The 57,671-nt window shown below is 35.2% G+C and carries 60 protein-coding genes and 2 pseudogenes (2 of these 62 cut by a window edge); 40 read left to right on the top strand and 22 right to left on the bottom strand.

Annotation, left to right across the window (positions count from 1 at the left end; all coding sequences use genetic code 11):
- The 3 genes from EG346_RS24595 to EG346_RS24585 all read left to right on the top strand — a co-directional run.
- Nucleotides 1-2,573, top strand: the 3' portion of a protein-coding gene (locus tag EG346_RS24595) for a SusC/RagA family TonB-linked outer membrane protein (RefSeq protein ID WP_034976027.1). Its footprint begins 415 nt before the window's first position; 2,573 of the gene's 2,988 nt are visible here — the last part of the coding sequence; the start codon falls outside the window, past its left edge; the stop codon is at nt 2,571-2,573.
- A gap of 199 nt (nt 2,574-2,772) precedes the next feature.
- Nucleotides 2,773-4,158: a RagB/SusD family nutrient uptake outer membrane protein gene (locus EG346_RS24590; RefSeq protein WP_034976025.1), complete on the top strand. Its 1,386-nt coding sequence runs from the start codon at nt 2,773-2,775 to the stop codon at nt 4,156-4,158.
- A complete protein-coding gene (locus EG346_RS24585; protein ID WP_081780172.1) occupies nt 4,158-6,713 on the top strand; it encodes an alpha/beta hydrolase family protein in 2,556 nt (851 codons plus the stop codon). The genes EG346_RS24590 and EG346_RS24585 overlap by 1 nt, the downstream gene beginning before the upstream one ends.
- Before the next feature lie 18 nt (nt 6,714-6,731).
- Here EG346_RS24585 and EG346_RS24580 read toward each other — a convergent pair whose 3' ends face one another.
- The 4 genes from EG346_RS24580 to EG346_RS24570 are packed head-to-tail and all read right to left on the bottom strand — an operon-like array spanning nt 6,732 to nt 9,013.
- Nucleotides 6,732-7,004 (bottom strand): hypothetical protein, encoded by a 273-nt coding sequence (locus EG346_RS24580; RefSeq protein ID WP_123882498.1) that lies wholly within the window; start codon nt 7,002-7,004, stop codon nt 6,732-6,734.
- 31 nt (nt 7,005-7,035) lie between these two features.
- On the bottom strand, nt 7,036-8,550 hold the full coding sequence (locus EG346_RS24575; RefSeq protein ID WP_123882496.1) for a MauE/DoxX family redox-associated membrane protein: 1,515 nt from the start codon (nt 8,548-8,550) through the stop codon (nt 7,036-7,038).
- An 11-nt stretch (nt 8,551-8,561) separates the two neighbouring features.
- Complete coding sequence (locus EG346_RS24980; protein ID WP_154656850.1) at nt 8,562-8,726, bottom strand: hypothetical protein; 165 nt, start codon at nt 8,724-8,726, stop codon at nt 8,562-8,564.
- A gap of 35 nt (nt 8,727-8,761) precedes the next feature.
- Entirely contained in the window at nt 8,762-9,013 is a 252-nt protein-coding gene (locus EG346_RS24570; RefSeq protein WP_123882493.1) for a hypothetical protein, read from the bottom strand.
- Nucleotides 9,014-9,320: 307 nt separating this feature from the next.
- Between EG346_RS24570 and EG346_RS24565 the strand changes: the two genes are divergently transcribed.
- The 9 genes from EG346_RS24565 to EG346_RS24525 all read left to right on the top strand — a co-directional run bounded on the left by EG346_RS24565 (nt 9,321) and on the right by EG346_RS24525 (nt 17,057).
- Entirely contained in the window at nt 9,321-10,979 is a 1,659-nt protein-coding gene (locus tag EG346_RS24565) for a helix-turn-helix domain-containing protein (protein WP_123882491.1), read from the top strand.
- Nucleotides 10,980-11,030: 51 nt separating this feature from the next.
- Entirely contained in the window at nt 11,031-11,876 is an 846-nt protein-coding gene (locus EG346_RS24560; RefSeq protein ID WP_068941686.1) for an RteC domain-containing protein, read from the top strand.
- Between the two features lie 601 nt (nt 11,877-12,477).
- Complete coding sequence (locus EG346_RS24555; protein ID WP_034976006.1) at nt 12,478-12,741, top strand: helix-turn-helix domain-containing protein; 264 nt, start codon at nt 12,478-12,480, stop codon at nt 12,739-12,741.
- Nucleotides 12,742-12,757: 16 nt separating this feature from the next.
- Nucleotides 12,758-13,300: a hypothetical protein gene (locus EG346_RS24550; protein WP_068941689.1), complete on the top strand. Its 543-nt coding sequence runs from the start codon at nt 12,758-12,760 to the stop codon at nt 13,298-13,300.
- A 6-nt stretch (nt 13,301-13,306) separates the two neighbouring features.
- On the top strand, nt 13,307-13,558 hold the full coding sequence (locus EG346_RS24545; RefSeq protein WP_040995572.1) for a DUF3853 family protein: 252 nt from the start codon (nt 13,307-13,309) through the stop codon (nt 13,556-13,558).
- Nucleotides 13,559-13,560: 2 nt separating this feature from the next.
- The gene (locus tag EG346_RS24540) at nt 13,561-14,313 is read left to right on the top strand and encodes a hypothetical protein (RefSeq protein ID WP_068941691.1); all 753 of its coding nucleotides are present in this window, start codon (nt 13,561-13,563) and stop codon (nt 14,311-14,313) included.
- A 48-nt stretch (nt 14,314-14,361) separates the two neighbouring features.
- A complete protein-coding gene (locus EG346_RS24535; RefSeq protein ID WP_040995576.1) occupies nt 14,362-14,592 on the top strand; it encodes a hypothetical protein in 231 nt (76 codons plus the stop codon).
- A 48-nt stretch (nt 14,593-14,640) separates the two neighbouring features.
- Nucleotides 14,641-15,771 (top strand): hypothetical protein, encoded by a 1,131-nt coding sequence (locus tag EG346_RS24530; protein WP_068941693.1) that lies wholly within the window; start codon nt 14,641-14,643, stop codon nt 15,769-15,771.
- 395 nt (nt 15,772-16,166) lie between these two features.
- On the top strand, nt 16,167-17,057 hold the full coding sequence (locus EG346_RS24525; RefSeq protein WP_317126639.1) for a DUF8464 domain-containing protein: 891 nt from the start codon (nt 16,167-16,169) through the stop codon (nt 17,055-17,057).
- A 1-nt stretch (nt 17,058) separates the two neighbouring features.
- On the opposite strand, the gene EG346_RS24520 is transcribed toward EG346_RS24525, so the two are convergent.
- Nucleotides 17,059-19,161: a DEAD/DEAH box helicase gene (locus EG346_RS24520; protein ID WP_034975986.1), complete on the bottom strand. Its 2,103-nt coding sequence runs from the start codon at nt 19,159-19,161 to the stop codon at nt 17,059-17,061.
- Nucleotides 19,162-19,163: 2 nt separating this feature from the next.
- Nucleotides 19,164-20,084, bottom strand: a complete 921-nt coding sequence (locus EG346_RS24515) for a HamA C-terminal domain-containing protein (protein WP_034975984.1) — start codon at nt 20,082-20,084, stop codon at nt 19,164-19,166.
- Nucleotides 20,085-20,867: 783 nt separating this feature from the next.
- Between EG346_RS24515 and EG346_RS24510 the strand changes: the two genes are divergently transcribed.
- From EG346_RS24510 to EG346_RS24470, 9 genes are all read left to right on the top strand, one after another.
- Nucleotides 20,868-21,263 carry a single-stranded DNA-binding protein gene (locus EG346_RS24510; protein ID WP_034975981.1) on the top strand — a complete coding sequence of 132 codons (396 nt, stop codon included), beginning with the start codon at nt 20,868-20,870 and terminating at the stop codon, nt 21,261-21,263.
- A 14-nt stretch (nt 21,264-21,277) separates the two neighbouring features.
- A complete protein-coding gene (locus EG346_RS24505; RefSeq protein WP_034975977.1) occupies nt 21,278-21,490 on the top strand; it encodes a hypothetical protein in 213 nt (70 codons plus the stop codon).
- A gap of 13 nt (nt 21,491-21,503) precedes the next feature.
- Nucleotides 21,504-21,992: a DUF1281 family ferredoxin-like fold protein gene (locus tag EG346_RS24500; RefSeq protein ID WP_034975972.1), complete on the top strand. Its 489-nt coding sequence runs from the start codon at nt 21,504-21,506 to the stop codon at nt 21,990-21,992.
- Nucleotides 21,993-22,430: a hypothetical protein gene (locus EG346_RS24495; protein ID WP_034975970.1), complete on the top strand. Its 438-nt coding sequence runs from the start codon at nt 21,993-21,995 to the stop codon at nt 22,428-22,430.
- A 45-nt stretch (nt 22,431-22,475) separates the two neighbouring features.
- Entirely contained in the window at nt 22,476-23,018 is a 543-nt protein-coding gene (locus EG346_RS24490) for a PRTRC system protein E (protein WP_034975968.1), read from the top strand.
- A gap of 17 nt (nt 23,019-23,035) precedes the next feature.
- On the top strand, nt 23,036-23,254 hold the full coding sequence (locus tag EG346_RS24485; RefSeq protein WP_034975966.1) for a PRTRC system protein C: 219 nt from the start codon (nt 23,036-23,038) through the stop codon (nt 23,252-23,254).
- Between the two features lie 113 nt (nt 23,255-23,367).
- On the top strand, nt 23,368-24,543 hold the full coding sequence (locus tag EG346_RS24480) for a hypothetical protein (protein ID WP_034975962.1): 1,176 nt from the start codon (nt 23,368-23,370) through the stop codon (nt 24,541-24,543).
- A gap of 41 nt (nt 24,544-24,584) precedes the next feature.
- Complete coding sequence (locus EG346_RS24475; RefSeq protein WP_042279175.1) at nt 24,585-25,331, top strand: PRTRC system protein B; 747 nt, start codon at nt 24,585-24,587, stop codon at nt 25,329-25,331.
- Nucleotides 25,332-25,333: 2 nt separating this feature from the next.
- Nucleotides 25,334-26,140, top strand: coding sequence for a PRTRC system ThiF family protein (locus EG346_RS24470; protein ID WP_034976223.1), 807 nt, complete (start codon nt 25,334-25,336; stop codon nt 26,138-26,140).
- 382 nt (nt 26,141-26,522) lie between these two features.
- On the opposite strand, the gene EG346_RS25260 is transcribed toward EG346_RS24470, so the two are convergent.
- The 16 genes and pseudogenes from EG346_RS25260 to EG346_RS24385 form a co-directional block, all read right to left on the bottom strand.
- A complete protein-coding gene (locus EG346_RS25260) occupies nt 26,523-26,732 on the bottom strand; it encodes a GDCCVxC domain-containing (seleno)protein (protein ID WP_072410579.1) in 210 nt (69 codons plus the stop codon).
- A complete protein-coding gene (gene merTP / locus EG346_RS24460) occupies nt 26,732-27,334 on the bottom strand; it encodes a mercuric transport protein MerTP (RefSeq protein ID WP_034975961.1) in 603 nt (200 codons plus the stop codon). Before merTP ends, EG346_RS25260 begins: the two co-directional genes overlap by 1 nt.
- Nucleotides 27,331-27,705, bottom strand: coding sequence for an ArsR/SmtB family transcription factor (locus EG346_RS24455; protein ID WP_027381139.1), 375 nt, complete (start codon nt 27,703-27,705; stop codon nt 27,331-27,333). Before EG346_RS24455 ends, merTP begins: the two co-directional genes overlap by 4 nt.
- A gap of 59 nt (nt 27,706-27,764) precedes the next feature.
- Nucleotides 27,765-28,178 (bottom strand): bleomycin resistance protein, encoded by a 414-nt coding sequence (locus EG346_RS24450; protein ID WP_198417452.1) that lies wholly within the window; start codon nt 28,176-28,178, stop codon nt 27,765-27,767.
- Nucleotides 28,179-28,284: 106 nt separating this feature from the next.
- The gene (locus tag EG346_RS24445; protein ID WP_034742681.1) at nt 28,285-30,555 is read right to left on the bottom strand and encodes a multicopper oxidase family protein; all 2,271 of its coding nucleotides are present in this window, start codon (nt 30,553-30,555) and stop codon (nt 28,285-28,287) included.
- 23 nt (nt 30,556-30,578) lie between these two features.
- Nucleotides 30,579-31,006, bottom strand: a pseudogene (locus EG346_RS24440) (heme-binding domain-containing protein).
- Between the two features lie 23 nt (nt 31,007-31,029).
- Nucleotides 31,030-31,689 carry a DUF3347 domain-containing protein gene (locus tag EG346_RS24435; RefSeq protein ID WP_034741371.1) on the bottom strand — a complete coding sequence of 220 codons (660 nt, stop codon included), beginning with the start codon at nt 31,687-31,689 and terminating at the stop codon, nt 31,030-31,032.
- 39 nt (nt 31,690-31,728) lie between these two features.
- Nucleotides 31,729-32,250, bottom strand: coding sequence for a DUF305 domain-containing protein (locus EG346_RS24430; protein ID WP_034741369.1), 522 nt, complete (start codon nt 32,248-32,250; stop codon nt 31,729-31,731).
- Nucleotides 32,251-32,262: 12 nt separating this feature from the next.
- Complete coding sequence (locus tag EG346_RS24425) at nt 32,263-33,147, bottom strand: DUF3347 domain-containing protein (RefSeq protein ID WP_034741366.1); 885 nt, start codon at nt 33,145-33,147, stop codon at nt 32,263-32,265.
- 226 nt (nt 33,148-33,373) lie between these two features.
- A complete protein-coding gene (locus EG346_RS24420) occupies nt 33,374-33,556 on the bottom strand; it encodes a hypothetical protein (RefSeq protein WP_028122604.1) in 183 nt (60 codons plus the stop codon).
- A gap of 525 nt (nt 33,557-34,081) precedes the next feature.
- Nucleotides 34,082-36,622: a heavy metal translocating P-type ATPase gene (locus tag EG346_RS24410; protein ID WP_028122605.1), complete on the bottom strand. Its 2,541-nt coding sequence runs from the start codon at nt 36,620-36,622 to the stop codon at nt 34,082-34,084.
- A gap of 83 nt (nt 36,623-36,705) precedes the next feature.
- On the bottom strand, nt 36,706-37,269 hold the full coding sequence (locus EG346_RS24405) for a helix-turn-helix domain-containing protein (protein ID WP_028122606.1): 564 nt from the start codon (nt 37,267-37,269) through the stop codon (nt 36,706-36,708).
- 215 nt (nt 37,270-37,484) lie between these two features.
- Nucleotides 37,485-38,527 (bottom strand): annotated as a pseudogene (gene arsB / locus EG346_RS24400) (ACR3 family arsenite efflux transporter).
- A 3-nt stretch (nt 38,528-38,530) separates the two neighbouring features.
- Nucleotides 38,531-39,145 carry an arsenate-mycothiol transferase ArsC gene (locus tag EG346_RS24395; protein WP_028122607.1) on the bottom strand — a complete coding sequence of 205 codons (615 nt, stop codon included), beginning with the start codon at nt 39,143-39,145 and terminating at the stop codon, nt 38,531-38,533.
- A 19-nt stretch (nt 39,146-39,164) separates the two neighbouring features.
- Nucleotides 39,165-39,629, bottom strand: coding sequence for a DUF6428 family protein (locus EG346_RS24390; RefSeq protein ID WP_028122608.1), 465 nt, complete (start codon nt 39,627-39,629; stop codon nt 39,165-39,167).
- A 59-nt stretch (nt 39,630-39,688) separates the two neighbouring features.
- Nucleotides 39,689-40,018, bottom strand: a complete 330-nt coding sequence (locus EG346_RS24385; protein ID WP_028122609.1) for an ArsR/SmtB family transcription factor — start codon at nt 40,016-40,018, stop codon at nt 39,689-39,691.
- 1,081 nt (nt 40,019-41,099) lie between these two features.
- On the opposite strand from EG346_RS24385, the gene EG346_RS24380 reads away from it, so the two are divergent.
- From EG346_RS24380 to EG346_RS24290, 19 genes are all read left to right on the top strand, one after another.
- Complete coding sequence (locus EG346_RS24380; protein ID WP_034975954.1) at nt 41,100-41,894, top strand: phage tail-like protein; 795 nt, start codon at nt 41,100-41,102, stop codon at nt 41,892-41,894.
- Nucleotides 41,895-41,977: 83 nt separating this feature from the next.
- Nucleotides 41,978-43,069 carry a phage tail-like protein gene (locus EG346_RS24375; RefSeq protein WP_034975952.1) on the top strand — a complete coding sequence of 364 codons (1,092 nt, stop codon included), beginning with the start codon at nt 41,978-41,980 and terminating at the stop codon, nt 43,067-43,069.
- Between the two features lie 9 nt (nt 43,070-43,078).
- The gene (locus tag EG346_RS24370) at nt 43,079-43,402 is read left to right on the top strand and encodes a bacteriophage spanin2 family protein (protein WP_034975949.1); all 324 of its coding nucleotides are present in this window, start codon (nt 43,079-43,081) and stop codon (nt 43,400-43,402) included.
- Between the two features lie 37 nt (nt 43,403-43,439).
- On the top strand, nt 43,440-43,802 hold the full coding sequence (locus EG346_RS24365; protein WP_034975947.1) for a hypothetical protein: 363 nt from the start codon (nt 43,440-43,442) through the stop codon (nt 43,800-43,802).
- Nucleotides 43,799-45,295 carry a relaxase/mobilization nuclease domain-containing protein gene (locus EG346_RS24360; RefSeq protein WP_034975946.1) on the top strand — a complete coding sequence of 499 codons (1,497 nt, stop codon included), beginning with the start codon at nt 43,799-43,801 and terminating at the stop codon, nt 45,293-45,295. Before EG346_RS24365 ends, EG346_RS24360 begins: the two co-directional genes overlap by 4 nt.
- A 48-nt stretch (nt 45,296-45,343) precedes the next feature.
- Complete coding sequence (locus EG346_RS24355) at nt 45,344-46,012, top strand: ParA family protein (RefSeq protein WP_040995592.1); 669 nt, start codon at nt 45,344-45,346, stop codon at nt 46,010-46,012.
- A 61-nt stretch (nt 46,013-46,073) separates the two neighbouring features.
- Nucleotides 46,074-46,667 carry a hypothetical protein gene (locus EG346_RS24350; protein WP_040995594.1) on the top strand — a complete coding sequence of 198 codons (594 nt, stop codon included), beginning with the start codon at nt 46,074-46,076 and terminating at the stop codon, nt 46,665-46,667.
- A 135-nt stretch (nt 46,668-46,802) separates the two neighbouring features.
- Nucleotides 46,803-47,123 carry a DUF4134 domain-containing protein gene (locus tag EG346_RS24345; protein WP_371462110.1) on the top strand — a complete coding sequence of 107 codons (321 nt, stop codon included), beginning with the start codon at nt 46,803-46,805 and terminating at the stop codon, nt 47,121-47,123.
- A 1-nt stretch (nt 47,124) separates the two neighbouring features.
- Nucleotides 47,125-47,439: a DUF4133 domain-containing protein gene (locus EG346_RS24340; protein ID WP_040995597.1), complete on the top strand. Its 315-nt coding sequence runs from the start codon at nt 47,125-47,127 to the stop codon at nt 47,437-47,439.
- Entirely contained in the window at nt 47,411-50,485 is a 3,075-nt protein-coding gene (locus EG346_RS24335; protein ID WP_040995599.1) for a TraG family conjugative transposon ATPase, read from the top strand. Before EG346_RS24340 ends, EG346_RS24335 begins: the two co-directional genes overlap by 29 nt.
- Nucleotides 50,472-51,197: a hypothetical protein gene (locus EG346_RS24330; RefSeq protein WP_228374833.1), complete on the top strand. Its 726-nt coding sequence runs from the start codon at nt 50,472-50,474 to the stop codon at nt 51,195-51,197. The genes EG346_RS24335 and EG346_RS24330 overlap by 14 nt, the downstream gene beginning before the upstream one ends.
- An 11-nt stretch (nt 51,198-51,208) precedes the next feature.
- On the top strand, nt 51,209-51,895 hold the full coding sequence (locus EG346_RS24325) for a hypothetical protein (RefSeq protein ID WP_034975933.1): 687 nt from the start codon (nt 51,209-51,211) through the stop codon (nt 51,893-51,895).
- A gap of 1 nt (nt 51,896) precedes the next feature.
- Nucleotides 51,897-52,562 carry a hypothetical protein gene (locus tag EG346_RS24320; RefSeq protein ID WP_034975931.1) on the top strand — a complete coding sequence of 222 codons (666 nt, stop codon included), beginning with the start codon at nt 51,897-51,899 and terminating at the stop codon, nt 52,560-52,562.
- A gap of 6 nt (nt 52,563-52,568) precedes the next feature.
- Nucleotides 52,569-53,399, top strand: a complete 831-nt coding sequence (locus tag EG346_RS24315; protein ID WP_034975929.1) for a hypothetical protein — start codon at nt 52,569-52,571, stop codon at nt 53,397-53,399.
- A gap of 2 nt (nt 53,400-53,401) precedes the next feature.
- Nucleotides 53,402-54,637 (top strand): TraJ family protein, encoded by a 1,236-nt coding sequence (locus EG346_RS24310; protein WP_034975928.1) that lies wholly within the window; start codon nt 53,402-53,404, stop codon nt 54,635-54,637.
- A gap of 54 nt (nt 54,638-54,691) precedes the next feature.
- On the top strand, nt 54,692-55,306 hold the full coding sequence (traK, locus tag EG346_RS24305; RefSeq protein ID WP_034975926.1) for a conjugative transposon protein TraK: 615 nt from the start codon (nt 54,692-54,694) through the stop codon (nt 55,304-55,306).
- Between the two features lies 1 nt (nt 55,307).
- Nucleotides 55,308-55,661 (top strand): hypothetical protein, encoded by a 354-nt coding sequence (locus tag EG346_RS24300; RefSeq protein ID WP_028123304.1) that lies wholly within the window; start codon nt 55,308-55,310, stop codon nt 55,659-55,661.
- Nucleotides 55,657-56,865: a conjugative transposon protein TraM gene (gene traM / locus EG346_RS24295; RefSeq protein WP_028123305.1), complete on the top strand. Its 1,209-nt coding sequence runs from the start codon at nt 55,657-55,659 to the stop codon at nt 56,863-56,865. Before EG346_RS24300 ends, traM begins: the two co-directional genes overlap by 5 nt.
- A 4-nt stretch (nt 56,866-56,869) precedes the next feature.
- Nucleotides 56,870-57,671: the 5' portion of a DUF4138 domain-containing protein gene (locus tag EG346_RS24290; protein ID WP_028123306.1), read on the top strand. It continues 68 nt past the right edge of the window; only the first 802 of its 870 coding nucleotides appear in the window; it begins with the start codon at nt 56,870-56,872; its stop codon lies off the right edge, out of view.

Genomic DNA, 57,671 nt, shown 5'->3' with positions numbered 1-57,671 from the left:
CTGTTATCAATGTGCTTTCCGCTGCACAGGGTAGAATGTCGGGCGTGAGCATTACCCAAAATTCAGGAGTTCCGGGCGGAGGATTTGATATTCAGATCAGAGGGAAGAACAGCATCCGAAGAGAAGGAAATGAACCATTGTATATTATTGATGGTGTTCCAATTCTTTCAGAAACTCCCTCGTTGTACAGTGCTGCAATTTTACCATACGCTACCATAAATCCTCTAAATTCCATCAATCCCAATGATATAGAAAGCTTCGAGGTATTGAAAGATGCCGATGCCACGGCAATCTACGGATCACGAGGTGCCAACGGAGTCATCATTGTGACGACCAAAAAAGGAAGAAAAGGAAGAACCGATTTCAAGATTAATACCTCTTATTCTCTCAGTACGGTAGCCAACCGATTGAAGCTGCTGAACACTGATGAGTATATTAAGATCAGAAAAGAAGCATTTCAGAATGACGGCATCTCCACAATTCCTGCGGCAGCGTATGATTTCAACGGTGTGTGGGATCAGACCCGAAACACCGACTGGCAAAAAGAACTCATTGGTAATACGGCAGATGCGTCTGTAGTCCAGCTTTCTTTAAGCGGAGGTTCTGAAAACACCTCCTACTTAATCAGCTACGGACATAACGAACAGACAACGGTATTTCCTGCAGATTTCAGATACAAAACTAATAATCTAACAGGGAATTTCAGTTACAGAACACCTGATAAAAAACTGGAAGTCAATCTCAGCAATACCTTTTCGTTTCAAAGTAACAATGTCCTGAATGATGATTTAACAAAGAGAAGTTTAACTCTTAGTCCGAATGCTCCAGCACTCTACAATCAGGATGGTTCATTGAATTGGGAGAACAATACGTTTACGAATCCTCTGGGTGTTTTTAAAAGCGAGTATCTCAATTCTTCCAACTTTATAAACAGCGGAGCGCAGATTTCGTACCGCTTATTTCCGTTCATTACACTAAAATTCAACGGAGGTTTAACGTATCAGAATTTTGAAGAGTTTTCACTCAAGCCCCATACGATGTACAATCCCTCATCAGGATTGACGAGCGCAAGTTCCACTTCATTTAAAAACAGCAGTTCCACATTCTCTTATATTCTGGAACCGCAATTGGTTGCCAATCAAAGCTGGGGAAACCACAGCCTCGAAATGTTGTTGGGAACCACATTACAGCAATCTGAAACCAATCAGGGTTCAATACAAGGTTATGGCTTTGAGAGCAATGCCCTGATTCAGAATTTGGGAGCAGCCAAAACAAAAGTCATCAGTGATCAGGTTAGAAACCAGTATTACTACAATGCTGCGTTTGCAAGAATCAATTATCAATTCATGAAAAGATACATTGTCAACCTTACAGGCAGACGGGACGGTTCAAGCCGTTTTGGTCCCGACAACCGTTTCGGAAACTTTGGTGCAGTGGGTGCAGCGTGGCTTGTTTCAGAGGAAAGCTGGATGAAAAATATCCCGTGGTTAAACTTTGCCAAAATCAGAGGAAGTGTGGGAACTTCCGGCAATGACCGGATTGGAGATTATCAGTATCTCAATACCTATACGATTTCATCCAATATCTACAACAACATCACCGCTCTGAATCCTTCAAGACTGTACAATCCCAATTTCAGCTGGGAGAAAACACTCAAAAAAGAAGTAGCACTGGAATTATCATTTCTGAAAAGCAGAATTAATTTTTCAGCGGCGTATTACAACAATACATCATCCAATCAATTGGTCGGTATTCCATTGCCTGCGACGACAGGGTTTGTTACGATACAGTCGAATCTTCCTGCAAAGGTTCAGAATACAGGCTGGGAGTTTGAAGCATCGATGCAGGTTTTGAGACAAAGCAAGTTCAAATACGACACGTCATTCAATCTTTCTGTTCCGCAGAGTAAGCTACTGGAATTTCCCAATCTGGAAGGATCAACCTATGCCAATCAGTATGTTTTAGGATATCCGATGTCACTTGTTAAAGTCTATCAGTTTGAAGGGGTTAATCCGGCAACAGGATTATACCAATTTACCGACTTTGACGGAGACGGAAAGATCAATTCTCCCAATGACAATAAAGTGATTGAAAGAATAGGCGTGAGATTTTTCGGAGGCTGGTTGAGCAATTTCCGCTACGGACAATGGTCGGCATCATTTCTTTGGCAATTTGTGAAGCAGAGAAACTGGAATTATAATCGTCAGATGCTGGTACCGGGTTCTATGAACAATCAGCCTGTAGAAGTTTTGGATGTTTGGTCACCTTCAAATCCTTCGGGAATGTATATGCCGTACAGTTCAGGAGCGAATGCGCAGAAAAATGCTTCGCACGTTTTGTTCCAAAATTCTACTGCTGCCATTGGCGATGCATCATTCATCAGACTGAAAAATGTACAACTTAATTACAGCATTCCCGTTCAGAAATTCGGAATCAGAGAAGCGATGATTTATGTGCAGGGACAAAACCTCTTGACCTTTACTAAATATTTTGGGGTCGACCCTGAATTTGTACTGACAGGATATTTACCGCCACTGAAGACCTACTCACTAGGCTTTCAGCTAACCTTTTAAAATGTTAAACTTTTTAGAATCTGACAATGTAAAAAGGTAAAGTTTTATAGAAGCAATAATTAGATACTGTAAAATTTAATCCTTTAAGAACTTGAGACTTGTTGAATGTAGGTTTTCTGTGAAAATTAAAAGTCAGATGATGTAAAAATTTCACATTCTAAGAATTGAATAAAAATTAAATCTTTAAAAAATTGAAAAAATGAAAACAAGAATAGAACATATTATTGTGGCAGCAATATTATCTGCTGTACTAACTACCACAATTTCCTGCGAAAAATTTGTAGAAACCGATTTTCCCAATAACCAGCTTCCGACAGAAGTTGTTTTTGAAGACGAGCAAACCGCTGAAGCGGCATTGGCAGGACTGTATGCAGGACTTTGGACTAACTCACTTATTTCGGGAGGCATCGACGGGATGGGTGCTTTGATGGGGACGTATGCTGATGATCTGACTTGTGTGTACACATCAGGATCAAACGGTATTTTAGATATAGCAAACAATCAGCAGGTGGCTACAAATACCGTTGTAACGACGGCTTGGACGAATGCTTATGGGCAGATTTATGCTGCCAACAGCATCATTGAAGGGGTAACCAATTCAAAATCATTAAGCCAGGCATCCAAAGACCGAATCAAAGGTGAAGCATTATTCGTGCGCTCTATCATCTACTTTAATCTCTATCAGATTTTTGGAGAAATAGCTTACACAGAAACAACCAATTATGTCATCAACAGCCAATTGGGCAGAATGAATAAAGATCAGTTACTCATAAAACTAGAAACCGATTTGTCTGAGGCGGTTAATCTTTTACCATCCGCTTACAGAAATGCAGAAAGAATCTATCCCAACAAATTTGCAGGATATATGGCATTGGCAAAGATGAAAATGCTACTGAAGAAATGGGCGGAAGCAGAAGTGCTTTGCAGTACGGTATTGCAATCATCTCAATATACATTTCAAACCGACCCTTCAAAAGTATTTCAAAAAAATGGAACCCATATCATTTGGCAATTGAAGCCAAAAAACACGAATGATGCGACCAAAGAGGCATCACTGTATAACTTTACAGGCGCACCTTTATCGTTTGTTCTCAATCTGAATCTCATCAATACATTTTCTTCGGGAGATTTGCGGAGACAGCATTATATCACGGCAGTACCTTTTAACCAACAGCTCAATTACCGCTCTTCAAAATATAAAAACCTTGCGGTCAATAATCCCAATGAATATTCAATAATCTATCGTCTGGACGAAGTCAATTTCATGATGGCGGAAAGCCTGATCGAGCAAAATAAAGCAGTAGAAGCCGTTCCGTATATCAACCGTTCCTGCCAACGGGCAGGATTACCAGCATTGAGCACTTCACTGACGGTTTCAGCAGCAACCGCAGAATTGAGAGAAGAAAAACGCAGGGAGTTTTTTGTGGAACACGGCATCCGTTTTTTTGATTTGAAAAGATGGGGATTGCTTGATCAGTTGATTCCTGTAAAAACCAATTGGAAAAGCTACCATGCTCAATGGCCGATACCCCAGAAAGAACTGCTGCTTAATCCAAACCTTAATCCCCAAAATACAGGATATTGATGATGAATAGAAATTGGAAAAATATGATGAAGAACAGGGAAAACATACTTGAAAGTAATAAGACAGTAAATACGATTCAAAAAATATTGTTGCTCCTCATTGTGTTTACTTTTCTATTGTTACCACTACCACTCAACGGGCAACATGATTTGAAAAAATTGGAAGCATTGGCAGAAAAAGCTGAAGTTCCTGATTTTCTGAAAATGTCTGATGACGGAAAATGGGTAAGCTGGCTGATGAAATATGAAAGTAAATCGCCGATGTACATTTTACAAAATGTACATGATAAGACTCAAAAGTTTGAACGAAAATCAATCAGGACTTCATTTTTTATGGGTAGTGAAAAATTCGCTTTTTTGAGTGGTGAGCAATTAGAACTAATTAATCTAATAGATCAAACTATTGAAACAAAAGATCATGTAAAGACGATTGATCAGATGAAACCGCAATCTTTATTTTTGATTCATTATGATGAGCATCAAAATAACAGACTGGAAGTTTACGGTAAAAACGGCAGAAAGATTCATGAGTTAGAAAATGTTATTAGATATAGCACTGTTGATGAAGAACTCATTGTTTTTCAGAAAAATGATCAAAATGAGACTGACGTTTTGAGGGTTGATACAAAAAATAAAAAGATCATAGCCCGCGCGTTCGATGAAGTCTTGAAAGTATGGAAAGGCACTGCTACGGAAGGAGGATATACCGTCTTTGGTAAAGACAAGCATGAATATACATTGAAGCATTGTGTTGATGGTTTACAGATTCCTCGAAACCTTGATTTGATGCGGAGTAAAAATTACCATTACGTAAATCTTGACTATTCATCAGATCCTGATGCATTATTTATCAAGCTAATCAGAAAGATTCCGAAAGAAAAAAAACTTTTAGAGTTTTGGTACGGCGTTGAAAAAGATCTCACTCATCATATTAAAGATATGCAGGTTGAAGAAAATTTTTTGTGGTATCCCCAAACAGGTAAAGTAATTCCGATGGATTCGATGTTTCATACAGAAATAGCGATTGGAAATTCCGGTAATTTTTTGAAGATAAAGAAAGACCAATCATTTGTAGATAAGAAAGATGATTTTTTCATGCCCAAAAGAGATTCCTTGTTTGTATGGAATTCAAGATCAAATGAACATCGTTTTCTTTGCGTGATTGATGAAAGACTGTATGTTTCACCTGATAGAAAATGGGTTCTTACGGCTGATAATAATGGCTGGAATCTTGTAAACACATTTACCCTGAAAACTAAAAAACAAATATCAGATCCTGAAGCTTCGCCATACTTTAAAGGAACTGAGCTTATTACCTGGGTAAAAGGTAATAATGTATGGCAACAAAATATTTTGAACGGCAAACTGGAGAGGAAAGTAACTTTAGATGGTGACAATGTTGAAATTATCAACAGTCAACACCAAAAGATTACGGAAGGGCTTCCTAGAGAAATTATTTCAGTGCCTGACAATAATTATTTATTTCGCATTTCAAAAGGTGATTTGTTGAAATCATATGTAGAGTGGGATCATCGTACAATAAAAAAAATTATAGCTGAAACTACAGATAAAATACGAAATTTCACCTATACAGATAATCATTCAAATTTTGTGTGGACGAAAGAAAATTACAATGAAGCGCCATCCATTGTATTTAAACAAAAACGAAAGAAAGATCATATCGTATTCACTTCCAATGCTCATGACAAAACTGCAGAAAAAATAAGAAAAATTCAGCTGTTTTACAAAGGAGCAACAGAAGAATCTTTAACTGCAACTTTATTTTTACCACATGATTATGATCCGGGTAAAAAATATCCTGTCGTACTTAATATTTACGAAAAACAGCAGAAAGGTACATCAGCCTTTTTGCTTCCGACATTAAAAAACGGGAGAGGCTTTAATGCAAGGTTGCTATTGGAATCAGGCTATATGGTGCTCATTCCGGATATTACATACGCAGATAAAGGATCAGGTCTTTCAGCACTTGAGTCTATTCATAATGTTCTGGATGAATTGGTAAAAATAGAACAAGTAGATGCGAGGCGAATTGCATTGACAGGACAGTCTTTCGGGGGATATCAGACCAACTTTATCGCAACGCACTCAGATCGTTTTGCTACATTTATTTCGGGAGCATCGGTGTCGGACATTGTTCATACTCCTTTTTCTTTCAATTACGATTTTGGAAGTCCTGACTATTGGCGGTATGAATATGGTCAAATGCGTATGGGTGGCAGCTTTGTAGAAAATAAACAAAAATACATGGATAACAATCCGTTGTATTTTGCTTCGGAGGTTAAAGCACCCATATTACTTTGGACAGGCGAAAAAGATAGTAATGTAGACCGTGAGGAAACCCGCTCATTATTTGTTGCTCTAAGAAAATACCGCAAACCTGTGATAGCATTGTTCTATCAGGAAGAAGGTCATTCGCTTCTTCAACAAATTGCACAAAAAGATTTATCTGTAAGAATGCTTGAATGGCTGGATTATTTTCTGAAAGGTAAGAATGGTGTTGAATGGATTGATAAACAAATGAAGGGTGCGTTGTAGCACCCTTCACCTTTTTAATTAGTTAGGAATTTCATACAGTGGATTCCCGCACGAGGTTCCGCCTGCATTTTGGAATAGATTATGAGTGTTGACTCCGTCTGACCAGGTACATACTTCACCTAAAATATCAGCCTGACATGACTTTTCCGTCATAATACATTTTTCAACAGGTGCTAACGGATCAAAACGATAACCGTTTTCCACTAAACTGTTTTTTTTCACAACGCTTGTAGCGTACGCACTCCCTGCGCCTAAAAGCAAAACTGCTAAGGGCAATGCGATTTTTCTCATTTTTTTCATGATGTAAAATTAAATTTGGTGCCTACTCTTGGTTCAGGTTTTCGGCTTCCCCTGCAATGAAATGTTGAGTGATGTTCTGCGCAAAACGATATTTAATGATTTCATTTCCTGTTAATACATAAAGATGCTGATCTGTAATATGAAACTGTACCTTTTTTTCCTTTTTGGGATTTGGTAGATAAAAACTTCCGATATATCCTTGTTTTACAGTTGAATAAACATCAATAATAAAAGAATTTTTCCATCGGTCCCTGTCTTCAAATTTTCCGATGAGATTTGATTCTATGAATAGCAGACCTGCATATACAAATGCTTTTTTATTGACTTTCAATGGGGGTTTGCTCATCTTCTTTTTTCCGTCCGAAAGTTCAGAAACCTTAATCTGCGGAATGCTTATCGTATCAATGGTTTTATACTTCGCTTTGACGGTAAGATGGTCATCCATTATCAAGAGCTGGTTTTTGTAATAGTGTACATAAACAGCAATCTGAGTGAGCGGGTCAAAATGTAGTTGTCCATCAGTATCAAAGATTCCGTCATTGGTTTTTCCAAGAATTCCCGATTTCAGATTCAGAGGATTTTTCTGCAAAGGATTCAACAATCCTAAAGTCTGCTTTTCTGAATCTTTGAAATAAGTGCTGATTGCAAAGGCATCTTTACTGATATTCACCAATTGGCTAAAGTACGCCTGTCCTAAGCTCAAGGTCTTTGCTTGATGATTTCCCAAGATTCCCTGATAGATTACAGGAACACTTCCGTCATACAGATAATAATTCTGGGCATTCACTTTCAGCTGTACTCTTTTAAAATCAAAGTTGTAACGATCCGGTAATACCCTGTTTTCTTTCGTTGCTTTAAAATTCAAATCAGTTGATGTCAGTAGAAATGGAGCGGTATAGTTCCCCAGATATACTGAATCTTTTGAAATGCCCGCAAAGTAATAGGAGTTGATCTGAAGATTGGACCGTTTTTCTTCTGTTATCGGATGCTGTAAAAACCTTCGTGTAAAATTATTTTCCTTTTTGATCATAAATTCTGATTGTCTGTACATCAGAATAATTGCTGAACAACTTACTATTGATAAGACGAGCAGCAGACTCACAGATTTAAAAATCTCCTGTCGTTTAGAATCTGAATATAAAATAACTGCAAAAGCAGCTATGATAACAGTGGCAATATTAAAGATCAGATGGGTTTTCCAATCCATTTTTTCTAAGATTCCACCACAAGAGCAAGGAATAAACTCGCTATAGTTCAGTATCATGTAGATATATACAGTGAATGAAACCATCAGAACAAAAGAACTGTATAATCCGATTTTTCTGGATCTCTCAAAGATCAATAAAATACATATTGCAAGTTCAATGACTAGAACTCCGTAAGACATGACATTTGAAAATGCACTCAATAGGGGAGATTGTGCAATCTGAATCTGAAAATTTTCAAAATCCATTATCTTACTGATGCTGGCGTAACAAAACAGCAGTATGAAAAAATAGCTTGTGAATTCTACAAATCTTGTTTTGATGGTTTTCATAATCTTAATATTTATCCTTTTCTGACTAATATCCATTTGACATTTTTCCCACAGTAGGTGGACAGTACTTCGCCTTTTGAAAGGTAAACTACGGTGCTTATCCTTCCTTCAACCTCCCATTCTCCACTTTCCGTACATCTCTTTCCGGTGCTTAAGATCACTTTCTGATTTTCCATTTTTTGAAACTGTATCAGTTAAGCAGAAATTATCCTTACCAGATCGTGTCCTGCGCCATCCTCCAGTGCTGCTTATCTTTTTTCGGTTCATCATCATCACCTGTATCCATATTGTCAGAACCTTTTTCTTCTGCAATGCCATTTTGAATCCTTGCAGATTCTTTATTGCTTTGAACTTTCATATTTTGTTGTTTCTGTTCTGTTGTATTTAAATCAGACTCAGATCTTTCACAAGACTGCATACAGAATGCAGTTATTAGACTTAAAAGTGAGATATACTTTTTCATTTTTTTAACAATGGTTTTAAAGTTATCCCGGCCGGTTTTTGATATTGATTAGAATTCTGATGTCGAAATTAGGAGGGTTAGGGAATTAAAAAAAACTATTGTTGCATCGATTGATACATTAAATGTAACTATTGATCAATCCTACCAACAAAATTAAGGTGTATCGTATTAATAATCAGTTAGTTGTTTTGGGTGTAAAGTTTGAACAAGCGTTTGATTGTGGTTTTTTTGTTAAATTTGTATATATCTTATCATAATGCATTATTATAATGGAGTTTTAACGCTATTATTCACTTTGTTTGTGTTTATGACACAAGGTCAAGAGATACAGCAACAATCTTACAAAGAGATTTCCCGATTGATCGATTCTTATTCTGAGAATGATGAAAGGGCAATTGTTTTTGTCAAAATGTACATTGACAAAGCAAAAAATGACCATAACCTTAAAAAATTGATCCGAGGTTACGAAGAAGCCATCTATTACAGCAAAGAAACCAGCAGGAAATTATCTTATGCTGACAGTGCCATTGTCACCGCTGTAAAATCAAACGACCAGGATCAGATTGCGAGAGCCTATGCAGGAAAAGGAATTATTTATTACTATAATCTAAGACAATATAAAAAAGCTTTAGAAGAATATCTGATAGCGTTCAAATATTCAAAAAATTCAAAAGATGGTTACCTTAAGAATAAGATCATCTATCATTTGGGAATGATCAAAAGCTATTTGGGATACTATAAGCAGGCAGCTGTACATTTTTCAGAGGCAGCTGATTTTTTTGAAAAAAATGCCAAAGAGAGTTTAGATCGGAACATTAGGTACAATAATGAATCAGGTTATTTTAACAGTATTTATCGCTTAAGCACTTGTTATAAAAATCTAAGACTATATCATAAGGAAGACTCTCTGATTAATATTGGGCTGGAAAGACTTCATAACAATAACGAGCTTGTAGTTGAGTTTGGATATTTCCAGAAAGGAAAGGGTATTCAGCTGCTGAGAAAAGGAAATACAGATGAAGCCTTAAAGCGATTAAAACTCTCACGTGATATTTTGATCACCAATCAAGATTACGCATCATTGACGAGCGTCTATTTTAATATAGGGAAACTATATAAGTCGATTGGCAATAGAGCTGAATCGTTAAATTATTTTAATAAAGTTGATTCGCTGGTCAATAAATTTTGGTTTATTACCCCTGAGATCAGATCAAGTTACCTGTATCTGATCGATGATGCTAAAAAAAATGGAGATACTGAAAGGAAGATGTATTACGCGGACCAGTTGTTAAAGGCTGACTCTATTATTAATGCTGACTTTGTGATACTCACGGACAAAATTTATAGTGAGTATGATACGGACAATTTATTAGAAGGGAAGAATCAGGAGATCAGAGACCATCAGGTCATTTTATATTCTTCCATTGTTGCAGGATTGGTAATCTTGTTTTTTCTCATTTGGAGATTCCGGAAAAGAGAAAAGGAATTGAATGCGAGGTATCAGGAAGTGCTTGAAAAATTAAGTACCTCAAAAGAAACCATTAGTTTCGACTTCATACCACCCGCTTCATCTGATGAAAACAGTTTAGACTTATACAGTTCAGAAATTATCGAGGACATCAAAACAAATCTGAAGATTTTTGAAGACGAAAAACAATTTCTTCAGCAGAATTTAACACTTGACATTGTTGCCAAAATGATAGGAAGCAACCGAACCCATTTATCGTATGTACTTAATGTACACTTTGATGTAACATTTCCAACATACCTTAAAGCTTTAAGAATCAGATATATCACCAATTTACTTGTAGAGGAAACTATATATCTTAGTTATAAAATTGAAACACTCGCCAAAATATGCGGGATGGCGAACAGGCAGATCTTCTCAGCACACTTTCTCGAGATCAACAGTATCAGGCCTAGAGATTTTATCAGAATGAGACAGGAAGAATTAAAGAAGACCTGACTTTTTTATTTTTTAGCCCGATTTTTACGTTAACAATAAATTGAAAAACGTATGAACGGACAAAATTTTAAAAAAAAAGTAGATCAACTTTGGAAAGATCTTACAACAGCAGTAGATCAGATCAACAGAAGTGAGAATGATGTTGTGATTCGGGCAGAAGAAATTCTGATGGAAACAGACGCTGCTGTAAGACAATTGAAAGACCTATTGCGCCAATATCAATTTCCGGACTGGAGTAACGAAATATATTTCTTTAAAAATACCAAACCGCAGTTCGTAGCAGTATATATCTACTATTCCAAAGTGTTAGCCATAGAAGCCTCAAAACCCTATGCTGATTCGCAGGCGTTAAGATCGTATTATGAAAACGAGAGATCCAATCTTTTATATTTCTATAATGAGCAAAGAGAATTTATCAGTTATTATCGTCGTAAATCGACATACTTAGACAAAAAATATTTCGTTCGGTTCAAATTTGATTTTAAGTTAAAGCTCAGTCCGGAACTGTACAGTTATGATGAGGAATTTTCCACCTCCCACGACCATATTGTGTCTCAAATATTGGCAAATGATCTTTTAGAGCAATATTTAACAAATAAAATTGATTCAAAAGACGGTAAAGACAACTCTATTGACCATATTAAGAATCTGGAATGGACGGCTCCGAAAGTTGCCCTTATTGAGCTGTTGTATGCACTTCATCAAACGAAGTGTTTTAATGGAGGTCATTCAGATCTGGCGGAAATTTTCCGTTGGGCAGAAAATTCACTAAATATTAATCTGGGTAATTATCACAAGACTTTAGGCGAAATACGGTTAAGAAAAATAGACAGAACTAAATTTTTGTCATTGCTTCAGCATAATTTTAATCAGTATTTGGATGATTTAGACCTATAGGAGAACAATTAGTTTCTACACAAAATTCTCCAATTTTAAATAGGACCATATACTATTTTCACTAATTAAGACTGTATTGGTTTTTATGTGGCTAAACATTAATATGTATTAATGTAGAGTCTTTCATTATTCATAATTCAACTTAATTTATGAAAATAGAGTATTTCATAGGAATTGTAATTGTAAATCTTTCGGTAGTATCGATAAGCTACCGAAAGATCTTCTGTGTGATTTATCATAGAGCAGCTTGATATACATCAATATCAGCGAGATTTCTACTTAGATGATCGTTAAAAGTACTTCAAGCTAATTTGAATTCGATCAATATAACTCTTAGAAATATCGGCAAAACAATAGCCTTAATGGGACAAAATAAAAAATTTAGATAAATATTGAATTATAATCCAGTAAAAGTGTTGCTTATCGCAATGCATTGGTTGTTTTTTTCCAATTTCAAAAAAATTAAGTTGAATCATCAGTAACCATTGATCTAAAACTCTTTATCCAAAGGGTGTACAAGAGAATTTTTCGGTAGTACCGAGAAACTACCGAAAGATATTAAGCGTGATTTTGAAATTTTGTCGAACAAAATAATTGACAAATGGCAATATCTATTATCACCAAGGAAGACCTTCAGCAATTCAAAATTGAACTATTGGAAGGCATTGAAATATTACTCAAGGGTAAGACGACAGAGCAAAAATTATGGCTTCGGAGTTCTGAGGTCAAGAAGCTGCTTAACATATCTTCAGGAACCTTACAAAATCTGAGGATCAACGGAACATTATCGTACAGCAAGATAGGGGGCTCCTTGTATTACAATTATAAAGACATCCAAAAATTACTCGCGGATAAAAAACAATAATTTTTAATACGGAATTATGAAGAATAATAAAAATATCATCGGCTTTTTTGAGCGTGTCATTGAAGATGATCGATTGTATCCCTCTCACATCAGTATGTATGTTTCACTTTTCCAATTCTGGAGTTTGAACCGGTTTCAGAATCCTTTTCGGATTAGCCGGGAAGATGTGATGAAGTTAAGCAAGATCAGGTCAATCGCTACCTACCATAAATGCATCAGAGAACTTTATCGCGCAGGATTTATACGTTATTCACCAAGTTATAACTCATACAAAGGAAGCTTGATTGAGATCATTGATTTTGACAGTGAAAAAGTAGGTGAAAAAAAAATATCTCAAAATCAAAATTTCTTACTACAAGATGAGATTCGGTTTTTAGTTCCGATGTTCAATGAAGTTGAGTTATATTTTACTGAGCGGGATCTCCCATCTGCTGAAGCAGATTGCTTTTTCTCTTTTTATCGATCTAAAAACTGGAAATTGAGTAATGAGAAACCAATGAAATGCTGGCGGGCTGCTGCGAGGAATTGGATCTCTGAATTGAAAAAATCTATAAATTAAGAACAGATGAAGAATATCGATCCTAGAACTCCGATATGGCGACTAACTGTTGAAGAATTTTTGGAGGTTTCCAAAAAAATTAATTCGGAAAAAAAATATGAATTTGGATTGAAAGGTCTGGCAAAAATGCTGGGATGTTCTATTTCGAAAGCCTCGGAAATAAAATCTTCAGGACTGTTGGATGATGCCATCATTCAAAACGGAAACATTATCATCATTGATAAGGAAAAGGCATTAGCGCTTTTTGCACAAAAATAAGGATGCATTACCTTGAATTAATGCGGCGGTTTTGGGATTTTAACCAAAAAACATCAATTGGAACAACGGGAATTTCAATGTACTTATACCTGCTGAAAATTGGTTCTGACAATGACTCTTGTGATTTTCAAATTTCTGATGTTGTCATAAGCATAGAATTAGGGGTGACTAGAAAAACGGTAAAATCCACTAAAGAAAAACTCCGAAATTTAGGATTAATTCAGTACGAAGCAAAAAGCGGACTTGCTTGTAAATACAGGTTAATAGGAGATTATCCTTCACAAATTTCTAGCCCTGAAATGATGAGTAAAGAAGAAATTGGAAAGGAGGAATCTATTCAAAAAACAGTAGAATCCGGAGTTTCATTACTTACAGATCGTCCCGTTCAAAATTTTTCTGAAAACACCAGTGATCAGGAAATTGAAAGCGATTTATCGCAAACAATACAATCCTCAAAACCACAACCAACCACTCAAAAAGGGAACGATGAAAATATTCCGTCTTTCGAAGAATTTATAACGTATGCGGAAACATTAAAAATTTACGTGCCTGAGTTAGATTCTGAAATACAATCGAAATATGAGAATTGGAAAAACAATGACTGGAAAAATAGTTCTGATAGACCTATTACCAATTGGAAATCTTCATTGAAAAGTACATTACCTTTTATGAAAGGTCAAATGGAAAGTCATCAACTTTCACTTCAATCCATTCCGGATATAAAACGTCCAAAATCCCAAAACGGCAACCTTTGAAAGGCCGACAAATGTCTACGATAAAAATCCATTAAAAAAAATTGAATTATGACACTATCAGATTTAAAACCCGGTCAAAAAGTAACCATCAACGGAATGCTTGCCGAGTACAAAGGAATTCAAAAAGTGAAGATCCCAAATTTCGGTAAAGTCGAGAAAAGGGTCTTTCAAGGCGAAGGCATCAACATCTACAAGTATTATAATCTCAATGACGGAGCTAAAACCCTCAAAAGCGAGAAAATCGAGTTGGTATATAATTGCAAATCGATTAATCATTGAAATTTATCAAGAAAAATAAAAATTTCAAACCCAATTTAAAGCAATGTTATGGCTGTCCCGGAAAAGGATTTACGGTTAATCCGCAAGGAATTTGAAAATAATGATGAAATAAATCCTGAGAGAATTCGCTTGGGAAACCGTTTCGTGGACGATTTCATTTTCGAAGGTCACGAGGCTGCGGATATTCCCATCAATGCGCTTCGGGTAATATTTAATATTGTTTCTATCATCAGCAATGAGCAATTTCGTCCGGAAGACCGACCTAAACAACTCTCCTTGTTTGATGAGGAGTTTGAAACCGAGAACAATATTTTCGCTTCCTTAAAAATCAGGAACAATAAAATTTCGCCAAGCGGATCTTCAAAGCAGGTGGTAGATGCTTATGAATTTCTTACAAAGTTCAAAATGAGCTGGTACAAATCTACTAATTCCAAAGGTAAGGAAATCAAAACTTTTGGTGGACTAATTTCTATACCTAGTTATGACCAGAGAGGTTACACCACGTTTCTAATCAGTAGTTATTGGCTTAAAAAACTAATGGTTATTCCGGAATACAATTACGTTTTGTACAATTTGGTGTACAATATCAGGAACAATAAGCATATTATTTTCGCTATCTGGCTTGCAAAACTGCCTGAAAACGGAGCCGTTTTAAAACTCTCCACACTGAACAAGAAATTTGGATTGAAGTATAAAACTTCCAAGGATTTTTGTTTCAAATTTTTAAAACCTGCAAGAATCAGTTTGAATACATTCAATACGCTTTCCTTCAATTACAAGTATAGAGGGGATTCAATTTTTATTATTCCTTATTTAACTAAAATCATTTTGAACAACAATTTATCCCAAAACACAAGAGAACAATTGGAATCAAGCGAAGTGTATCTTGAAAATAGGGAAAAAATTGCCCAAAGATTAAGTTACATCAGAAAAAGATATGGTCTGCACGAAAATGAAATGCTCCAGTTTTCCCATCAATACAGAAACGTTCCACAAACAAGAGTTTTGATAGAAAAGGCATTCCATGCATTTATCCGAACAGCTCGATTGAAAGAAATTAAATCTACGGAATTTCAAGGAAAATTATTTCTAAATGAAATTCAGGAACACATCATACAAATTTATCGGCGTACAAAAATGGGAGAATTATTACCAAATGGTTACCCGATAATTATTTGAATTCGGAATTGCGCTCACCTGGAATTCGGAATTGCGGTCACTGAAGTTAAAAAATTGTTAAAATTCCGAAACTTTTGATTGAAATTTCGGAATTGCGCTCACTCCGAAATTCAAAACCACTAAAAATATGGATAACCATAAAAAAATGTGGATAACTACGAGTATTGTATTAAAAATGAATGAAAATGGAAAGTTGAATTCGGAATTGCACTCACCCGAAAACTGTTGTTTTTTCGGAATTGCGGTCACTCAACTTTCGGAATTGCGCTCACTGGAATTCGGAATTGCGCTCACCCAAAAAGTGGCTCAAAACCTTTGCCATAAGAGGATACGACGCCTCATTAAAAGTATATTAAAAGTAATTAAAAAGTCTTTTTTTTATTAAAAAGGAAAATGTGGATAAAAAAATTGCTTTAAAAAAGAAAAAAATGAATTGCGAAGAAGTAAAAGAAAAAGTGAATATAAGAACAGTTTTGGAATCGTTCAGCCTTTTTCCTGTTAAAGAGAATCGGAAAACTGCATTGTACTTTGCGCTTGACAGGGAAGAAAAAATCCCGAGTTTTTCGGTTGATTTCGTTAAAAATAAAGCATTTGATTTCGGAACCGGGAAAAGTTATGATGTGATTTCAATCGTTCAGCAAATGAATCGATGTTCAGTTTCTGATGCTTTGAAGTATCTTGAAAAATTTGACTTCTCAGTTCAAAATCATATTCGGATTGAAGATACTGTCCAAGTAAAAAATTATCAAATCATAAAAGTAAATGAAATTAAGCACCCTGCTTTAATTCAATATTTAAAATCCCGAAAAGTTTGCGAACAAAAAGATTTGGTAAAACAAATTGAGTATATGTTGAATGGTAAGAAATATTTTGGAATCGGATTTTTTAATAATTCAGGAGGAGTTGAAATCCGAAGTAAATATTCAAAAATCTGTTTGGGCAAAAAAGATGTCACTTTGATAAAAAATGATTTGAATACTTCCAATGAAATTGTAGTTTTTGAAGGTTTTTTTGATTATCTGACTTTTAAAAATTTGGAAAGTGCAGAAAGTTCAATTTCAGATTGTTTGATTCTCAATTCTACGGCGATGCTTTTCAGAGTTGAAGAATCGTTGAAAGAATATGATAGAATTTCACTTTTCTTGGACAATGACCCAAATGGAAATGCAACTAGAGAAACTATTCAAAAAAAGTATAAAAATGTAGAAGATTGTTCTTTGGTGTACAAGGATTTTATAGATTTGAATGAATGGTTTTGTATGAATACTACGGAAAATAAATTTTAATTTAGGCGTTCATTATTTTTATTCCGTCAAAGAAATAATTCAAAATATATTTATCAAATTCGTCCAAATTATTTGTTTTTTCAATAGTCATTTCTTTTCCTATTTCGTTAAATTTTTCAACTACTTTATGTATGGTTAAATCACTATCATAGAAGTCAATAACTTTAGATTCGTGAATTTTTTTTGAAATCATTCTAGGCAAACCATATTCTTCAAGTTGGAATACAACTTTAGGTAGAAATGCGTTTGAACACCACTTTATGAATTTAGAAATATCATATTGCTTATTTTTTAAAATTCGTTTTTGTAACGTATTTAAATCATTTAAAAGTGCTGAAAATTTATATGTGACATTTCTTTCTAGTAGAAAAAAAGTATCAATCCCAACATCATAATCTTCAAGTTCTTTTAGCAGTTCGGGAATAGATTTAGTCCAATTGTAAGCCATTATTTTTATAAATTCGACAAAGGTTTTATAGCTACAATCCCAGTTTCCTGGTTGTAACTTTATCACTTTATAAAGAAGTCTATCCCAATTTTCAGGCTTAAATTCATTCAAGTAATATAAGCCATTCCATTCGTCAGGATTTTTAGTCAAATCAATTGCTATAGCCTTTATCAAATCAGAGTTACTCGATTGAAAAATGGATTCTGATTTTAGTTCTTCATAGACTTTAGCTCCAACAAGCTCAGCCATTTCATCATTATAGAACTTTAATTTTGCAACTTGCTCTTTAGTTAATAATCCATCATATTTTGATTCTTCTAAATCTCCTAGTATTTCATCTGGAAAGGGAATGCTTAATTGAGTTAAGCCTTCTTCTGGTGGTTGTTCTAAAATGTAAATCTTACCTATAAAGTGCTTAAACATTCTGCCACCTCTTCCAATAATATTTTTATAAGTGAAATCGTCCAATTTTGCACTTCCTTTTCTATTTCTCCAAATTATCACGTTTTCAGCAGATGTATTAACGCCTTCTATGATTGAAGATGTTGAAATTAAATTTCGTATTCCCTCTCCTTCTTCAAATAGTTTTACTTGGATTTGACTTAAAGAACGATGTAGTCGGCCATTGTGAACGCCAATTTCGCGACTAACTAATTTTGTTAAGCTCCAATTGAAATCATAATTCTTAGAAAGCCAATTTGCAAACATTTCAAGAAGTTCATTTTTAACTGGCTCATATGTCGCAAGAAATAAAATAGTTAGGCTATCAATATTGGAATATGTACCAGCATAAATCAGAGATTTTCCTTTATTTTTAGATAGGATTTCTAAGAGTACTTCGCTTTTTTCATCATTATTCTTGATTTGATTGTATAGTTCGTGTTTCTCTAAAAAAACGGTATTAAAATCAAGCCTTATAAATTCCATATCGTCTGTAAATGGATTGTTTTCTAATGACGTGATATTTGGAGCTAAATAATACTTTTGATTTGATTTTGCTCCAAGTTTAATCATCGCTCTAATTAAACTTGGCGACCTTTCTTTATCAAATTTACTACTGGCTTTATAGAATTCATCAACTATCATAATGTCAAATGACTCCACGATGTTAATGTAATTCATAGCTCTTTCCTGTGGAAATATGAATATGTTTTTATCTGACAATTCAACATCAGAGGTTGTTATGATTTTATACTCGTGAGCGAATTTTTTATATAATCGTCTTCTAGTTTCGTCTGTTAGTGCTAATGTTGGAACTATTATTAAAACATTATTTGGTTTTTTAATTTTAATATACGCATCAATTACAAAGCTTTTACCGAAACTTGTTGGTGCACTTACAGCAATATTTTTTCCTTCCAAAAGCTTTTTAAGTAAAAAAGATTGTTCTCTATGTAGAGTTAAGGGATTTTCTTCGCCGACATCAACTTTAAAGGCATTATAGATAAATCTTTCTTCCCAATTAGAGGTTTCTAACTCCAAGTATGGAAAAAGACCTGTTTCTCTTATTAAATGATTAACTAATGGATTGTAAGCTAATTGATTAGTGTTGTGAAAATCTAACAATTTAATGAGCTCCTGTCTTGCTTCATTTTCTTGGTTATCGATTAAAAGTCCATTAATTATATGGCATCTGTCAAAAACTTGTTCTTGCATAACTAATCTCTATAAGCTTTAGCGATTTGAATAAATTTATCTACGACTTTTTCCTTGTCTGCAATTGGAAATAAAATTATGTGAAAATTAATTTTTTCATATAAATGTACGTCAGCACATTTCTGAATTTGTTTCTTAAAATATTGAGTTGCTCTGTCTTTGTGATAATCAATAATACCTTGTTTATATTCTGCGGTCAAACTTGTTCCAAGTTTTGTTTGTTCACATTCATACAACAATAATATTGGAATGTTTAATATTGGCTTTATGTTGTCAATTGATTCCTCTTGTGAAAGACTAGCTTTTATTTTAATTCTCAAATCTTCAGAGATTTCATCAAAATCATTGATATCACTTAAATTCGTTATTATGCTATTCTCTTTTTTGATTTTATCTAGACTTATAGAGTCTTTTACAGAAGCAACAATTGTATCTAACCTCGCATTTTCTATACTGTTATAAAATTTTGATTCCCCAAACCATAATGAAAAAGAATCTTCTGACTCCACAACAATATGAACGCTATCTGAACCTTTAGCTTCATCTTTTAGATTTTGCTTGTAAAAAATTTTAGGGACAATTGGCAATGCAGAATAGTGATTTTTCATTATTCCGTAAAGTACAATTTCTGCAATCTCACTACCTCTTCCAATTGCATCAACAGACTCAATTAAACGTAATTTTTTTGCAGATTCTGTTAAAATTGAACCTTCTCCATCATCCAAAAGTGCTTTCCTTTCACTATGACTTAATGCAGTTTCCTTTATGTTGTTCCATATGAATTTTTGAAATTTATCATATCTCCATTCTCCATTTTCAAAATCGTTAATTATTCCAAGAACTGATTTGTTGTTGGTGATTTTTAAAGTGTCGTCTAATTTGACGTCATCAAAAATTTCATTTAGTAGAATTTCAAATTTCATTCACAGTGTAATTTTATTATGATTTATAGCTCATAGAATATATCAAAGGCAAAAAACTAGTCAAGTTAAAAATCAACATTGATTTTTAATACGATGGTAAGTATTTGAATATTCATAAATCCAGCTATCTATTTGTGATTTTGACAAATATAATCAAAGTAAGTGAGAGAAAATTAAGAAAATCCGTAAAGTAATAATAAACTCCGTAAAATTTATCAAAAAAGTATTTTTATTCAAGAATTATTAACCCAAAATTAAATGAATATTGCAATTCAAATCATTAGACAAACTAATTATCGAATGTTTTATTTTGATTTTACCGGCGTCAAAACCGTCTAGTTAATCACTTCTAACTGATGTTTGGCTTTTTACTATTGCAAATGTAGGACAGCATCATTCACCTAAAAAAATATTTTTGGGTTTCTATAAAAATTCTTTCCACGAGTTCCAATAATTTTTTCAGACACTCCTGAATCCTTCGGACAAAAATATTTCGAGCCACAATCCTCCAAAGCTTTGGAGGATTGTGGTTTTATATGCCTGTTACTTTCCTATGATCATCGGCAAAGAAAAAGACGGAACCTCAGTTATACGAATCAATTAAATCGAAGACGGTCATTGACATCAACGGAAAAAAAACAAAACAACAACAAAGAATACTGTTTTCCAATTGGATATAAGCAGAAAAAAGAAAAAAAACGAGTGTCCTCGAAACCAAATCAATTTAATCGAAAATTTTACAATTAACAACAAATCAATTATTAACAATCAAAAATTAACATTATGAACATCGTTGGCAGAATTACAAGAAACGCAGAAATCAACCATTTAAAAGACGACAAGCAGGTCGTTAATTTTTCAGTAGCCATCAATGACAGCTACAAGACTAAGCAAGGCGAACGAAGAGAGCAGACCACCTATTACAACTGTTCTTATTGGCTAAGTCCAAATGTTGCTAAGATTTTAACCAAAGGAACTTTAGTTGAATTGACAGGCAGGGCGAGTTCGAGTGGGTGGATTGGAAAAGATGGAGAAATAAAGTCGGGACTGAATTTTCATACTTCAAACATCAAAGTACACGGAGGTGGGAAAAAGTCTGACACAGATGAACAACCAGCTTCACAACCACAGAAATCCAATGTTTTTGCAGAAGATACAGATGATGATTTACCATTCTAAAAGCATTCACAAATATGGAAGCACAATATAACTTTCAGATGAAGCCGAAAAGTGATAAGAATGATTGGGAAAAGGTGGAGGTCTTTTCCCAATTCTATTGCGAGAGAACGACAGCAATACGGTATGCAAAAAGTCTTTCAAGAAAATTCAAATCAGAAATCCGTCTTACAGAGGGAAAAGACCCTTTGAAAACGAGTGGAACATACATTTACGAAAACAACAATTAATACAACAAATATTATGGCAAATTGGTGCAACAATAAAGTAACATTCAATGGAGATAAGGACAGTTTAAACAAAGTTTTGGCTTTGTTTAAAGAAATGATTGAAAAGGAAAGTAAAGGAAATATCGGGCAGTTACCCGATTTTATTGAGAGCAAAAACGGTTACTTCTTTGAAATTTATTGTGATGAGACTGATGAATGTTCTTTCCATTATGAGACAAGATGGAGTCCAAATATTGAATCGTTATGGATGGTTGCAACTCACTACAATGTCGGATTTGTATTGGATTACGAAGAATCTGGCTGTATGGTTTACGGCAAGACCATTTACGAAAACGAAATCTTACAGGATTATTTTCTCAATCAATGTGACTTTCAAGACTGTATCTACAATGTAGATACGGATTGTTACGAATTTGAGGGTACAAGCTATGATTACCAAGATGAGATTATGAGAATCCTATTAGACAGGAAAATAAATAATAACAAACAAAAAATTGCATAAATGAAAAGATCACTTCAACAAACAGAATATTTACTGATAAAAACAATGACCAACAGCGGATGGGATAATGGCGATTTTGCCATTATCCACATTACGGGAGAATGGAAAGAAACCCAAAAGAAAAGGCTCGAAGCTGTAAAGCCTTTGGAAAATGACTATGATTTAAAATGGCTGAATTATGCTGATACCAATGTCGAATTTTTCAGGTTTTCGGAGGAAACACACCCCGAAATAGAAGAATGGCTTTCTGAAAAAGACAGCGTTTTCATTGAATTGGAAACTGACGAATTAAAAAAACTCCTTCAACCCGAAAATAATCTAAACTGTTATCAAATGCAGGTATTCAAGAATGGAAACGCTATTTATAATGCTTTTGGAAAATATACAGGGGAAGAGTTTTGGACTAAAGAATTTTCATTATGGGAACTGACAAAATAGTCCAAACAGGAAACATCAACAACCATCAACTTTAAACCTACAATTATGCAAACCAATTTTTTCAGACAGATAGCCAAACTCAATCTTACAGGAGATTTGCAAATCACACTCCGACCGACCACAGAAAACAACTTTGTTCTTTCCGTATTGCTCACCAATGAGCAATGCGGAGACGATGCAAGGAAAACGATTCCGCCCCTTAATTTGCGTGGGACAGCAGAAGATTTGGACAATGGATTTTTTGAGAATATTTCCACTCCATTACAAACCGCATCGGGTTTAATGGTAGATATGGAAAGTTTTATGAAACAGGTCGAAGAAGCCAAGAAGAAATCGGCAATGGAAAAAGAGAAATCTGATAAGGAGAAAAAAGAAAAGGAAGTCAAAGATAAAAAGTACGGCGAAGCCTTACAGAAAGCTGAAGAACTCGAAAAGGAGGGCAAGTATAAAGAAGCGTGGTCTGCACTTCCGAAAGGTTCGGAATTTCCTGAATATGCTGAGAAAATCCGCAAAAAGCAGGATGAATACGAAGGGCATTTTGCCCCAAGTCTTTTCTCTGAAAATCAACCTCAATCAACCGAAATTTAAACTAAAAATCAAAAATTATGTTACTCGCAACACTATTAGACAGAGTTTTTATATTAAAAGATAACGGGCAGGAAATCCGCTTGACCGACCCCGAACCAAAATGGAGTGTAGAAGCCGTAATGAATTTTTACGCCAACACATACCCGATTCTAACCACTTCAAAAATTTCAGCACCGAAAATCAAGGATGATGCCGTTGAATACCAATTTGAGAGTGTAGTTGGAACAAAAGGATAACAGGCAAATGGTGGATAGCTTTTAGATTAACGAAATGAGAACTGTATAAAGCCGTCCGCCAAAAGCTGTTGCTAAAAGGTTATCAACTATCAACCAACAACCATTAACAAAAAATGAATGCAACGAAAAACAATATCGGGAACAATTCAACCACCCGAAGAAAAAAAACAAAAACAACTGCACCGACAACTAAGGGAATACGCAGAGTGGATGCATCAAATGAAAGACAGCTCGGAAGTTCAGAAAGACCAACGGAAATCAGTTCCAATCTCTCAACTTCCGATGCTTTTCTGAAAACCTGCTTTATGCCGAAATTAGAGGAGAATGACATAACCATAAAACAGACCAAACGTAAGTCTGCTAAAATAGAAAGGGATTTTTATAAGTCCCTTTCTCAATTAGCAAAGCATTATGATATAACTACGATGCCGACACAGCATTTTAATTATCCTTATAATATCAGCCTTGCTTTGAGAGATATTGAAGCGCAGTTGAAAACCAAGAGTGAAAATTGGCAGAGTATCCGACTGATAGAAAAGGCTAGTAAGACCTACTTCGCAATAGAAGAGAGATGCAACACAGGGGCAACCTTGTTTTATGTTCCTGTCGTACCGCTTTATCAATTTCTCCACAATAAGGTACACAGAAAAGCAGCCTGTTTACTGTTATCAGTATGCGCTTATCTGTATAGAAATGCAGATATTCCATATTATAGGCAGGAGGATTCTTATCTCTATTATAATTACGAAATGCTTAACGATTGGCTTCAACAGGACGAAGAAATAGAGGATAGTCACAACCGCAAAAAAGACCTTCAACGTGCAGAAATCATCGGAGATATGATGGGACAAAAGATTGCCGACTGCAGAAATCTTATCTTTTTTGAGCAACGGCTGAAACGTTTTAGACCGAAAAACAGGTTTGATAAAGAATGCCTTCAATTGGCAGAAAAAGCCTTTAAACTTTATTGTGATTACCCTAATGAAAGCATTTTCAGAAATGCCCACTATAACAATGCGGTCAAATCCGAAGATATGGACGAAGATGACTATTACAACGAGGAAACTGTTATCGCAATGGATAAATATATTTCCTTTTTTGCCGAGAGTGACGGATTAATTTATGATAATCTAACGAGTATGGTCAATAACGAGTTCAACGAATATGCTGAAACACAGGAACCAATGATTTTTAAAACATTTAACGGAAGTGATATAACCGATAAAAATCTTGATTTTGAAAATCAGCTATTTAAGGTCTTGAACGAATTGTGTCGATTGCTTAACTAATCTGTCAAACATATAAATAAAGCAAATTATAATAACAAGCTATGAGAAATACAATCAATACAACTGAAAATGAAGAAACTGACATAACCAATAATTTTGGAACACTCTACCATCCTAAATCAGCATTGGTCTTTTATGAGACAGAAGATTATAATCCCGATGGTTATGTTGAACATTTTGATATTGACCGCAATGGAAATCCCATCAATTCCCATCCTTTGACCTTAAGGGAAGCACAGCGTTTATCGAAAATGCTGAATATCCAAAATAAGAAAGACAAAGATTTTCTAAGACCAAGTGGAGTTATTTCTGAAACTATACTTTTAATAGATACGTCGGAAAATGGAAAAGTGGTCTGGTACACAAAAGCACAGGAACGACATTTATTATTTACCGAGAAGCTTTCGATTCCAAACGGATTAGCGAATGTGCCACCTTTGGTATGGTGTGCTAATAAGCAGGGAATGAAAATATTCGCATTGGAGACAGACCAACGCCCCAATACAGATACACCACTATTTCACGCTCCGTTCTTTAATGTTTACGAAAGCGGAAGTGTTTGTATGGGAACGGTCGACGTAAACATTAAAAGTTCCGCATCACTCGAAGAGTTTACTAAGAAATGGGAAAACTATTTTTTCAATTCTTATTTCAGCCATTTGGTCAACAGCCATAATCCGATTAAAGGAAACTTGGTAATCCTTTGGAAAAGCCTTATTGATTCAAAAGAGCCGTTTCCGACAGATATTCTAATCAATTCAAATCTAACTTTAAAAAATCTACTCTAATGATACAATCTGAAAAAACAAAAGTCCATTTTACCGATGATAGCCTTTTAAATCCTACCAATCCTGTAATGGTAAACCTCATAGGTGCAGGTGGAACAGGTTCAAAAGTATTGACCGCCTTGATGGAAATGAACCATTCATTGATTGAATTGGGACACGCAGGATTACAGGTGCGGTTGTGGGATGATGATATTGTCACAGAAGCGAATCAAGGCAGACAGCGTTTTGCAGAATGTGAAGTAGGATTACCAAAGGCAGTTGCACTGATAAATCGGGCAAACCGATGGTCTGGAACGAATTTGAAAGCCGAAGTCAGAAAGTTTGAAAGAGATTCTTTAGGAAGAATCCAAGAGAATATGCAGTCCGCAATTTATATGTCGTGTGTTGATAATGTCAAATCACGATTTGAAATTGCTGATATTCTGAATGAATTGAAAGAGGGTAGGAGATTATACAGAAACCAGGCTAAATATTGGATGGATTTTGGCAACAACCGATATTCTGGACAGGTTTTGCTTTCTACAGTTGAGAATATAAAACAACCTGATTCCGAAAAATATCAAACAACGTCGAATCTTCCTTATGTGACGGAAGAATTTGGAGAACTGCTTTTGCAGTCTGAAACGCAAGATGATACACCAAGTTGCAGTTTAGCAGAAGCATTAGAAAAGCAGGATTTGTTTATTAATTCTACATTAGCACAAATGGGATGTTCTCTATTGTGGAACTTGTTTCGCAACGGACTGACTGAAAACAGAGGTTTTTTCCTTAATCTAAAAAATTTCCATTCTCAACTGATAAAAATATAAAAAACCGCCTGACCAAAAGTTGGGCGGCAAAAATGCAATTCCTCCCTGCGGTCGGAAACGTATTTTTGCGGAAAGCGGAACAACCCCATTTCTAAAACAATTCCGGACTTTGGCTTTGGTTTGTTTTAGAAAAAAGGTTGTAAGTATTAACTGACTATAGAAAACTCGTTGTGCATAGTTTCAATTAAGCATTAAAATAGTTAGTTGAAACTATGCACTTTCAGTGCAAGAATTTCAGTTTCTATAAATTTTTTATTCGACACAGATGCACAGATAATAAAATGAATTTTTTAATATTTTATTATCTGTGCATCTGTGGAGTTTTTTAAACGAATTTCATTCGTTGTTCAAATCTATGGACTGAAAGTCCATAGTGGTTTAGTTATTTACAACAAGCATTTCCCTCTTGAATAGGTGGGCACTTTACTGTACCGTAACTACAAAACACGCAACAATCTCCCTTTATAGGTTTTAGAGTTGTTTTGCAACTCTCACACTGATAGAAAAATTGACAAGCATCAGTTGGCATTTCTTCGGATTTCTTATGTCCGCAGGTTGGACAAGTTATTTCGGATATTAAAATGATGTCCATTATGAAATAATTTTGCTTTTTAGTGATTTGTAACCAGTAGAGTTGATAGCTTTTTCGATTTGCTCGATGCTGGTTTGTTTGTTGTCGAACTTTACAATTGCGTTGCCTTTTTCGTAAGAAACAATAACTTCAACAATGCCTTTTAGTTTGCTAATTTCTGTCTTTACATGATGTTCACATCCTGAACAAGTCATTCCTTTAATAGTAAATTCAACTTTCTGAATTTTAGAAGTCGAAGTAACAATTGCCGTGATTTTTGTCTTCGGAACAAAGATGTGAGCATAACTCGGAAATGATAGAAGTAAAACTGATATTACGGTAATACTTCCTAACAATGATTTCGTTTGCATAAAATTTTGTTTTTGATTTGTTTCACAATTACAGTCAATTTGTTTTTGAGGTTTCAGTTTTTGATACCAAGCAAAGCCAAGAACTAAAACAGTCATACCAATAAAATAAGGTCGAAAAGGTTCGAGCCACGAAAAGGTAGAAGCAATTCCGCTTGAACCCGCAACTATAGCCAAAATTGGCGTAATACAGCACAAGGACGAAGCAATTGCTGTCAAAAGTCCTGCACCGATTAATTTTTTTTCTGTTTTCATATTGCTTCCAAAATTTTGTTTTCGTTAAGGATTTTGAAAAAAGGTTTGAGCATTTTTTCATACTCTTTTGCCAACGAATAGAAAATAGTTTGCGCTTGTCTTTCCGTTTCAATGAGTTTTCTGTCTTTGAGTTTTCGCAAGTGCTGAGAAACTGCCGAAATGGTCATACTGAGAATATCGCTTAGGTCGCAAACACAAAGTTTCTTTTCTTCATAAAGAAGAAAAAGTATTTTCAGTCTTACATTGTTACCCGCTAACTCAAGTCCGCTGGATAAATAATCAACTGTTCCTTTGATTTCACTAATCCGGTCTTTGCAACGCATTATCTGCTTAACGTCCGCCTGCTGCCTTATACAAGAAAGATTATCCATAAGTACAAAGATAAGCAAATTGTTTATTTAAGCAAATACTAAAATACAAAAACATCTTTTTATACATTTTCATAAAAGGATAAAAGATTTCCGTATAAGTCTAATGCTGCAAATTCTCTTGTGCCATAATAGGTACTTTCTATCTCTGTTTTTTCATTGTGAAGCACCTCTTTTTCTTTTAGCTCTTTATACAGCTCTTCAACTCCTTTTACTTCAATTCTGCAACTGTGTGTTCCTGCTAAAAAGCTTTCTGCCCCACTACTAATCGGTTTTAGAAATAGAAAAATGCTTTTCCATTTCCAACTATAATTGCAGGAAGCCCACAAATGCAGTTCTATGTTGCCCCGAACCAAAATTGCAAAAGTGTCTTCCTTGTGCCGACAATCAAAACCAAATTTGTCTTTGTAAAATTGAACTGCTTTGTCAATTTCCCTGACAGGAAATGCGGGTGTTGCCTTTATCAGTTCTATCATTGTCATGTGCAATTTTAAATTGTAATATTGTGGTATATAGTTGAGACAGCTCAAACGGATTGAAAAAACGTTTTCGGTTTCCTGGCTTAGCTGTTTATCCTTTGTTTTAATAATTTAAAGATAACCCAATACCCCAGCCCATATCGCTATCATAATGTGTACGAATACCCACATTTTTATTGATAATATATTTTAGCTCTGTCATATATTCCATATCGGTGTTGACCATAAAACCAGCCCTCAATCTCTTTGTGATGGGAATATCTTCACGCATTAAAGAAAGACGTACAATTCCATCGTGATATACCTCTGCCTGAAAGTTTACTAACATTGGTAATGTGTACATAAAGCCCAAGCTAATAGCTCTACGTGTATCTTTTTCATTTTTCTGTCCGAATAAATTGGTTTCGTGTTCATCCATACCCATTTTACGATACCTCCAATCAAAACCTATAAACGGCATAAACCATTGCATTTTTCCAATGTACCTTCCTAAATGTGTTTCTACTTCATAACCGTGCATATCGTTATAGCCTAATCGCCATTCTGTCCCTAAACTCCATCTTGAATTCTGAAGCATCGCATCACCATCATTTCCATTGCTAGCAAAATCATTCTGAGCCATTAAGTGTGGCATATTGCTTTCTCTTTGCAACATATTATATGCTTGTTTTTTGTTAGGTAAATTCGGATTTTGATAATCGTCAACTGCAAATACCCTGTTCATTCCTGACATCATATGATAAAGGATATGACAGTGGAAAAACCAATCTCCTTCTTCGTTTGCTAAAAACTCAATGGTATCAGTTTCCATTGGCATTATATCTATAACATTTTTTAGTGGTGATTTTTCGCCTTTGCCATTGATTACCCTGAAATCAAAACCGTGCAAGTGCATTGGATGGCGCATCATTGAGTTATTATGAATGGTAATTCGAAGAATTTCTCCTTTTTTCACAGGTATTTTATCAACTTCTGAAAGTATTTTATTATCCATACTCCACACATAACGGTTCATATTTCCGGTAAGGGTAAATTTCAATTCTTTTACTGGCGCATCTTTAGGAAGTTCCGTATTGGAAGGAGATTGTAGCATTGCATAATTCAGCGTTTTGATTTCTCCCAAAGCATTTGCATTGTAACGGTTGGGATCATTTTCCATATTCATATTGTGTTGACTATGGTCTTCTTTTGGTTTTGCCTCTCCAGTAATTTCAGGATACATTACCACGTTCATATCCATTTGGTTCAGGCTCATTTTCATTCCCATATCGTCCAAATCTCCATTCATCTTCATCATATCGTTCATCATCTTCATCCCTTCAAAATATTTTAATTTAGGAAGTGGTGATATTAATTGTTTGATGCCATTGCCCACAAAATAACTTGCGGATTGTGTTCTGTCTTCAGTAGTAGCTAGAAACTGATAAGCAACACCATCTTCAGGAATTGTTACTACAATATCGTAAGTTTCAGAAACCGCAATGATTAATCTATCTACTTCCACAGGTTCTACATCATTACCGTCATTTGCAACTACGGTAATTTTACCGCCTGCATACCGCAACCAAAAATAGGACGAAGCACCACCGTTTGAAACTCGCAATCGTACTTTATCGCCCGCTTTTAGCGTTTTGCCGTCCACCTTTTTTAAATCGGTCGTATGGTTTCCATTGATTAAAATTTTGTCATAATACACATCGCTTACATCCATTGCCAACATCCGTTTCCATTCGTTGGTTAGTTTTGTTTTGAAATGTCCTTCTCTAATAGCTTCTGCATAAGACTGTGTTGCATTTTTTTTAATAGCTGCCCAATCGTTGGCATTATGCAGCATCCTGTTGATGTTGTCGGGATTAAGATTTGTCCACTCGCTTAAAATGATGGGTACAGTCGGCAAATCGTCAATTCCTTTTCTAAAGGTTTTATCATCATCCTTTTTCTTCATTATAAAACTGCCATACATCCCAATTTGCTCCTGCAAACCAGAATGTGAGTGATACCAATGCGTTCCGTGTTGGATAATTGGGAAGCGATAGGTATAGGTTGTGCCTGCCTTAATAGGTTTTTGTGTAAGCCAGGGCACACCATCTTCTTTGTTGGGCAGGAACACTCCGTGCCAATGCAATGAGGTACTTTCTTTTAATTGGTTATGTACAACGATTTCGGCTGTATCGCCTTCGGTAAAAGTGAGCGTTGGCATTGGTATTTGACCATTTACGGAAATGGCTCTTTTTTCTTTGCCTGCGTAGTTTACAAGCGTATCTTTTACATACAACTCGTAACGAACTACTTTTTGTGCAAAGAGAGATTGCGAACATAACAGTATAAAAACTGCTTGCAGCAACCTGATCGTAACATTTTTAGGTATATTCATTTTGATATTTTTTTTCTTGAAACTTAATCCTGCTCTTTTAGCCAATTGGTTAAAACTTTGATTTGCTCATCATTCAGTTTTGTGTTTTTATGCATCATTGTATATGATGCTAAGGGCATTTGTTTAGTTTCGATTTGTTCTTTAATTGAGTTTAATAATCTTTCCTGCTTCCTATTTGAGTATGTACCCCATTCGTTGAAATTCAAACCTCTTTTGCGTTTTTTATGTGGTTTTCTACTAATGCTCTCATAGGTTGCACATAGTCGTACCAAACATAATTAGTATTGTTACTATGACAATCGTAGCAAGAGGTTTGAAGCATCGCTTTTACTTCAACAGGCATTTTATACGCTTGGGTAAAATCGGTTGTGTAAACCTGCCCTTTATCTACATTAAGGGCAGGCTGATAAAATTGAATAGCAATAAAAATAAACAGCACTATTGTCAACATTATCTTTAATACTCTCTTCATTTTTAGAACTCTTTTTTTACAGAGCCACATGTAAGCATCTTGCTGCCATAATAAGGATTTTTGATAGTCTTAGCTTCGTTAATCCAAACCGCACCTTTACCATCATTGTACATTGGGCAGTAGTCCTGATATAATTTTTGGGTAGTTCCAAATAATGTGATAAGGTCAGAAACGTCTTTACTTAGCGATGCTAAATGCTCTCTCTGGTGGTCTATTTTACCAGCATTGTCACTAATATGCTCTGCATTTTCTTTGGCATTTTCCGCTATTTCCATATATTCTTTATGTTTATTCGCTGGGATAGCGTTCATATCCACATTTTTTAAGGTAGTAAACAATTGCTTTCCTGCATTAGCCGCTGCTTTGTCATTATCTGCAACAAGTGCATTTTTTAAAGCCAAATAATCCTTAATTATAGGTGCGACAGTAAACTTTTGAGCTTGCTTCACATCGGACTTTTCTGCCTCTTGAGAAGATGTATCCGTTGAAGTAACAGTTGCTACCGTATCATTGTGTGTAGGTGATTGTAACTCCGGAGTTGCAGCAATTGTTGTGCTATCATTAGCTTGCTGGTCGCTATTTTTATTTGAAGATTGATTGCAGGAAATTGTTACCGCTGCAACTGTTACTAATGTAATGATTGAGAAAATTATATTTTTCATTTTATTTATTTTTGATATTATTGAAGAAATTTGTCTTATTTATTTGTTTTCAAATTCATTTAGCTTACGCTTCATAAATTCGATTTCTTGTGCCTGTGTTTCCAGTATGTTTTTTTGTAACTGTATCAATTCGGGGTCGGTAAGCTTAGCTTTTTCAGACATCAATACTGCTGCTGCGTGATGTGGTATCATACCTTTTACAAACTCTTTATTTCCCACAAATAATTGCTCCCGAATACCAAACCAAGAAAAGATACCAATCGCAAGGGAAACCGTTATGATTGCCCAGTTGATTTTTTTGCTTTCATACATTCCTTTCATTATCAATAGTTCTATAATCAACATTGCAGAAACCATCAGCAAAGTCATATACAAATTATTGATGTTCAGGATAAGGTTCTGTAAGCCGTCAATCATAGCATACATAATGAAGTACATAGCTATGAACATAGCAACAGCCATTACAGCAAAGCGTTTGTACATTGCTAAAGAGTGATTAGTATTATGCTTTTCATTCTTATGGTTATGTTGCATTTCGTGTTGGTTTTCCATACTTTCCATAACAATAGCGTTTTATTTGTTATTAATAGTTTCCTGTACGCTACCGCAAGTAAGCATTTTGGAGCCGTAATACGGGTTTTTAATTGCTTCTTCTTTGCTTAGCCAATTTGCTCCTTTACCATTATTGTACATTGGGCAATGTTGATAATAAACAGGTGTTTCTTGTTTTGAAACTTTGGCTAATTCGTACATATTATTAGCCAGTAAAGCGAAAATTTCTCTTTGTTTGGTAACATCTTTTGCTATAGCAATTTTTTCTGCATTAGCAGTTAAATCTTTCATTACTTTCATCCAAACGGTATGTTCTTCGTTGGAAAGTTTTGTCATTTCTACTGCTTTAATGGCTTTTACCAATTCGGTAGCTTTTGCGGAAGAAGTACCTGCATCAGTTTTTACCAACGCATCTTTCACTGAAAAATAGTTATTGAAAACGGCTTTTAATTGCGGTACATTTTGTGTTTCAGTGGTATTTTTTTGAGCCATATCGCTTTGGTTATGGTTGGCGTGTTCATTTTTCATATCCATACCTGCATCTCTGGTTTTTGCAACTGGTTTTAGTTCCCTTTTATACTGGCAACAGTCGGATAATTTTGCATATACATCATCTGGAGCCAAAAATTTCTCACTGTCATAACCTGCTAAGGCAATGCGTTTCAATATTTCGTCCTGATTTGTTTTTTTACCATCATAGTTGAGTGTAGCAATCTTGGTATCTTTATTCCAATCTACCGTGGCTACATTTTTTAAATTTCCTGCTTTTTCGATGGTTGTTTTACACATTTCGCAGTTGCCATATATTTTTACAGTTTCTGTTTTTGCATTTTTGATTTGTGCAAAACTGTTTACGGCTGATAGTAATACGATGATTACCATCAATATTTTTGATATTGATTTCATTTTTATTTTTTTTAATTTAATAAGATATACGAAGAGTTTGCGAAAACTGGATTCAGCTTTCGACAAGGCACACGTATGGCTAACAAGCCATCGTTTTAGCTTATTTTAGGTGGTTGCCAAATGGAAGAGTAGCCTGAAGAATAGTAGGCTTCTTTGAAACCGAATTTTTGCTTTTTAATTTCAGCAAAAGGGTTAGCTGTTTTTAAATCTATTGGTATTGGTAAGCTTACAGAAGATGAAGAAGTGCTACATCCACATGAACTGTGCTTACAATTGCCGTCGCAGTCGTGACCATTTTTGCATTTTTTACAGGACTTGTCCTTGCAACTGCTTTTATGTTCTGCTTTTGCAGATTGATCTTTTGAGCAGGACTTTTGCTCTGTCTTAGTTGTTTTTTTTGCACAAGCATAGCTTATGCTTGGCATTAGGAAAAAGCCCAAACATAGTAAGATGACAAAGCTGATATGTTTACTCAAATTTTTCAACACTACAAAATTATGAAATTATTTCTTTTAATTGCTATATTTTGCACTTTCGTGAACTGCAAACACAGAATTATAGATAAAATATCTAAATCACTAGTCTGCATAGTCCTTTTTATGCTTATTAAAATAAATATACAGTTAATTACCTAAAGTGTTTGTTATAAGTTAAATAACTAAACAGGTTATTAGGATAAGGAAATTATCTTTGTTTAATGGTTCTATCTTAAAACCTGCTTTCTGTACAGTTTCAATTACCTGTTCTTGTGTAATTCCTTCTGATTTTACGGTAAGCACCTTGTCTTTAGTTGTATCTACTTCCCAATGGCATATTATACCATGGTATTATCCAAATGAGGTTTTACAGATGCTACACATCCACCACAGTTAATATTTGTTTTGAATCGTAAGTCTTGATTATTCTTTTCCATTTTGTTTATTGAATAATTCATTTAAAGTTTAAAACTGCGTAATCGCAATGCATTTACGATTACCGATACAGAACTTAAAGACATTGCTAAAGCTGCAATCATTGGAGATAATAAAATTCCGAAAAACGGATATAAAATACCTGCTGCAATTGGAACACCAAGCACATTGTAGAAAAAGGCAAAGAATAAATTTTGCTTGATGTTTTTCATAACAGCATGGCTCAAATTTTTTGCTTTAACGATACCTAATAAATCGCCTTTTACTAAAGTTATTTTGGCACTTTCTATGGCTACATCAGTTCCAGTTCCCATAGCTATTCCGATATTGGCTTGTGCTAATGCCGGAGCATCATTTATACCATCACCAGCCATAGCTACAATTTTCCCTTCTGCTTGTAAACGTTTAATTTCGTTGAGTTTATCTTCGGGTAAGCATCCTGCTTTATAGGAAGATAAACCTAATTCATCCGCTACTGCTTTGGCTGTATTAACATTGTCGCCAGTAAGCATAATTACTTCTACACCTTGGAGCATTAGTTCTTTTATCGCTGCTGCACTCGAAGTTTTTATCGCATCGGTAATTGAAACAAAACCAACTGTAACATCATCAACAGCAATGTAAGAAACCGTTTTACCAAGTTTTTGTTCTGCAATAATTTTGGTTTCTAAATCGTCAGAAATAGTTGCCTTAACCTGTTCCATTAGTTTTTTATTGCCTAATGCTACTTTTCTATTGGTAACCGTTCCTGTAACTCCTTTTCCTGTAACATTTTCAAAATCTTTGACTCCAATTAATGAAATAGATTTTGTTTTGGCATAATTGACTACTGCTTGTGCCAATGGATGTTCACTGTATTGGTTTAAGGAAGCTATATTTTGCAATAAATCATCCTCGTTATTAGTTGATGCGTAAATTTTTTCTACAGAAGGTTTTCCCTCAGTTAGCGTTCCTGTTTTATCTGTTATTAAAACATCCACCTTATTCATATTTTCTAAGGCTTCGGCATTTTTAATTAATACTCCAGATTGTGCTCCTTTGCCCACACCCACCATCACAGACATCGGCGTGGCTAAACCTAAAGCACAAGGACAAGCTATGATTAAAACTGCAATGGCATTTATAAATCCATAAACCTTCGCTGGTTCTGGACCAAATAGTGCCCAAACAAAAAAGGTAATTACTGAAATGATTACTACAATGGGTACAAAATATTTAGAAATACTATCGGCTAATTTTTGAATGGGTGCTCTTGAACGAGAAGCATCGTTAACCATTTGTACAATTTGAGAAAGTAATGTTTCAGAACCTACTTTTTCGGCCATCATTACAAATGATTTGTTCCCGTTGATTGTTCCCGAAATTACATTATCGTCTTTCTTTTTGTCAACGGGAATTGGTTCTCCTGTAATCATTGCTTCATCAATACTGCTTTCACCATCGGTTATTTTTCCGTCAACTGGAATTTTATCTCCTGGTTTTACGCGTAATAAATCACCTTTCTTAATATCATGAATGGAAATCACTTTATCGCCCCCTTCACCAATCAAAGTAGCTTCGGTTGGTGCTAATTGTAATAACGCTTTTATAGCTCCACTGGTTTGGCTATGTGCTCTTGCTTCTAACAATTGTCCCAACAAGACCAGTGTAATGATTACTGTTGCTGCTTCAAAATAAAGATGAATGGTTCCGTGTTCGGTTTTAAATTCTTCCGGAAAGATATTCGGAATCAGCATTCCTACAATACTAAACAAAAATGCAACTCCAGTTCCTATTCCGATAAGGGTAAACATATTTAGATTCCAAGTGATTATGGATTTCCAAGCTCGTACAAAAAACATCCAACCAGCATAGAAAACAACAGGAATTGAAAACAGAAATTGCACCCAGTTCCACATGTTGCTGTCCATTATTTGAAATAACGGATTGTTATGTACCATTTCCATCATGGCAATAATAAAAATTGGCACCGTAAAGAGGGTTGCAATTTTCATTTTTTTAAGCAAATCCAGATAGGTTTTTTTTTCTTCGGAATCGCTTGGTTCCATGGGTACTAAATCCATTCCGCATATAGGACATGAACCCGGACTATCTTGAATAACTTCGGGATGCATTGGGCAGGTGTACATCGTTTTCTTTACATTCAATTCTGCTTCTTTTACCAAATGCATTCCACAAACAGGGCAATCGCCAGCTTTATCATAAGTTTTATCGCCTTCACAATGCATTGGACAATAGTATTTGCCTTTTATATTGCTAGTCACTTCGATTGTTTTTTTATCATCGTGAGAATGAGCAGAGCAGCAGGATTTTGCCACTGGTTCATTTGTCGTGGTATGTTGTGGGCTTTTGTTATTGCTCATTTCTATGGTATATTTTCCAACAACGGTTAATGCTTTTTGCAATTGTGTAGTTGGAATGTGTTTATCCATTGTCAGGGTAGCTGAGTTTTCATCTTTTGAAACTTCAACATTTGTCACATTTTCAACCTTTAATAAAGCTGATTTCACCTTTGCTTCGCAACCTCCACAGGTCATACCTGTTACTTGATATTTGTGTACCATTTTGTATGAGTTTTATGATACAAAGTTCCGTATTGTTTCCATTTTTTCGTTGTGGAATTTTGGGAATGATTTGTAAGATTTACTTAGACCTTATCCAAAGGTTTTCTTTTATCCTCTCGTATTCGCTTGAAATAACTTGGGGTAAGTCCTGTTACCTTTTTGAATTGGTTGCTTAAATAGGCTACACTTGAGTAATTTAAACGGAAAGCAATTTCACTCAAAGATAGTTCATCATATACCAATAATTCTTTTACCTTCTCTATTTTTTGGGCAATAAAATATTTTTCGATAGTAGTGCCTTCAATTTCTGAAAATAAATTAGAGAGATAATTATAGTCGTGGTGTATCTTGCTATTTAAAACATCCGACAAATTGTATTTTGTTTCGCCATCCTGATGATGAACGAGGTCAATAATAATATTTTTTATTTTTTCTATAATTCGGCTTTTTTTATCATCTATTAATTCAAAACCTAATACAGTCAGTGCTTGCACTAAATTGGTTTTAACGTTTTCAGCTAATTCTTTATCCAAGGTAACTTCTCCCAGCTTTATATTTTTCACAGTCAATCCAAGCTTCTCCAATTCATTCTGCACTACCATAATACAACGGTTGCAAACCATATTTTTTATAAAGAGTGTTGTCATATATTTTGTGCTTTATTTGAAATTAGCTTAAAATAAGCTCTATAAAATTACAATTAATATTTTCTTGTAATTGTAGAACAGTTGTCAATTGATGTATTTATCCACTGCGTTGTCCAATTCTTCATTTTTAATATTGCTTAAATTTATATCTGCCAAATGGAAAACTGGTCAAGTAGTTTGCTGACTTTCTTTATATCATTTCTTTATTCAAAGCATCAATGAGCATTTTGGTCATAATATTTCTTCTTTAGCCACAAACTTGCACGTACCAATAATATCAGTACAGGAACTTCCACCAATGGGCCGATAACGCCCACAAATGCCTGTGGCGAATGAATACCGAAAACCGATATTGCTACGGCTATTGCCAATTCAAAATTGTTTCCTGTGGCTGTAAATGCGATGGATGCGTTTTTATCGTAAGGAACTTTAAGAGATTTATTGATAAAGAAGCTCACGAAAAACATAAGTATAAAATAGATGATTAACGGTATTGCTACTTTTACTACATCCATTGGCAACTCTACTATTTTATCGCCTTTCAGACTGAACATCAATACTATAGTAAACAGTAAAGCATACAATGTAATGGGCGATATTTTGGGTACAAATTTCCGGTTATACCATTCTATACCTTTTGATTTTACAAGGATGTATCGGCTTAAAAACCTGCCAAGAAAGGAATACCTAAATATATCAATACGCTTTCGGTAACATCTTTCATTGATACGCTTACATTGAAATTGGCTAATACTAATTTTGCAGGTAATACGTTGATGAATAACCATACTAAAAAACTGTAAGTAAATATCTGGAAGATACTGTTTAATGCAACTAACATAGCTGTATATTCTCTGTTTGCTTTAGCTAAATCACTCCAAACGATTACCATTGCGATACATCTTGCCAAACCTATCAGTATCAAACCTGTCATATAATCGGGTTCATTCCTTAAAAATAAAACGGCTAACCCGAACATTAGCACTGTACCGATAACCCAATTCAGCAATAAGGATATACCAATTACTTTTTTATCCTTAAACGCCATAGGCAATAATGAATAATCAACCTTTGCTAATGGCGGATACATCATCAATATTAAACCTATTGCCAACGGAATATTTGTAGTGCCTACGGATAGCGCATTTGTAATTTTTGAAATACCGGGAAAAATATATCCCAATCCTATACCTACTGCCATTGCAAGGAATATCCATAAGGTAAGGTATCTGTCTAAGAATTTTAGTTTTGGTTGCATCGGCTACATTTTAATCATTGAAAAAACATAGAACATTTCCGTTGCTATCTGTAAACTTCTATCAGCATAGACCTTTGATTGTTCCGGTGTATTGTCTGAAATTTTAGGGTCTTCAAATGTGATAGGTATTCTCTTTTCTGCTCCTGCAATAAAAGGGCATCCGCCGTCTGCCTGTGAACAGGTCATAATAGCTGCAAACGCTGATACAGGATTGAAAGGGCTATCATATTTTTTGGAGAAACCAACAATCGGCAAAGAATTATCACTATACTTTATGGCATATACAGGATTGTCGGTATCTGCTATTTTGAAAATACTTAATCCCTGATGTGTCAATGTTTCTGCCACTTTCGGGAATAATGCCGTTTCTTCTGTACCACCCGAATAACAATGTACCTTTGGGATAACATAGTGTGCTGCTGCTACCTGTGCCCAAACCTGCGATAAATGGCTTCTTCGGGAATTGTGGGTACAAATGAAGTTGATACTTATTTCCTGACTATTGTTTACTTTTTGCTGTACAAAATCTATCAGTGGTCGTAATATATTTTTGCGTTCTTCACTGATGTTTTGAAAAGTAGTAACATTGTTTATTGTTTCAACTAAATTCTTATACATTTTGATTGATTTAAAGGGTTTAACAACATCCTGAATTAGGTGTGCAGGAAGCATTATTCAACGCTGATAATTTTATTTTTTGCTTTTCGACAGGAATACCGCAAGCATCCTGAGCAAGACAAGCTGTTGTTTTACTTTTCAGTACGAATGTTTTTCCGTTGAAATCCAAATCATATTTCCCGATAGTATCAATTTGATATTCTACTTCAATTTCGGCATCTTCCATACCTAATTTTTCTTCGGATAGTTTGATGATATTTAATAGTTTGGTTGGCTTCAATCTATGTTCGTAATCGTCAGCATTCCATAATTGGAAATTGACAACTTTTTCATTGCGGATTACACCACCACAATCAATAAAAATTTTATTGATTTGCCCAACTTCGGTAACGTGGAAATGTTCGGGAACAAACGTTCCGTTCTCTAATTGAAATTCAACATGCTCTAATGTTGGTAAGATTTCTTTGATTTTTGATAGTTTCATAATTTCATTATTTAATTGTTATATTGCATTATTACGATTGATTTGGTTAAAATAAATGCTTAGCAACATTTATCAATACCTATATCGTCAACAAAGAAAGTATTGAGTTCCTTCTTAATCTGCTGCCAGACATTTTCATCAATGCAGTAGCATACACTGGTTCCCTCTATATTTCCTTTGATAATACCAATGTTTTTTAGTTCTTTCAAATGCTGCGAAATGGTAGCTTGTGCCAATCCCAATTCCTCTACCAAGTCATTACAAATACAGGCATTTTGTTTAATGATATATTGCAGGATAGCTATGCGTGCAGGATGAGCCAATGCCTTTAGCGAAGTTGCTAAACGGTTCTGCTGTTCCGTGTATATTTCAGTTTTTGTAACTCCCATTTTTATCAAAAATTATACATCGCAATATTACGATTAATATTTTAACTACCAAAATTGTTTAAAAAAATATTTAGTGAAGTTTACCCCTGTTGCACCAAATGTTGCAAATTCGGATCATTTTTTTTATCCGCTCTTTTTCATTTTCAATAATATTTACAATGTTTATTTTTATCTGGCGGTAATTCAGTAAAGATATCCTGTTGTTGATTTCCGGGCAATGATGGCGGTTGCTTTTAGGGTTGGTTTTGTTGGATGTCCTTTCAAAGCCACTTCGCTTTTTTGCAAAACGCAATTCCAAAGTCTAAAGTCCTACGTTTTTCCGAACAAAAAAGCTTTGAGGGGATGTCAGGTTCTCTTCCCTTTTTTAATTTGACGGAATGTATTGTGAACTCTGCTGTAGCTTTCCCTGCAAACTGTATAAAAAGGATTATACTAGTCATCAACCTGCATAAAATAAATACAGCTTTAAATTCATACCTGTGTAAATAAGATACAGATCATCATCATAAAATAGAATCATGCCGATCATCAAACCTGCGTAATACACATACAGCTGGAGTTCATACCTGCGTAAATCATATACAGGTCACCTGCTTAAGATAAGTACAGGTCAAAATCCTTACGATTTGATCTACAATACGATAGATAAATTATCACTTTGAAAGGATTTATTATTTACTTTCGTATGCTCAGACTTCACTTCCACACATTTCCAATAAAAACAATAAAAGAATCAAAACTGCTGATTATCAATACTATTAATCGTTTTTCAGAACTCCGAAAAATAAGCGGCTTTTTTTGAGCAAGATGTGTCTTTGTATATACAAACTTTTCAAGTTTTATATCCAAAGACGATCTTGCCTTTTTTTCAAAAAGGGGAAAAAAACTGCGGAACTTGTTTTTTTGTTTTTAATTAAATTTTGGTACAAGAATCCAAATTAATCCAAATCATTCTTTTTTAATCCTGGGAAGTTTCCAAACTAATCCAGATTATTCTTATTTAGCCCAAACCCATTGAATACTATTGTTTTAGAAGGTTTTAACGCCCAATTTTGTCACAGAATTTTTAATCAAAATACTAATGAAAAAATTGAGTCATCTTCTACTGGCATTAATAGTAGTATCAATCCAAGGTCAGGTCGGCATCAATACCGAAACTCCAGAGGCGACTTTAGAAGTGGTAGGAAAACCAAATGATGTCAATCATTATGACGGAATTATTCCTCCACGAATTACAGGAAATCAACTCGCTGCAAAGACATATTCATCTACAAAAAAAGGAACTGTCGTCTTTGTAACATCTCCGGCTAACAATTTATCAGGACAAGTCATTCAAATAACTGAACCCGGATTATATTATTTTGATGGCAATTTGTGGCAAACATTTTCAAAAGAAAAGCAACCCACTGAATATAGAATTCTATTGACGTTTGACCATACCAGTACTGCGGCTCTTAGTGCAACTTCTACATGGTCCGCTCCGGTTAATTATAATGGAAATACAAATAATTATTTAACCGCTTCTAAATACTATACCATTGGGACCAAAAATTATGGAGGCTTAAAAGGATCCGTATCATTCAGAAAAGTTAATGGTATCGTCAATGTAAAATTTCAAATATTCAGGTCGACTGATTCAGAACCAATTACTTCCGACGCACTTATAAATATTCCGGATATCTTTAGTGACATAGGGTATATTCCTAACCAGATTGTTTTTTTACATCCTGAGAATTCAACAATGCTTATTCCTGCCTTGCTTGAAAATTTCACCATAAAAATTCCTCAAGCTTCTTTAGGCGCAATATCAACATCATATTATACTTATGGAGAAGTTCAGGGCTACTCAAATTGGATCAGACCCTATCTACACTAGGACGCTAAAATTATAGCAATTAATACAAATTATACACAGTTAATACGATTCTTAAGACCAAATGAATTTTAATAAAAAATAAAATGAAAACATTAATTTATTTTTTTCTGCCTTTCATAGCAACAACAATACAGGGACAGATTGGCATCAACACCCAGACGCCCGAGGCTACTTTAGAAGTTGTAGGGAAACCAAATGACACCAATCATTATGACGGGATTATTCCTCCAAGGATTACAGGTAACCAACTCGCAGCAAAAACATATTCATCTGCAAAAAAAGGAGCTGTCGTGTTTGTAACATCTCCAGCTACTAATTTATCCGGTCAGGTTATTCATATCACAAAGTCCGGGTTGTATTATTTTGACGGTGATCTATGGAAGTCATTTATAAAAGAAGACCCACTAAATACAGTTGCACTCAAGGGCAACACTTCTACGGTTGAACTTATTGTCAAGAACAGTCTGCATCTTAATTTTGATGAGAAAGAAAATTACATACTGGGAAATTCCAGAAGTCCAATCACCGGTGACTACAATTCTATTTTTGCAACCGACTCTAATATAACCTCTGGAAAAGGAAATTCCGCTAGTGCTTATGCAATGTCTCAAGGAGAAGTTACAGGCAAACTTAATTATGCTGCAGGAGTTTCTGCTTTGAATGGCATCGCAAACGGCGTAATCTCCGGTAGTAGAAATATTGGAATTGGTCCGGGAGCTATGTCCTACATTACTTCAGGAAATGATAACATCTCTATTGGCTATCTGTCAGGAACAGGAAACCGAACAGGGTCTAACAATATTTTCATCGGCATTGGCGCTGGTAGCCCGGCCACAGGAAACAGAAGCGTAAGTAATAAACTAGCTATACATTCAACCCGCGTTACAACAAGTTCAACCAGCTTTTGGGATAGTATCACGAACAATTATACGGATTACAAATTTGCTTTGATTTCGGGGGATTTTTCTGAAAGATGGTTAAATATCAATGGCAAGCTCAGCGTTACACCTTCCCAAATGCCCAATGCAGACGGAGATTCATCCTATACGAAAAAAGTAGTTGCCAAAACAGATGGTTCATTTGGTTTTGCAACAGAGATAGTTCCAACTCCGCCTGCTACCGGAACATATATTCTAAAAAGCGTAAACGGTTTGACAAGTTGGGTAACACCTTAATCATAAACTATGAAAAACTTTTTCAAATTTTTATGCCTGATGATCACTCTTTCACTAACATCTTGTAGGTCTATTGTTTCGAATCCTGGCAAACCATTAAAAGATAATTCTTTAGCATTAAATCACAAATATGACGTTCAGGATTTCACTGCAAAAATCCACAAAATAAAAATCACATCAGTTGATGGCAACAATATTTATGGTATTTCCAAAAAAGGAGAGACGATTTCAATAGATAAAAAACAAATCAGGGAAGTGAAAAAAGTAAAAGTCGTTAGTTCTATCGTTGTAGGCATTATGGCAATTGCGGCGGTCATCTTTGTTCCAATATAGAAAACAACATTTTTAAAATCAAATTTGAATTTGAAAGATGAATATTGATGAGCAAAAAGATGAAGTTATTTTTTTCAGAATTAAGAGTGAAAAGAAGAAAGATTGGAAAAAAATCTGTTCCAATAAACAAATTTCCCTGACTAGTCTAATCATCAATTCCGTAGAGAATAGAATGATGGATGACGAGAGACGAAAAGTATTGGCGTTCATTGAAAAACAGGATAACATCTTCGGAAAAATTGAAAATAATATCAATCAGGTAGCAAAAATAGCAAATGGTCAAAAATTTATCAGCGAAAATAAACTCAGAAATTTTTCGGATAAGTTATCAGAGATCATAATTCTGAAAAAAGAACAGAACGAAATCTTTACAAAAATCTATGCAAAGCTATCAAGATGATTGTTAAGATCATGGATCCGGCAGGTCCGAGTTTTCCAGGAGTTCATTATAACGATAAGAAAATTGATAAAGGCATTGGAGAATTAATGCTGATGAAAAATTTTCCTTCATTCATTAACGAATCAAGCAGCAAGCAAGAAGTAAGAAACTATTTAAGAGCTATTTCAATCGGGAATAAAAAAGTGTTGAAGCCTCAATTTCACGCGATGATCTCTACAAAATTTCAAGGGCATTCGAAAGAAGAGCTTACTAAGATAACGGAGAATTTTATGGATGAAATGAAATATGGCGAACAGCCTTTCATTGTGGTTTTTCATAAGGATACAGATAATAATCACGTACACATTGTTTCAACCCGGGTTGATAAACAGACAGGGAAAAAGATCAATGACAGTTATGAAAGGCTTAAAGCCCAAAAAGCATTAAGCGTTACAATGGAAAAATTATATGGTCAGAAACCGGAAGAAGAACTGGAAAAGCTGCTGAACTACAAAATAAGTTCGCTTGATCAGTTGGAAACTCTACTCAGCAGAAATGGTTACAAGATAGGCAAAAACACAAGTGATGAAAATTCTTTTAACATTTTAAAAAACGGAGTAAACCAAAAATCTATTAGAGGGGATCAGATTGTTTTTGATAACAGCAAAAATGAAAAAAGGGCTAAGCAGATGAAAGCCATATTAAGCAAATACAAAGAATTGTATTCCAATAAGGTTTTTAAAGTGGTGGATAATAGAAAAAATGAAGCAGTGCTTCCAAAAGAGAAGACTACTGACGGAGGAAATGATTCAAAAATGAAGATTGCCTTTGAAAGCGAGCTCCAAAAAAAGCTGAAAGATGTTTTCGGGATCGATATGGTTTTTCATCATAAAGAAGATAAAAATCCTTTCGGCTACACCGTGATCGACCATAAAACAGGAGAAGTATACAAAGGAAGTGATATTATGAAAATGAATGAAGTATTTGAATTTACTTCTGACAAGGTGGATAAGAAGACTTTTGAAATACTGAAGGATTATAATATTCGCAGCCAGGAAACAAAAAAGATCCTGCTTGAATTTTTTAAGAAGAATAATCCGGAAGCAGAAATCAAGGACTTTATGCTTTTTGAAAACCGAGGGAAGAAAGATTTGGAAACCTACCGAAAAGTCCAGTTTGAAGTAAAGGACTTTATTAGAAATAACAAAAACACAAATGATGAAAAAAAAGATATTTCTATAACAAAAGGCGAAGATGGAAAGCTGTATGCTGTTCATACCAGATTTCATTACGTGGGTGAACTTCAACCATTAATCGGAGAAAAGGAATATCAAAAATTTCTGAATCCCATAAGCGTCAATGAAGTGCAGACAGAAAACCGGACTGAAAATAATGAAAAAACAGAATTAAACAAAGCCGTCAACGAAATGCTTTTTGAGTTGATGAAAAGTTCGGGAACTGCAAAAGACCCTGCCGAAAATGAACTCAAAAAAAGACGAAAAAAGAGACGATAAAGTTGATGGAAAAATCATCTTCAGTCCAATAAAAATCAACTAAAACCTATGATCATCACATTTGCTACCCAAAAAGGAGGAACCGGAAAAACGACATTAGCCATCGCTTTTGCCAATTACATTACCGCACTTTCAGAAAGAAAACTCAATGTTTTCGATTTTGATTATCAGAAATCATTCTATCACAAATGGAAAGAAGATGAGCTATTGGACATTCCAAAATTGTACGATGTAGAAATTATTGGCGAGGAAGAAGAGCAGCCTTTTTCAGACTTTGAAACTCTCATTAATTTAAAAGAAAGCGATGAGATCAATCTCTTTGATTTGGCCGGAACGCTCGATGCAAAATACAGTGATTTGCTCATATACAGTGATTTTATCGTAACACCTTTTGAGTATTCCGATGTTTCTGTAAAATCGACTTTGGTCTTCATCAATATGCTGGGACTACTGGAAAGTGAGGCCGAAAGAATATTTATCCGTTCCAAATATGATAAAGGCTACAAGTATCTGAATCAGGAAGCAATGGACATTGAGCTCGCAAAATATGGAATGCTGCTGCCAAGCCCGGTATTTAAAAGAAACTGCCTACAAACTATTAATACCAGAAGCCTTATAGGCAAGCAAAAATATGCAGTAGAACATACATTCGATGAACTTATAAAATATATCAATGAAACCTCAAAAATCAAAATACAAGTGATTAAAAAGAGGTAAAAAATCAAAGATTCAATACCAACAAACGACAACGATTGACTGACAACTAAATCAATAAAAAATGATAAAAATTTCACTTACTATTCTGGCTGTTTACGTGTTGTATTATGCAGGTAACATTGTATACGATCTGTTTCTGAAGAAAGAAAAAGAAACCTACAAAGAAGAGACGGAGGAATTTTCTTTATCCGAAATTTCCGAACAGTACGAAGATCTTACTGCAACTATAGGGATTGAAGATGTAGAAAATCTCAACACTCCCAAATCCTTTAATAAAAATCTAATCCATTCTGATTACACTGAAGGAAATGAAGAAAGACAAGATCTGGAATATTTGAGGGGACTATTTGAATCTGAACAAGATCTGGATGAACCGGACAATGCACCCAAAAAGGATTTTACCGAAATTGAAAACCAACCTGATCCTGAAAATGCTGAATCAAGCGAAGCGTATTTTGACCAAAAGGAAAAAATATCAACAGAAAAGGAAAATCAGAAACCTAACGAAGTGATTAGCGAAAACCCAATCACGGTTAGTGCAGACCAGGAAACTTCCAGAATAAAAGATTGGAAGGCGATGCTTAATCTTTCTGAAACCTTGGTTCAAATGGTTGCGAACTACGACGGATACAAAGTTTATCAATCCATTATGTAGTTAGCCAACTTAAACAAAATCTAACGTACTGATTATTAGACTTAACAGCGGATTCCCATCCGTTGTCCGGGACTCCTATTCCCAAAATTTAACACTCAATTGATTATTAACCCTTTATAAATTTTTTGAATTATGATGAAAAATTTTTTCACAAAAAACGTGACAACAAAAAAAGTTCTAACCCTAGCCTTGGCAATTATGGCGATAACTCCCGCATTTGCCCAAGGTGGAGCAACGGCAATCTCGAATGCAGCAAGTGATATCACTGATTATTGGGATCCGGTCAAGCTGATCTTGAAAGCAGTAGGAGGATTGGTCGGTTTTATCGGAGGTCTCCGAGTGTATAATAAATGGACGAATGGTGACCAGGACGTAAACAAAGAGATCCTTGGTTATGGAGGAGCAATGATCTTCCTGATTGTCGTTCCGGAATTTGTAACAGCATTCTTTGCATAGGATGGGATTCTACCTTTATAAGGGGCTGAAAAAGCCCCTTGTATTCTTCGGACTCAAAGGGAAATACATCTTTTACGCAGTCGGTGTTATCGGTGGCGGGGTCATTTCAGCATTGGTACTCTCAAAGTTCGGTCTCTTAGGCTCTTTACTTGGTCTTGCAGTCACCGCAGGCGGAGTTTATCTCATCTTCAGAAGACAGGATAAATATGGTTTGTATGACAAAACCAGAAACTTCGATCACATCTTAATTTTTCCAAAAAGGTTAGGCAGTAATAAACTTTTAAAGAATGGCAACAACAAAAAAACAGGCATTTAGCATTCCTTTTATAGGTTATGATTATGGAAAGGATTTCAATTGGGATTTTGATGTTCTTTTCGGACAATACGGAAACCCTATTATCGGGATCAAGATAAAAAACATCGTAGAACAGTACTCGGCGGACCCGGATAGCTATCTCAACTTTCACACGGTTTTAAATCAGGTGGTATCGATCATTGGAGAGGGGAGAATCGTTCAGAAGCTCGATATTTTTTCCAAAAAAAAATACACCGCTGAACAATCCAACCAATTTCTACAACAAAAATATTCGGAACATTTTGACGGCAGACTTTTCAAAACCATCGAAACGGTGCTTTTGTTTACAGATATCATCGATGATAAACTGAAAAAGAAAAGAAAGCAATACAATTTCTCCGATAAAAGCTATAAAGAACTTCGGGACAAATGCCAAAAAGTATTGATGCTTTTGAAGCAGAATGACTGCGAACCTCAGTTTTTATTTGAGAAAGATTTTGAATACTACATTTCGGGAGTTCTGTCGATGCAGTTTACCGAATCTCCAACATTCGATAATATAAAAAGCACCAACGAATTTTTGCAGATCGGAAACAGATTCGTAAAAAATATTTCTTACGTGGATGTAGAAAACATTGATTTGCCCTCAGAAATTGAACCTTATTCTGTTCTCGGCGGTAACGGTGCAGCTGCTGAAACAGCAGTTGATAATTTTAGTTTTATCAATGAACTGGAAGATTATGAGACCATTGTATACAATCAGATTATTACTATTCCAATTCAGGCGCAACAGCAAAGGGAGCTTGATAAAAAGAAGAAAAAGCACGAAGGAGCAGCTAACAATTCTCCTTCCAATGCGATTATAGCAGATGAAATTCAGACTCTGCTTCATAATATTGCTGTTGATGGGCAATTGGTGGTCAATGCTCATTTTTCAATATTGTTTTCAGCCCAGACACTGGAAAAAATGGAAAACATTCAGTCGATGATTGAAAATAAGCTTTTCACAAAAGGAATCATTGTTTCTAAAAATGCCTACAACCAGTTAGAACTTTGGCGGTCGGCAATTCCGGGCAATGGAACAGAACTTAGGGAATATGATCTTTTTATGACGACAAGCGAAGCGGCCTTGTGTTTTTTTTTTAAAGAAAGTTACCCCGTCAATGAAGAATCCAATTTCTATTTAAGATTTACCGATAGACAAGGCGTTCCGCTAAAAGTAGATCCTTCGGATTTACCGATGAAAACAGGAAGAATTAATAACAGAAATAAGTTCGTTCTCGGACCTAGTGGTTCAGGCAAAAGTTTTTTAATGAACAATATTATCGAGCAGTACTTGACCTACAATTATGATGTAGTGATTGTTGATACAGGAGATTCCTATTCAGGAACTTGTAAATATAAAGGAGGAAGATACATTCAATATACCGAAGAAAAGCCCATTACAATGAATCCTTTTCTGATGGATAAAAAAGAATTTAATATCGAAAAAATCGAATTTTTAACCAACTTGATTTTCTTGATTTGGCAAGGTCCCGATGCTGCAATGTCATCCGCTCAAAAATCCATTTTAGATAATGTGTTGATGTCGTATTACCATCAGTATTTCAACTCAGGAACACAGTGGTATGAAAATAAAACTTCTGAAGAACTCATTCTCTATCTAGGTAAATACAACATTCACGAAGATGATCTTTTTTCTGAATATGAGAATGAAGCCAAAGGACAGCATACTTACTATGACATTTTGGGAATTACTTTCGATGCCAGTTCCGATGAAATAAAAGAAGCGGGAAGAAAATTGTTAAAATTCTATCATCCCGATAAGAACATCAATAATCCTGAATATGAAAGTGAAAATTTCTATAAAGTCTATGAAGCGTATGACACGCTGAACGATGAAGAAAGAAGGAAAATATACAATGAGACACAGTTAATTTTAATCAAGTCGAATGACATCATCAGGCAACCCAGATCAGCTGAAGAATGGAATGAATCCTTTAGAAAAGCCATTATCAGAAAAATAAAAGAACTGGAAGAAAAGCTGGTTGTAACAGAACTTTCGTTCAATGGGTTTTATGATTATTGTGATCAATTTCTTCCTATTTACCTAAATAATAAAAAACACAATATTATAGAGAAGGAATTCAATCTGCGCACCTATTTATTTGTCCTGAAAGATTTTTACAAAGGCGGAAGGTATGGAACGACTTTAAATGAAAGTGCCGATAATACGCTTTTTGACGAATCTTTTATTGTTTTTGAAATTGATAATGTGAAGGATAATCCCAAACTGTTTCCGATAGTAACGCTCATTATTATGGACACCTTTATTCAGAAAATGAGGTTAAGAAAAGACCGTAGAAAAGCACTCATCATCGAAGAAGCGTGGAAGGCCATTGCGAGTAAACTGATGGGAGGATACATCCTTTATTTGTACAAAACGGTGAGGAAATTTTGGGGAGAAGCGGTGGTGGTAACGCAGGAACTGGATGATATTATTGGAAATGCGGTGGTTAAAGATTCCATCATCAATAATTCGGACACTTTTATATTGCTGGATCAGACGAAGTTCAAAGATAATTTCGACAAGATAGCTTCGCTTCTTTCACTTAATAAAGTAGAGCAAAACAAGATTTTCACCATCAACAATCTCAACAACAAATTCGGGCGAAGCCGATTCAAAGAATTCTATTTAAAGAGAGGTTCGAAAGGAGAGGTCTATGGGAATGAAGTATCTCTGGAGCAATATTTAACCTATACCACAGAAAAACCGGAGAAATCGGCAGTTGAATATTATGTACATCAATATGGCGACTATGATGAAGCATTGCGCAGAATAGTTGGTGATCTCAAAGTCTTCGGAGACAGTCTGGAAAACTTAGTGTCACTCGTGAACTTATATCAAAATCCATTAGATAAAAAAATCAATTCTTTCTACAGAATAATGAAAAAAGAACACAAAGGGAAGAATGTTTTCAAAGTCATCTCACAGGAATTAGAAGACCGCCAAATCACTTTTTCAGAATTAATCAGTAAACAAAATTACGCTTATGAAAACCTTTAAAGCTATAAATTTTCCAAGAGGATTTCGTTACGTTTCATCTCTGGCGAACCACATTAGATTGAAGGTTTTTCTACTCATTTTCTCCCTATGGGGGACAATTGGATTCGCTCAAAACACTTACATCGACCCTACCGTAACGGCGGCAATGATTCTGTATTCTGAAAATCTAAAAGCCAAACAAAATGAAGTAATCGAAGAGACCTCAAAGTTAAAAGATGCTCAGATCTGGGTAGGAACACAGATGGTGGCAGCCAATGACATTCAGAATAAAATTCTGAAAGGCTTGAAAGAAGTTTCAGGAACATTACAAAACGGAATTCAGGCACAGGAGATCTACTCAGATCTCAATAAATGTTATAGTTATTCCTCACAAGTGGTACAACTAGCATCAGAACATCCTGAGTATGCCATTTTTGGGGTGAAAGCTTCACAAAAGACCTATGAGCAAAGTCTAAAGATCGTGACAGATGTATCTGATATTCTCGCATCCGGAGAGCTGAATCTGGCTACTGCAGGAGATCGATATAAAATCTTGCATAATATTTCCGGGAACGTCAAAAATCTGAAGCTTTGGCTTTTGGCGATTAAATTAAGACTGGAAAAAGCCAATCGACTAGGATTCTGGAATTCCATTAATCCATTTGCAGGCTACATCAATACAGACAAAGCTATTGTTGAAAATATAATGAACAGGTACAAACGGAATTTTTAAAAAATTACAAAATGTTAAAGAAGATTCTTCTTAGCCTATCTATTCCGGCTGTTTATCTTGTGTTGACATCCTCCGGTGGTGGTTCTACACCAGCATGGCAACAGGAAAATGTATCATTTCCGATGATGGATATAGAAATCAATGCCACGATGAAAGAACACGACAGGCAAAAAGAAATGCGACAAAAACAAATTGCGAATGCCACCGTAGAAACGGCCAATAGAAACCAATGGAACAATTTTAAAGAAAAAATCACCAAAGTTCAGGACAGATTGCGAATTGTTTCATTTGCCATTCAAGCCATACCAACAGGAATAGCAATGAGCAGGGAAATAACAAAAATAACCAACAATCAGACTGCTATTATCAATGAAATAAACGATGCTCCTTATTCCATTATATCCGTTTTGCCTTCCCAAGTTCAGTTTGTTGATGATCTGCAAATGGTAACACGGCTTGTAACCGGGATCATTTTGTCTTACGGAGCCATCAATCAAATGGAAAAATCAGAACGTAAAGTATTATTAGAATATGCTTTGGGCGAAATAAAAACATTGAGCAGGAATTCCACGCATATGCTTCTGAAGATAAGGGATATTAAAGCCAAAGTAAAACGCAATAAAAGAGCCTTTCAATATTATGTCAACAAAGATAAGCAGGTGGTTGAGAACATAATGAGTCACATCAAATCTTTCTAAAATGAAAAAAATATTTCTTTCCGGAGTTTTATTCTTCTCCGTTGCATCGGTAAAAAGCCAGCAAATAGTCATTAATGATAAACTCCTTTCGCAGATCACCGTAAATCACGGTGTTCGATTGGGAAGCGAACAAGCTTTTTTGGATTCCTATGAAAAGCAAAAAGAATTGTATGATGACATCAACAATAAAATCACGCAGATCATAGCCATTCAGGAGTATATCTATCAACAACTGAAAAATGTGAATTCAGCTTTGACCCAGAGCAAGAAACTTATTTATCTCTATCAATATTTAGGTAAAATAGTGACGAACTCCAATAAAATGCTGGATCTATCAGCGCAGCATCCTGAATATTCCGTACTCATTTCAAAATATTATGTTGAAATAGGCAAGCAGACGATGAAGCTTCAGCAGGAAGTTACCCAGGATATTCTCAATGAAGACAAAGATTTTCTGATGGATGCAATGGATAGGGAAATGCTTATTGAAAAGATATTTACCCGTGTCAGAAATATCAACGGAAATATTCTGTACATCAATTTACGGTTAGAGAATGCCAAGAAAATCCCTTATCTGTATCAGGTTCCGGTTCTCCGCAATTACATCAATATAGACAAAGCCATTGTTGGCGACATCATCACTAAATACCATTACCTCTTTAATTAAAAAATTATGGGAAATCTACTAAAAAAAATCAGTCTATTTCAGTTGCTCTTTTTTACAGCCACTGTGTTTGGACAATTGAGTGTAAAGAGATTGAATGACCCTTCCATTGTTGCTCAACATAAAAGAATTGTCTTTCAAGATTGGGGAGATTGGAGACCATATCCAAAATATTTTTTGGGAATCCAAACCAATTTTGCCTACGCAACAGTCTGGGGAATATGGGCTCCAAAGATCAACAGGGATTATAAAGACGGTGAAGATATTCGACCATTAAAACCTACAGGGGTGCAAAATCAGAGATTCGCCCAGTTAAAATTTCAGGAGGAAGAAGCAAAAAAAATAAAAGCAGCTTCAGATACCATTCATAAAAGAAGTGTTCAGGATTTTGCCCATTGGACGTCCGCTACTGTTGATGCCGATCCTCTTTGGCTTTTGTATTACAAACGAATGTTAAAACCAATTACCGAATTCCCCGACCATCCACAAAATTTTATTGAATGGAGATTGAAAGACCAACAAACGTTTGAAACGCTCAATACGACAGGAACCATTAGAAGGCTTAAGGAAGAGCTGGATCTCATCAAAGAAAAATACGCAATGTCCAGAAGTATGGATATGCCAAGAGGAAAACGGTTCATTATGTACCACGAAACCCTTATTAAATGGAGAAAATTTGTGCGAGAGTTAAGGGATTACAATAACAAGACAACACTTCTTACAGATTACAAAAATATTTTAAAGAACCATTCAAATTATGCTTTGCCACCTGGTTGGACACCCGCTTCAGACCAGCAAATTGTTCAAAATTTGATGAATCATTATAAACACCGATTTTAAAAATGAATAAAACGATAACATTAACTTTTTGCTTATTAACAATTCTTTTACCTGTTATGGGTTTCGCCCAGACAGACGGTGATTACAGCAATCTACTCCAATTTTTAAAGGGAGATGGTGCCTTTGAAAAGTGGTTTATGGAAGTTTTTACAAAACTGGACAACAGTGTGCAGGATAGCGCCGCCGGTTCAGCTTTGGTAGGAAAAGCAATAGGCGGTTTAGGCGCTCTGATGTACCTCGGGTACATGGGTTGGCAAATGGCAGCCGGAGATAGAGAATGGGAAATCACACCGATGTTGAAACCAATTCTTATCGGATTTACCCTTGTTTACTGGAGTGGATTTGTCAGTATGATTCAAGCGCCATTTGAGGCCATTGCCGAACCCGGAATCTCAATTTTCAACGATATAGAATCGGAAGTCAATGATTTACGGGTCGAGAGATTTAAAAAGCAGCAACAATTACTGGATGCTGTCATCAAATTAAAGGCGGAAGAAGATGCCAAACAGGAAGTCATTGAGAATACTACTGAAGATGCGGATGATTCGTGGTATGACATCAGCGAAGGATTGGATAAACTCATTCAGCCCATCAAGGAATGGTCGATAAGAATGGAGTTCCAAATGCAAAAATTAGTAGCAGAACTCATTGAATTTTGTTGTCTTTCCATTCTTCGGATTTGTGTATATCTCATTTTCTTCATTCAAAAAATATGGTCTTACATTTTAATTATTTTGGGGCCGATAGCTGTTGGAATGGCTCTTATTCCCGGATTTGAAAATTCATTATACAGTTGGGTATCAAAATTCATCAACATTAATCTTTACACTTTTGTTGCCTATACGATCATCAACATCGGTCAGCAATTGATCGCTTCCGGTTATACAATGGAGATCGAAAGGTATGATACCTTATTATCCAATGGAACCATTACCAACTTAGACGCTTTGATGGTCTATGTGAGCAACTCCGGAATGATCTACAATCAGCTTTTCACCTGTGTTGCCTATGTTGTTACGGGAATCGGAGTACTAATGACCCCAACCATTGCAGACAGTATTGTTTCTGCAGGAGGGGCGGGAGCAATGACGAAAATGAAAAGTGCAGCAGGAAAAATGGCAAGCAGTGCTAAAACAGCAATATTGGCTGCCAAAACAGGAGGAGCTTCTGTAGCAGCAAGTGCAGCAGCAGGTTCAGCATCAGGCAGAGTTCAAAGAGCGATGAAAAAAGGAAAATAAATGTTGTACGAATGACCAACAACCAAACATTATCAACCAACAACTAAAATAAAGATGCTTATCAAAAATATAGAACAAAGAATCAAGATCAACAAGGTCATTTCTTTATCCACCATTGCTTTTGCTGTTTTCATTGTCATTGCCGGATTTTTCTTTGCATACAGAATGATCGAGGATTCCAGAAAATCAATTTACATTTTAGACAATGGCGTTCCGGTTCTTGCCAAGCAGACTGATGTCCTGCTGAACCGACCTGTTGAATATAAAGCTCAAATTGAATTATTCCACAGATTGTTTTTCACACTCGCTCCCGATGATACCTATATCAAGGATAATATTCAAAAGTCATTGTATCTTATTGATGACAGCGGAAAAAAGGAATATACGAACCTAAGGGAAAAAGGATTTTACAATCAAATAATAGCTTCCAGTTCGATGGTCAGTATCCATACCGATTCGATTACGCTTAGTATGGAACAAAAGAAATTTAGCTTTTTCGGTAAGCAGATGATCACAAGAAAATCTTCTGTCATTACGAGGAAGCTCATCACCGAAGGTTTCTTTGAAGACATCATCAGAAGTCCCAATAATCCTCACGGTGTGATTCTTAAAAACTGGCGAATCATCAATAACGAGGAACTGTCCAATCAAAATAAAAATTCTTACTAAAATGGAAACTACATTAAAACAAAAGGGTCAGAAATGGCTGCAGTGGGCAGTTCAAAATCCAAAGAAATTCTTCACGTATTCAATGATTCTACTGTCGGTTTCATTTATAGGGTCTCTAATTCAAGGTATCTTTTTCCCTTCCGAAACAGCATTTAAAATAAGACCTCCGGTTCTCTATTCTAAAAATAAGTCGAGTCAAAATCTATCTGTCAACAATGATAAAGAGATGGAAAAAATAGTACAAGAACTGAAAACTTTAAAAGTGAAAAGAGACAAAAACGCACTGAAAAAAGAAGACAGTTTACGAATTGACTACTTGTTCAACCAATACCAAAAATTAAAAAATGGACATTAAAAAAATAAATTTTAAAGAAAAAAAATATGTTCTGCCTCTTTTGGCTCTGCCATTTCTTTTTCTTTTCGGCTACGTAGGAGCACAGTTTCTCAAAGAAGATACTTCTGAAAAAAATAAACCAAAAGAATTGTCACTATCACTCGGCGATACGCAAGATTCCATTATGACCAAAAATGATGCGTATGATGCTTTTTTCAAAAAAGAGGATAACAGAACGATGCTTGGTGGTTTGGATAAAGAAGAAGATAGTTTATTGAACTATGATGACCAATTGTCACTGGACCAAAAAAGAAAAATTGACTCCTTAAAAGCAGAAAACGGAAGACAAAACAGATACCAGGCAAAAGAAAATCAATCCTCGTATTACAAACCAAATCAATCACAGAGGGATGACAAAGATTACAACAGGTCTTCAGAAATCATTAAAATGCTGAATGACAAATCTTACGGGAACCAAGAAGATAAATACGCAGATACACCAAAAGAAAAGACACAAAGTGTCCAACCAGACCCTGTAAAATATCTGAAAGAACAAATGCTCGTGATGGATTCTTTAGAAAAATCCCGTGATCCTGAGTACCAAAGTAAACTCGCAGCAGAACAAAAACTGAAGTCCAATAAAGAGAAAATGGAAGATTTTCTTAATTCAACTTTCAATGTGAGCAAATCCGGAATCAACAGTGGTTTCAATGCTTTCTATAAGGAGAAAGAAAACAGCTTTATCAAAGCGGTCATTGACGAAAATAACAAAGGCTTTCTTGGAAGCAGGATTAGGTTCCGATTGTTGGAAGACATCTTTGTCGGGAACAAAAAAATAATCAAAGGTTCGATATTATACGGACAAATCTCAGGATTTTCAATGCAGAGAGTCAATCTCAACATTGTATCTGTATTCACAAAAGGAGAAATCTATCCTGTCAATCTTTCGATTTATGATGTTGACGGGATGAAGGGATTGTACGTTCCGCAAAGCGTTTTCAGAGATATGATGCGGGAAATGGGAAGTAACTCAGTACAAGGAACTCAGATGGATATGGGCGGAAAAGGATTTTTCTCAAGCATTGGATCCAGCCTGTTTACATCAACATCTAAATCTATTGCCAACCTGATCAAAGAAAATAAAGCAAAACTGAAATACAACTCATATGTCTTTTTGATCGACGAAAATCAATTGAAAGATTCACAAAACCAACAAAAAAAATAAAACAATGAGAACTTTATTATACACCCTTTTAATATTCACAGCTCAATTTTTCACGGCTCAAACTGCAACCAAAGAACAGATTGTTTCCGATTTACCTGAGATTGAAATTACCGAAGGCATCAACCTGCATATTATCTCGCCTGAGCCCATTCAGTACGTGGATTTGTCAACAGAAAAACTGACTGGAGATTTGCCTTCTACAAACATTGCCAGAATAAAGATCACAGACCATCCTGATTCTGACGAGAAAGGAAAAATCAATATACCTTCCGTTTTTGTTAATGGAAATACTATTGGGATCATTACCGTTGTCGCACAATCTTTCATTGCACAGTATAAAGTGGTGCATAGAAATCAGGATAACCTCAATACGATTACCAATATTCATATACAGCCCGAAGCGATGCAGCCTGTAGAATTTGATAAAATGGTGTTCTCTAATCTTGAACTGAGAAAATTTTCGATGGATATTATTCGAAAAAAATCTGAAAAAAATCCGATTAGAGAAGAAAAAAATCTAAAACTCAGCTTCCAGCTCAATAATGTCTATGTGATGAGTGCTTATATTTTTTTAGATATGACCATCAAGAATAATTCTAATCTGAACTATGATATTGAGGATTTGAAATTCTCCTTGGAAGACAAAAAAATACACAAAGCCACCAATAACCAAAGTGTAGATCTAACACCCATTTTACAGCTCAATCCGCAGAAACACTTCAGAAAAAATTTCAGGAATATTTATGTTTTCAAAAAATTCACTTACCCAAACAGTAAAGTGATGATGATTCGCTTGATTGAAGAAC

Origin of the sequence: Chryseobacterium carnipullorum (assembly GCF_003815695.1) — a bacterium.
Lineage (GTDB): Bacteria > Bacteroidota > Bacteroidia > Flavobacteriales > Weeksellaceae > Chryseobacterium > Chryseobacterium carnipullorum.
Note: the sequence above shows the minus strand (reverse complement) of the source record. Positions and strands in the feature narration are given on the sequence as shown.

Excerpts from the sequence above, each read along its gene's own strand:
- EG346_RS24590 (WP_034976025.1), top strand. The coding sequence starts at position 2,773 with ATGAAAACAAGAATAGAACATATTATTGTGGCAGCAATATTATCTGCT.
- EG346_RS24585 (WP_081780172.1), top strand. The coding sequence starts at position 4,158 with ATGATGAATAGAAATTGGAAAAATATGATGAAGAACAGGGAAAACATA.
- EG346_RS24580 (WP_123882498.1), bottom strand. The coding sequence starts at position 7,004 with ATGAGAAAAATCGCATTGCCCTTAGCAGTTTTGCTTTTAGGCGCAGGG.
- EG346_RS24575 (WP_123882496.1), bottom strand. The coding sequence starts at position 8,550 with ATGAAAACCATCAAAACAAGATTTGTAGAATTCACAAGCTATTTTTTC.
- EG346_RS24980 (WP_154656850.1), bottom strand. The coding sequence starts at position 8,726 with ATGGAAAATCAGAAAGTGATCTTAAGCACCGGAAAGAGATGTACGGAA.
- EG346_RS24570 (WP_123882493.1), bottom strand. The coding sequence starts at position 9,013 with ATGAAAAAGTATATCTCACTTTTAAGTCTAATAACTGCATTCTGTATG.
- EG346_RS24565 (WP_123882491.1), top strand. The coding sequence starts at position 9,321 with ATGACACAAGGTCAAGAGATACAGCAACAATCTTACAAAGAGATTTCC.
- EG346_RS24560 (WP_068941686.1), top strand. The coding sequence starts at position 11,031 with ATGAACGGACAAAATTTTAAAAAAAAAGTAGATCAACTTTGGAAAGAT.
- EG346_RS24555 (WP_034976006.1), top strand. The coding sequence starts at position 12,478 with ATGGCAATATCTATTATCACCAAGGAAGACCTTCAGCAATTCAAAATT.
- EG346_RS24550 (WP_068941689.1), top strand. The coding sequence starts at position 12,758 with ATGAAGAATAATAAAAATATCATCGGCTTTTTTGAGCGTGTCATTGAA.
- EG346_RS24545 (WP_040995572.1), top strand. The coding sequence starts at position 13,307 with ATGAAGAATATCGATCCTAGAACTCCGATATGGCGACTAACTGTTGAA.
- EG346_RS24540 (WP_068941691.1), top strand. The coding sequence starts at position 13,561 with ATGCATTACCTTGAATTAATGCGGCGGTTTTGGGATTTTAACCAAAAA.
- EG346_RS24535 (WP_040995576.1), top strand. The coding sequence starts at position 14,362 with ATGACACTATCAGATTTAAAACCCGGTCAAAAAGTAACCATCAACGGA.
- EG346_RS24530 (WP_068941693.1), top strand. The coding sequence starts at position 14,641 with ATGGCTGTCCCGGAAAAGGATTTACGGTTAATCCGCAAGGAATTTGAA.
- EG346_RS24520 (WP_034975986.1), bottom strand. The coding sequence starts at position 19,161 with ATGCAAGAACAAGTTTTTGACAGATGCCATATAATTAATGGACTTTTA.
- EG346_RS24515 (WP_034975984.1), bottom strand. The coding sequence starts at position 20,084 with ATGAAATTTGAAATTCTACTAAATGAAATTTTTGATGACGTCAAATTA.
- EG346_RS24510 (WP_034975981.1), top strand. The coding sequence starts at position 20,868 with ATGAACATCGTTGGCAGAATTACAAGAAACGCAGAAATCAACCATTTA.
- EG346_RS24505 (WP_034975977.1), top strand. The coding sequence starts at position 21,278 with ATGGAAGCACAATATAACTTTCAGATGAAGCCGAAAAGTGATAAGAAT.
- EG346_RS24500 (WP_034975972.1), top strand. The coding sequence starts at position 21,504 with ATGGCAAATTGGTGCAACAATAAAGTAACATTCAATGGAGATAAGGAC.
- EG346_RS24495 (WP_034975970.1), top strand. The coding sequence starts at position 21,993 with ATGAAAAGATCACTTCAACAAACAGAATATTTACTGATAAAAACAATG.
- EG346_RS24490 (WP_034975968.1), top strand. The coding sequence starts at position 22,476 with ATGCAAACCAATTTTTTCAGACAGATAGCCAAACTCAATCTTACAGGA.
- EG346_RS24485 (WP_034975966.1), top strand. The coding sequence starts at position 23,036 with ATGTTACTCGCAACACTATTAGACAGAGTTTTTATATTAAAAGATAAC.
- EG346_RS24480 (WP_034975962.1), top strand. The coding sequence starts at position 23,368 with ATGAATGCAACGAAAAACAATATCGGGAACAATTCAACCACCCGAAGA.
- EG346_RS24475 (WP_042279175.1), top strand. The coding sequence starts at position 24,585 with ATGAGAAATACAATCAATACAACTGAAAATGAAGAAACTGACATAACC.
- EG346_RS25260 (WP_072410579.1), bottom strand. The coding sequence starts at position 26,732 with ATGGACATCATTTTAATATCCGAAATAACTTGTCCAACCTGCGGACAT.
- merTP (WP_034975961.1), bottom strand. The coding sequence starts at position 27,334 with ATGAAAACAGAAAAAAAATTAATCGGTGCAGGACTTTTGACAGCAATT.
- EG346_RS24455 (WP_027381139.1), bottom strand. The coding sequence starts at position 27,705 with ATGGATAATCTTTCTTGTATAAGGCAGCAGGCGGACGTTAAGCAGATA.
- EG346_RS24450 (WP_198417452.1), bottom strand. The coding sequence starts at position 28,178 with ATGATAGAACTGATAAAGGCAACACCCGCATTTCCTGTCAGGGAAATT.
- EG346_RS24445 (WP_034742681.1), bottom strand. The coding sequence starts at position 30,555 with ATGAATATACCTAAAAATGTTACGATCAGGTTGCTGCAAGCAGTTTTT.
- EG346_RS24435 (WP_034741371.1), bottom strand. The coding sequence starts at position 31,689 with ATGAAAAATATAATTTTCTCAATCATTACATTAGTAACAGTTGCAGCG.
- EG346_RS24430 (WP_034741369.1), bottom strand. The coding sequence starts at position 32,250 with ATGGAAAGTATGGAAAACCAACACGAAATGCAACATAACCATAAGAAT.
- EG346_RS24425 (WP_034741366.1), bottom strand. The coding sequence starts at position 33,147 with ATGAAATCAATATCAAAAATATTGATGGTAATCATCGTATTACTATCA.
- EG346_RS24420 (WP_028122604.1), bottom strand. The coding sequence starts at position 33,556 with ATGCTTGTGCAAAAAAAACAACTAAGACAGAGCAAAAGTCCTGCTCAA.
- EG346_RS24410 (WP_028122605.1), bottom strand. The coding sequence starts at position 36,622 with ATGGTACACAAATATCAAGTAACAGGTATGACCTGTGGAGGTTGCGAA.
- EG346_RS24405 (WP_028122606.1), bottom strand. The coding sequence starts at position 37,269 with ATGACAACACTCTTTATAAAAAATATGGTTTGCAACCGTTGTATTATG.
- EG346_RS24395 (WP_028122607.1), bottom strand. The coding sequence starts at position 39,145 with ATGTATAAGAATTTAGTTGAAACAATAAACAATGTTACTACTTTTCAA.
- EG346_RS24390 (WP_028122608.1), bottom strand. The coding sequence starts at position 39,629 with ATGAAACTATCAAAAATCAAAGAAATCTTACCAACATTAGAGCATGTT.
- EG346_RS24385 (WP_028122609.1), bottom strand. The coding sequence starts at position 40,018 with ATGGGAGTTACAAAAACTGAAATATACACGGAACAGCAGAACCGTTTA.
- EG346_RS24380 (WP_034975954.1), top strand. The coding sequence starts at position 41,100 with ATGAAAAAATTGAGTCATCTTCTACTGGCATTAATAGTAGTATCAATC.
- EG346_RS24375 (WP_034975952.1), top strand. The coding sequence starts at position 41,978 with ATGAAAACATTAATTTATTTTTTTCTGCCTTTCATAGCAACAACAATA.
- EG346_RS24370 (WP_034975949.1), top strand. The coding sequence starts at position 43,079 with ATGAAAAACTTTTTCAAATTTTTATGCCTGATGATCACTCTTTCACTA.
- EG346_RS24365 (WP_034975947.1), top strand. The coding sequence starts at position 43,440 with ATGAATATTGATGAGCAAAAAGATGAAGTTATTTTTTTCAGAATTAAG.
- EG346_RS24360 (WP_034975946.1), top strand. The coding sequence starts at position 43,799 with ATGATTGTTAAGATCATGGATCCGGCAGGTCCGAGTTTTCCAGGAGTT.
- EG346_RS24355 (WP_040995592.1), top strand. The coding sequence starts at position 45,344 with ATGATCATCACATTTGCTACCCAAAAAGGAGGAACCGGAAAAACGACA.
- EG346_RS24350 (WP_040995594.1), top strand. The coding sequence starts at position 46,074 with ATGATAAAAATTTCACTTACTATTCTGGCTGTTTACGTGTTGTATTAT.
- EG346_RS24345 (WP_371462110.1), top strand. The coding sequence starts at position 46,803 with ATGAAAAATTTTTTCACAAAAAACGTGACAACAAAAAAAGTTCTAACC.
- EG346_RS24340 (WP_040995597.1), top strand. The coding sequence starts at position 47,125 with ATGGGATTCTACCTTTATAAGGGGCTGAAAAAGCCCCTTGTATTCTTC.
- EG346_RS24335 (WP_040995599.1), top strand. The coding sequence starts at position 47,411 with ATGGCAACAACAAAAAAACAGGCATTTAGCATTCCTTTTATAGGTTAT.
- EG346_RS24330 (WP_228374833.1), top strand. The coding sequence starts at position 50,472 with ATGAAAACCTTTAAAGCTATAAATTTTCCAAGAGGATTTCGTTACGTT.
- EG346_RS24325 (WP_034975933.1), top strand. The coding sequence starts at position 51,209 with ATGTTAAAGAAGATTCTTCTTAGCCTATCTATTCCGGCTGTTTATCTT.
- EG346_RS24320 (WP_034975931.1), top strand. The coding sequence starts at position 51,897 with ATGAAAAAAATATTTCTTTCCGGAGTTTTATTCTTCTCCGTTGCATCG.
- EG346_RS24315 (WP_034975929.1), top strand. The coding sequence starts at position 52,569 with ATGGGAAATCTACTAAAAAAAATCAGTCTATTTCAGTTGCTCTTTTTT.
- EG346_RS24310 (WP_034975928.1), top strand. The coding sequence starts at position 53,402 with ATGAATAAAACGATAACATTAACTTTTTGCTTATTAACAATTCTTTTA.
- traK (WP_034975926.1), top strand. The coding sequence starts at position 54,692 with ATGCTTATCAAAAATATAGAACAAAGAATCAAGATCAACAAGGTCATT.
- EG346_RS24300 (WP_028123304.1), top strand. The coding sequence starts at position 55,308 with ATGGAAACTACATTAAAACAAAAGGGTCAGAAATGGCTGCAGTGGGCA.